A 55,357-nucleotide genomic window follows, 5' to 3' on the forward strand; every position below is an offset into this window, starting at 1 on the left:
GGTTCCGATTGTCTTTGATGTATCACTGGCCTGGTCCGCGTTCGCTCGCCACTACTAACGGAGTCTCTGTTGATGTCCTTTCCTCCAGGTACTTAGATGTTTCAGTTCCCTGGGTTTGCTTGAAACCTCCTATGTATTCAGAAGTCTCATACCTTCTCTTGATAACCGGAAATCCAAAACCTCGCGGTCATGGTCCCGATCATTTCTGGTCGAACACCAAGACACAAGGTCTTGGAGTTCCGGCTATCGAAGGTGGGTTTCCCCATTCGGAAATCTATGGATCAAAGCTTCTTCGCAGCTCCCCATAGCTTATCGCAGCGTAGCACGTCCTTCATCGCCTCTCAGCGCCAAGGCATCCACCGAACACCCTTAAGGCACTTGATTGCTCTCATTATCAATGTCCACACACTCGGCAGAATGTTGTCTGCAGAATTGCCTTGCGGCACGCGCCCTCGATGAACGCTATCTGCAGCCGGACATTGACTAGAAAGACCAGCTTGCTTCGTAAGATCGTTCCGATAGCGAGGCGGTCAAGCTTCGCTAAAAGGATCATTTACAACTCGCGGGCCAACCTTGCGGTCGGACGCGAGCGCCGAAAATGATCCGGAGATAATGAAGGATTCGCACAACAATCTGCTGCACGACCCAACTCGGATCGATCTCCTCTTTACGATGTCAGAAAACACGCATCTTGCTGTCTATCCAGACTAGCAGGATGCGAAGTGATGTTTCGCGGACGACGGTGCACGATCTCGGTGATCAAACCATCTGGTGGAGCCAGACGGGATCGAACCGACGACCTCATGCTTGCAAAGCACGCGCTCTCCCAGCTGAGCTATGGCCCCGTAACCAGAAGACGAATGCTCACTCGATGAGTGTGGTGGGCCTGGGAAGACTTGAACTTCCGACCTCACGCTTATCAAGCGCGCGCTCTAACCAACTGAGCTACAAGCCCCTAACGCATATCCGGTTAAGGACCAGGGACCCTGCACATGCAGGCCCAGCGCGTGTTCGTCCGCGAAGAAAGAGAAACGTAGACGGCGAAATCCCGCCAATGGAGCTCAACGATCTGGCGATCTGTTGGCCCCTGATGTTTCTAAAACAGCTCGATAGAAGCAAGCTTCTGAAGAGCCATCCTTAGAAAGGAGGTGATCCAGCCGCAGGTTCCCCTACGGCTACCTTGTTACGACTTCACCCCAGTCGCTGACCCTACCGTGGCCGGCTGCCTCCTTGCGGTTAGCGCACCGTCTTCAGGTAAAACCAACTCCCATGGTGTGACGGGCGGTGTGTACAAGGCCCGGGAACGTATTCACCGTGGCGTGCTGATCCACGATTACTAGCGATTCCAACTTCATGGGCTCGAGTTGCAGAGCCCAATCCGAACTGAGACGGCTTTTTGAGATTTGCGAAGGGTCGCCCCTTAGCATCCCATTGTCACCGCCATTGTAGCACGTGTGTAGCCCAGCCCGTAAGGGCCATGAGGACTTGACGTCATCCCCACCTTCCTCGCGGCTTATCACCGGCAGTCTCCTTAGAGTGCTCAACTAAATGGTAGCAACTAAGGACGGGGGTTGCGCTCGTTGCGGGACTTAACCCAACATCTCACGACACGAGCTGACGACAGCCATGCAGCACCTGTGTTCCAGGCTCCGAAGAGAGGGTCACATCTCTGCGACCGGTCCTGGACATGTCAAGGGCTGGTAAGGTTCTGCGCGTTGCGTCGAATTAAACCACATGCTCCACCGCTTGTGCGGGCCCCCGTCAATTCCTTTGAGTTTTAATCTTGCGACCGTACTCCCCAGGCGGAATGCTTAAAGCGTTAGCTGCGCCACTAGTGAGTAAACCCACTAACGGCTGGCATTCATCGTTTACGGCGTGGACTACCAGGGTATCTAATCCTGTTTGCTCCCCACGCTTTCGTGCCTCAGCGTCAGTACCGGGCCAGTGAGCCGCCTTCGCCACTGGTGTTCTTGCGAATATCTACGAATTTCACCTCTACACTCGCAGTTCCACTCACCTCTCCCGGACTCAAGATCTTCAGTATCAAAGGCAGTTCTGGAGTTGAGCTCCAGGATTTCACCCCTGACTTAAAAACCCGCCTACGCACCCTTTACGCCCAGTGATTCCGAGCAACGCTAGCCCCCTTCGTATTACCGCGGCTGCTGGCACGAAGTTAGCCGGGGCTTATTCTTGCGGTACCGTCATTATCTTCCCGCACAAAAGAGCTTTACAACCCTAGGGCCTTCATCACTCACGCGGCATGGCTGGATCAGGGTTGCCCCCATTGTCCAATATTCCCCACTGCTGCCTCCCGTAGGAGTTTGGGCCGTGTCTCAGTCCCAATGTGGCTGATCATCCTCTCAGACCAGCTACTGATCGTCGCCTTGGTAGGCCATTACCCTACCAACTAGCTAATCAGACGCGGGCCGATCTTTCGGCGATAAATCTTTCCCCGTAAGGGCTTATCCGGTATTAGCACAAGTTTCCCTGTGTTGTTCCGAACCAAAAGGTACGTTCCCACGCGTTACTCACCCGTCTGCCGCTGACGTATTGCTACGCCCGCTCGACTTGCATGTGTTAAGCCTGCCGCCAGCGTTCGCTCTGAGCCAGGATCAAACTCTCAAGTTGGACTTGAACTTTGAACCGGCTGATCACAACGTTTGACGAGGTCCCACCATTATCGACCGAAGTCGATGTGCTGCCTGCGATTCACATCGCTGGCAACGATGGTGTTTCCTTTGAAACGTGTACCGCCGAAGTCTTTCGTCCGGTCTCGATCAGAAAAGCCGAAGCTTTTCAGAAGCGAGACCCGCAAGGACTCCGCCGTCCACGTTTCTCTTTCTTCATCTTCACTTGTCAAACAGCCCGGGACCGTGGAGGCCCCAACCTTCCGGAGTGGAAGGGTTCCGACACCCTTACCGACGTCGAATGACTCCAACCGATTGCGTCGGCTGTTGTGTCACTCAACAAGGTGAGGAGCATCAGTGGCGCGTTCGCTCGCCTTGGTCAGTGACCCGGCGGCGCCGCGCTCAGTGGTTGGGGTTATAGGCCCCACCTTCCGGGCTGTCAACGCCAATCGTCAACAAATCGTCGCACAGTGGATTGTTGTAAAAAAGCTAGCGATTCCAGCCTATTAGAGAGGCGGGGAGCGAGCGAAGCGGATCTGTCCGGTAAAAAATCTGAAAAAAAGTTTGGGCCCGAGGGAGCTCCTGAGGGGCTCCTGAGAGGTATCGGGAGCGGCCTCGGGCGCCCCATGGCCCAGGGCTCCTGCACCCGGCCGTTAAGGAAACTTTTTCCATACCGGGCGCCGTACTAGAGCCACAATCCCGCGGCGTTCTGGTATGACACAAGCTTGAATCGCAGGGATGCCAGTGGGGGCTGCCGGCGATTTTCATGGGGTTCAGAGAAGGCGATCTGACGATGACGCGGCCTTCTTCGGACATTCGAAAGACATCGAGAGACCTTCACCTGCCTTGCTGTTCGTAATTTCGGCCGGGCCTCATCCGGGGCCTACTGAGCGCGAGCACCTGTGCGATCAAGACTCTTCCAGCGATGCCCCTGCAAGAGGGCAACCGGGAAGAGCTCGAAGCGAGGGTTCCGGGTCGTTGATTGGGGGACTTGGGTTGAACCAGAGGACGTCACGCGGCGCTTACGGGCGTGAGACCGGGATCATCGATCTCGGCCACGAGCCGCCGCTGTCCGTCGATGGTTCGGAAGCTGCCGTCATCGATCGCCGTCGCGTCTCGGTGCAATGGTTCAGCGGTACAATTCTGACCGGACTCTGCGGCGCAGCCCTGATCGGCGGCGCCGTTTTCGCATCTCTCGACGGCGAATTGACCTTCGCCAAGGTGCCGGAGCGGGTCGAGGGCGCGCTGCGCGGGGCCTTCGGCGCCGCCGATCGCACCGCCACGCTGCACAAGAGCGACCGCTTGCCGCCGCCGAGTGACTCCACGGCGTCGCGTAATATCGTGCGCGTCTCGACGGTCGCCCGCGTCGGCAACCGCGACGTGATGCGCGTGCGCCCCTTCATCCGGATCGCCGGCAATCTGTCGATGACGACGAGCGATCTATCGGCGAAGATTCCGCCGTTCAACGCGCAGCGTCTGCTCACCGACGTCGGCTCCGATCCCAAAACCGCTGCCGACGATCCGAACAATCCTGAAGCCGTCGAGCCCGACGCCGAGGTTTCCTTCGTCACCAAGGATCTCTCGCCGGTGTTGCCGAAGGCCAGGATCGCCGCAGTGGTGGCGCTCGACGACATCCTGATGCGGGTGCGCGATGCCGCCAATTGGCGCGGCAATGGCGGGGTGCGCTACGCCTCGCTCGCCAATGCCACCGCCGACGTCTCCGGCGCGGCCGGCCCGTCTGACATGAAGATGGCCTACGCCGCCGAAGCGTCGTCGTCCGATCCCTATGCCGGTTTCGAGACGCGCGTGGTGCCGGAGAACGTCACGCTGCTCCCGAAGACCAAGGAGCAGATCACCGGTGGCAATCCCACGGGCGAGCGCGTCCATGTCGTCAAGAAGGGCGACAGCGTCGGCTCGGTGCTGCGCGATCTCGGCGCCACGCCCGACGAGATCAAGGCGATCGCTGCGACGCTCGGCCCCCGTGGCCGCGACGGCGGCCTGAAGGAAGGCGAAAAGCTTCGCATCCTGATGGCGCCCGCAAGCCCCGGCGCACGCCTGCAGCCCTACCGCGTCGTGGTCGCCAACGACACCGTGGTCGAAGCGATCGCGGCGCTGTCCGATCTCGGCAAATACGTCGCGGTCGACGTTTCCAGCATGAACACCGTCGCCGACGCCACGGCCAACGCCAGCAGCGACGACGATGAAGACGATGACGGCAGCGGCGTGCGGCTCTACCAGAGCATCTACGAGACCGCGATGCGCAACAAAGTGCCGATGCCCGTCATCGACGACATGATCAAGATCTACTCCTACGATGTCGATTTCCAGCGCAAGGTGCAGCCGGGCGATTCCTTCGACGTTTTCTACGCCGGCGAAGACGAAGGCGTGACTTCGAGCGAGAAGAACGAGGTGCTGTTCGCCTCTCTGACGCTGGGTGGCGAGACCAAGAAATACTATCGTTTCCAGAGCTCCGACGACGGCGTCGTCGACTATTACGACGAGACCGGCAAGAGCGCGAAGAAGTTCCTGGTCCGCAAGCCGGTCAACACCGCCATCATGCGCTCCGGCTTCGGCAGTCGCCGCCATCCGATCCTCGGCTATGTGAAGATGCACACCGGCGTCGATTGGGCCACCGCCTACGGCACGCCGATTTTCGCCGCCGGCAACGGCGTGATCGAGAAGGCCCAGCTCGAAGGCGGCTACGGCAAATACGTCCGCATCAAGCACAACAACGGCTACGAGACGGCCTACGGCCACATGTCGGCCTTCGCCAAGGGCATGGAGCCGGGCAAGAAGGTGCGGCAGGGCCAGGTCATCGGCTTCGTCGGCTCGACCGGCCAGTCGACCGGCCCGCACGTCCACTACGAAATCCTCGTCAACGGCCGCTTCGTCGACCCGATGCGCGTGAAACTGCCGCGCGGCCGTTCGCTCGAGGGTCCGATGCTCGCCAGCTTCGAGAAGGAACGCGACCGCCTCGACGCCATGATGAGCGGCCGCAACGGCGCCATCGCACGCATGTCGGACGCGACCGGCGGGTCACTTCAGGTCAGCAACCGCTAGCTTTCAGACCGGACGATTTCGAGAAACGCCCCGGAGAGACAACCTCTCCGAGGCGTTTTCGTTTTGCCTCGAGTCCGGCGCTCAGTTCAGCTTGCGCTTCGACACCGGCGCCTCGAACTGGGCGATCTCCGCGGTCTGCGGCGCCTTGCCGTTGAAGGTCAGCACGTTGCCTTCGGACGAGATCGCGACGCTGTCGCCATCCCTGACGTCGCCGGCCAGGATCATCTCGGCGAGCGGATCCTGCAGGTAACGCTGGATCACCCGCTTCAACGGCCGGGCGCCATAGGCGGGATCCCAGCCCTTGGCAGCGAGCCAGTCGCGGCCAGCAGCATCGAGCGTCAGCACGATCTTGCGATCGGTCAGCAGCTTCTGCAATCGCGCGAACTGGATCTCGACGATCCGACCCATCTCGCTCCGCTGCAAGCGGTGGAACAGGATGATCTCGTCGACACGGTTCAGGAACTCGGGGCGGAAATGTCCCCGTACCATTCCCATCACCTGGTCACGCACAGCCGAAGTGTCTTCGCCCTCGGGTTGATTCACCAGGAATTCCGAACCGAGGTTCGAGGTCATGATGATCAGCGTGTTGCGGAAATCGACGGTGCGGCCCTGACCATCGGTCAGGCGGCCGTCGTCGAGCACCTGCAACAGGACGTTGAAGACGTCAGGATGCGCCTTCTCGATCTCGTCGAACAGCACGACCTGGTAAGGCCGGCGCCGCACCGCTTCGGTGAGCGCACCGCCCTCATCGTAGCCGACATAGCCCGGAGGCGCGCCGATCAGCCGCGAGACCGAATGCTTCTCCATGTACTCGGACATGTCGAGACGGACCATCGCGGTCTCGTCGTTGAAGAGGTACTCGGCGAGCGCCTTGGTCAGCTCGGTCTTGCCGACGCCGGTGGGCCCCAGGAACATGAACGAGCCGGTCGGCCGGTGCGGGTCCTGCAGGCCTGCGCGCGAACGGCGCACGGCGGTTGCGACCGCGCGCACGGCCTCGGCCTGGCCGACGACGCGCTGTCCGAGCTGCTCCTCCATCTTCAGGAGCTTCTCTTTCTCGCCCTCCAGCATCTTGTCGACCGGCACGCCGGTCCAGCGCGAGACCACTTGCGCGATGTGGTTGGCGGTCACCGCCTCCTCCATCATCTCGCCGGAGCCTTCACGCGCCTCGATGTCGGCGAGCTGCTTCTCGAGCTGCGGGATCCGGCCATAGGCCAGCTCACCCGCCTTCTGGAATTCGCCGCGCCGCTGCGCGTCGGCCAGATCGACGCGCAGGGCGTCGAGTTCCGACTTCAGCTTCTGGGCGTTGGAGAGCTTGTTCTTCTCCGCGCTCCAGCGTGCCGTCAGTGCCGCAGACTTCTCTTCGAGCTCGGCGAGCTCTTTCTGGAGAGATTCGAGACGGGACTTGGAGCCGAGATCGCTTTCCTTCTTGAGAGCTTCCTGCTCGATCTTGAGCCGGATGATCTCGCGGTCGAGCGAATCCAGCTCTTCCGGCTTGGAATCGACCTGCATCTTCAGCCGCGCGGCCGCCTCGTCCATGAGGTCGATCGCCTTGTCGGGCAGGAAGCGGTCGGTGATGTAGCGGTTGGACAGGGTTGTGGCCGCAACGAGCGCGGAATCGGTGATCCGCACGCCATGGTGCTGCTCGTACTTGTCCTTCAGGCCGCGCAGGATCGAGATCGTGTCCTCGACCGAGGGCTCGCTGACGAAGATCGGCTGGAAGCGCCGTGCCAGCGCCGCATCCTTCTCGACGTGCTTCTGATACTCGTCGAGCGTGGTCGCACCGATGCAATGCAGCTCGCCGCGGGCGAGCGCCGGCTTGAGCAGGTTGGACGCGTCCATCGCGCCGTCGCCCTTGCCCGCGCCGATCAGCGTGTGCATCTCGTCGATGAACAGGATGAAATTGCCGTCGCTCGCGGTGACTTCCTGGAGCACGGCCTTCAGCCGCTCCTCGAACTCGCCGCGGTATTTTGCACCGGCAATCAGCGCGCCCAGATCGAGCGAGAGCAGCTTCTTGTCCATGAGACTTTCAGGCACGTCGCCGTTGACGATGCGCAGCGCGAGGCCTTCGGCGATGGCGGTCTTGCCGACGCCGGGCTCGCCGATCAGGACGGGATTGTTCTTGGTCCGGCGCGACAGCACCTGGATCGTACGGCGGATCTCCTCGTCGCGGCCGATGACCGGGTCGAGCTTGCCATCGCGCGCAGCCTGGGTCAGGTCGCGGGCATATTTCTTCAGCGCGTCGTAGGCGTTCTCGGCCGTCGCGGAATCCGCGGTGCGGCCCTTGCGCAGCGCCTCGATGGCCGCGTTGAGATTTTGCGGCGTGACACCGCCCTTGGCGAGGATCGCGCCAGCCTCGCTGGTCTTCTCCAGCGTGAGGCCGAGCAGAAGCCGCTCGACGGTGACAAAGCTGTCGCCGGCCTTCTCACCGGCCTTTTCGGCTGCATCGAAAGTGCGCGCGAGCTCGGGCGCCAGATAGATCTGGCCGGCACCGCCGCCAGACACCTTCGGCACCTTGTTCAGGGCGTCCTCGGTCGCCTTCAGAATTGCGCGGGAGTTGCCGCCGGCACGGTCGATCAGACCGGCAGCCAGCCCCTCATTGTCGTCCAGCAGCACTTTCAGGACGTGCAGCGTCGAAAATTGCTGATGCCCCTCGCGGACCGCAAGCGACTGCGCGGACTGGACGAAGCCCCTGGAGCGTTCGGTATATTTGTCGATATTCATGGCTTTTCTTTCCCTCGGCCTGCCCCTGGGGCCCTCTAAGGCACCCCAAACGGCATCTTCATTGGGTTTCCACTTGTCGCGTTGACGTTGCTCAACCAACAGCGGTCGTTATCAGCCGGCGCTGGCGCCGGCCTGCCCCAGATGTGGGAAGCGTGCCCTCGGATCGGAAGAGGCGAGTTCACAATTTCGTGCACTGACCGGCCTGCTTGGCGAGCGCGGTCAGAATCTCCTAAGTAGGCCCATGAATTTGAGCGACAAGACAGCCAGCCAGACCGCCGAAATTACCGGCCTTTACCGTTACCCGATCAAGGGCCTGACGCCGGAACCGCTGCCCCGGGTTTCCCTGCGGACCGGCCAAACCCTCCCCGCCGACCGCCGCTACGCCATAGAGAATGGCCCCAGCGATTTTGACCCGGAGGCTCCGGAGTGGAAACCGAAAATCCAGTTCCTGATGCTGGCCCGCAACGAGCGGCTCGCCTCTCTCGACAGCCGTTTCGAGGACGCGACCAACCGCCTGACCATCCGCAAGGACGGCGAGATCGTCGCCAGCGGCGATCTGGAGACCGCGGCCGGGCGCGCGGCCATCGAGGGCTATTTCACCGAAAACTTTCAGCCGGAACTGAAAGGCCCGCCAAAAGTGCTGTCAGGCCGCGGCCACAGCTTCTCCGACGTCGCCCGCAAGGTCGTGTCCATCATCAACATCGAGAGCGTCCGCGCCATCGAGACCATGCTCGGCGGCGCGGCCGTCAATCCCCTGCGCTTCCGCGGCAATCTTTACCTCGAGGGCTGGCCGGCCTGGTCCGAGCTCGACCTCGTCGGCCAGACGCTCGCGATCGGGCAGGCCCGGCTGAAAGTGATCAAGCGCATCGTCCGCTGCCCAGCCACGAATGTGGACCCGGTGACGGCAAAGCGCGATCTCGAGATCCCGCCGACGCTCTCGCGCCATCTCGGCCACATGGACTGCGGCATCTATGCCGAGGTGGTGGCCGACGGCGAGATCGGGGTGGGGGATACGGTGGCGGTGGAAGAGCCGAAGCTGGTGTGAGCCAACGTCGTCTCCACGTATTCCGTCATTGCAAGGAGTTGTTGCGACGAAGCAATCCGGACTGCGCCCGCGGAGGGACTCCGGATTGCTTCGCTTCGCTGCACTGACGGGGTGAAACCTCAGTTCGGCATCACATACGCATAGATCCGGCCGCGCGAGATCGGGGCCTCGCGAACGCGGTTGCCGTTGTTGCCGGAAATCATGATCGGATTGCCCTGCGCGTCGATGCCGGTGATGATGCCGACATGACCGCCGCGGCGGCCGCGCGACATCACCGCGATGGCGCCGACCTGCGGACCGGAGACGCGCGTGCCGTAATGCGCGAACGAGCTCGCCATGTCGGAGCCGGTGCCCTGATGACCGGTCTTCTGAAGCACCATGTTCATGAAGCGCGCGCACCACAGGCTGCCGCGCCCCGTGGGATTGCCGCCGAGATAACGACGCGCCTCGGAGACGAGGCCAGATCCACCTCCGAAACCGCCGCTCATGCCCGCGCCGGCATTGGCGTTCGGATCATAGCTGGCCTGCGTGTTGGCGAATCCACTCGCCCGCAAAGCGGCCGCGCTGCGCTCGAAGCGCGAGCTGCGGGCATGGTGGCGATAATGATGATGTCGATGTCTGGCGTGATGCACGTAAGCGTGCCGCTCTGCGCTATGACGATGATGCGGCCGCGCCGAGGCCGGAGAAACGAACGCGGCAACCGCCGCGAAGAACAACGCCAGCGCGACAACACAACGCGACAGGCGGAACGCAAACAACTCAAACATTCTTCATCCTTCGTTGACACCCCCACTTCCCAAGTGAACCTGCCAAGTTGGCCCGTGCATTGGCCAACATCGATAGGGCCGTTAAGCCGTCCGATGTGGCGAGAAAAAGACGCCGCGCCGGCGAATAGCTGCGATGATTCTGCGGCAATGCTGGTTCGAAGCTGCCTCATTGCGGACATCAGCATTAACTGCGATCCTGACGTCACGGCTTGAAGAGAGGGAAACAGTTAATGCCCCACGCCATGACGAAGGACGACGTCCGCATCTATTTCGAGGAAGCCGGCCAGGGAACGCCGATCATTTTTCTTCACGAATTCGCGGCCGACTACACCAATTGGGAGCCGCAGATGCGCTACTTCTCGCGCGGCCACCGTTGCATCACCTATTCCGCGCGCGGCTACACGCCGTCCGACGTACCCGATGGTGATGTCTACACCTACACGCACTTCTACACCGATGCGCTCGCCGTGCTCGATCATCTCGGGATCGAACGCGCGCATCTCGTCGGCCTGTCGATGGGCGCCTACTCCTCGCTCCAGATCGGATTGAACGCGCCGCAACGCGCGCTGTCGATGACGCTCGCCGGTGTCGGCTCCGGCTCGGAGCTCGACAATCTCGAGGCATGGCGCAAACAGTGCCGCGCCAATGCCGAGCAGTTCGAGACGCTGGGCTCAGCCGAAGTCGCAAAGGTCACGCGCGAGGCGCCGAGCCGGATTCCCTTCCTGGTGAAGGACCCGCGCGGCCACGCCGATTTCTATGCCGCGCTGGCGCGGCACGATTCCAGGGGATCGGCCAACACGATGCGCGGCTTTCAGGGCGGGCGGCCGTCGATCTACACCATGACGGACGCGGTTGCGAAGGTGGCCACGCCGGCGCTGATCATCTGCGGCGACGAAGACGATCCGTGCATCGGAGCGAGCCTGTTCCTGAAGAAGCATCTGCCTGCGGCAGGGCTCGCGATGTTTCCGAAATCAGGTCATGTGCTCAATCTCGAAGAGCCTGCGCTGTTCAACGAGAGCGTGGAGCGGTTCGTGACGCTGGTGGAAGCGGGACGGTTGCCGGTGCGTGATCCGCGATCGCTGGCGGCGCACTGATCGTCATTCCGGGATGCGCCGAAGGCGCAGGCCCGGAATCCATTGAACGGCAGGCGCTGAAGCACGATGGATTCCGGGTTCGATGCTTCGCATCGCCCCGGAATGACGCCTACGGCATCACTCCCCCTGCCCGCGGCTCAGCAGGAACACGCCCTGCTCGCCGAACAGATTCCACACCCACCATGGCAGGCGCAAACGCAGCGGGCGGCCGTAGAGGTCGAGCGCCTCGGCACGCTCCATCTTGACGCCGATCGCGTCGCAGAGCTCGACGAAATCCTTGATGGTGCAGAAATGGATGTTGGCGGTGTCGTACCAGCTCGCCGGCAGATTCTCCGTGCGCGGCATGTGGCCGCCGATCAGGAGCTGGAGGCGCATCCGCCAGAAGCCGAAATTGGGGAACGACACGATGGCGCGCCGACCGATGCGCAGGAGGTTTTCCAGCACGACCTTCGGCTGACGCGTTGCCTGCAGCGTTTGCGACAGGATCACGTAGTCGAAGGCATCGTCAGGGTAATTGACGAGGTCAGTGTCGGCGTCGCCCTGCACCACCGCGAGGCCCTTTGCCACGCAGCGGTTGACGCCCTCGCGCGACAGCTCGATGCCGCGCCCGTCGATGCCGCGGGTCTCCAGCAGCTGAAGCAGATCACCTTCGCCGCAACCGACGTCGAGCACCTTCGAGCCCGGCTTGACCATCTCGGCGACCAGCAGATGGTCGGTGCGAAATGGGCCGGACTGCTCGGAGGCCAGCCCGTTGAGCGGCAGCACTTCCTGTACAGACATCGCTAGCCGTCCTTGGAGGTGAGCCCGCGCGCCTTGCCGGCCGATTGCAGGAAGGCGCGCGAGATGTCGAAGAATTCGGGCACGTCGAGCAGGAAGGCATCGTGGCCGCGATCGGTCTCGATCTCGGCGAACGACACCCGCGCGCTCGATGCGTTGAGCGCATGCACCAGCGCGCGCGATTCCGAAGTCGGAAACAGCCAGTCGCTGGTGAAGGAGACCACGCAGAAGCGGGTCTCGATCCCCGCGAACGCCTTCGCCAGCACGCCGCCATGGTCGGCAGCGATGTCGAAATAGTCCATCGCGCGGGTCAGATAGAGATAGGAATTGGCGTCGAAGCGTTCGACGAAGGATGAGCCCTGATAACGCAGATAGGACTCGACCTGGAAGTCGGCGTCGAACGAGAAGGTCGGCAGTTCGCGGTCCTGCATGCGGCGGCCGAACTTGCGGTGCAGCGCCGCGTCCGAGAGATAGGTGATGTGCGCGGCCATGCGCGCGACCGCGAGGCCGCGATGCGGATGGATGCCCTGATCGGCATAGGCGCCATTGTGCCAGTCGGGATCGGCCATCACGGCCTGGCGGCCGAGCTCGTGGAAGGCGATGTTCTGCGCGGAGTGCCGCGTCGAACAGGCGATCGCCAGCGCGGAGTAGACGCGCTTGGGGTACGCCGCGGTCCATTGCAGCACCTGCATGCCGCCCATCGAGCCGCCGACGACGGCGAACAGCGTGTCGATGCCGAGCCGGTCGATCAGCATCGCCTGCGCGCGCACCATGTCGGGGATCGTGATGACGGGGAAATCGAGGCCCCACACCTTGCCGGTCGCGGGATTGATCGAAGCCGGGCCGGTCGAGCCCATGCAGCCGCCGATCACGTTGGAGCAGATGATGAAGTACTTGGCTGGATCGAGCGGCCGGCCGGGGCCGACAAGCGTCTCCCACCAGCCCGGCTTGCCGGTGACCGGATGGACATTGGCGACGTGCTGGTCGCCGGTCAGCGCATGGCAGATCAGCACCGCGTTGGTGCGATCGGCATTGAGCTCGCCATAGGTCTTGTAGGCGATCTGGAACGGGGTGAGATCGACGCCGCAATCGAGCCGCAGCGGCTGGTCGGCGCCGAAATGCGCGAGCAGTGAGCTCGGGTGATCCACCTCGTGCGACCGTTCATCGGCACTGATCGCGGGACTTGGAATCGACTTGACGCCAACCATCTCTGACCATCGACCTCGTTTGCGATCGGACTTCAGATCGCCACTGACATCAGGCCATGAAAAACCCGGCCTGAACGATAGGTTCGGCCGGGATCGGAAGCGTCCCCGGCCTGTTTAGCGAGTTTTTTAACGTGGCTGCAAGCCGGCCGGCTCAAATGACCACGGAACGGGCAAAAACCTACCGGCTTGAGCCGATTTCGTCAAGTCGCGGTCCGGATTAGCCAAAATCGGCTCTCGATGGGCCGCGCGGCAGGCCGTCATTTCTCTTTGCTTTCGCGGCCCATCCTGCCTAATCAGAACCTCGACCTCAGCCTCACAACAGCCCGTCAAATATGTCCCAACGTCCGCCCGCGCCACCATCGCTCCAGGAATTGCGCAAGGAGATCGACGCGATCGACGAGGCCATGCATCGCCTGCTGATGCAGCGCGGCGACATCATCGACCGCCTGATCCAGGTGAAGCAGACCCAGGAGGTCGGCTCGGCGTTCCGCCCGGCGCGCGAGGCCTCGATGATGCGCGACATCGTGCAGCGCCATCGCGGCATCCTGCCGCTCGACACGGTCGAGAGCATCTGGCGCGTCATCATCTCGACCTTCACCTATGTCCAGGCGCCGTTCTCCGTGCATGCCGACATCTCGGTGAGCGAGCCGGCGATGCGCGATTCCGTGCGCTTCCATTTCGGCTTCACGGTTCCTTACGTCGCGCATTTCAGCGCGCAGGCCGCGGTCGAGGCGGTGGCGAAATCCAAGGGCGACCTGGCGCTGGTGTCGGCGACATCGAGCCGCACGCCATGGTGGCTGGAGCTGGAAGCGGACGGCGCGCCGAAGATCATCGCGCGCATGCCCTTCGTCGAACGCGCCGATCATCCGGCGGCACTGCCCGTGTTCGCGATCTCGCGCGTCGCCGACAGCGCCGTGGTGACGGAGGTCGAGACCTTCAGCGTGCGCGTCTCCGGGTGGAACGCCGAAGTCGCGCGGGCGCTGTCGCCGCTCGCCGACATCGTGGCGGTGCCCGATACCGCCTTCGACGGCGCGGCGCTGCTGGTCTCGGTCACGTCAGCCACCAGCATCGACAGGATCAGGGCTGCCCTGATCGAAGCGGGGGCCTCGGTGCGGTCCACGGCTCTCGTCGGCAGCCACGCAACGCGCTATACGGTGCCCCCGACCGGGCCGAAATCGTAGATCGCGAACCGCTGAAGTTACTCCGGAGTTGAAGATGTCCCGCCCCGTGCCGAATCCCGGCATTCTCGATATTGCGCCCTACACGCCCGGCAAGACCCCGGTGCCGGAGCCGGGCCGCAAGGTGTTCAAGCTCTCGGCCAACGAGACGCCGTTCGGACCCTCGCCCAAGGCGATCGAGGCCTTCAAGCGCGTCGCGGATCATCTGGAGGACTATCCGGAAGGAACCTCGCGCGTGCTGCGCGAGGCGATCGGGCGCCACTACGGGCTCGATCCCAACCGCATCATCTGCGGCGCGGGCTCGGACGAGATCCTCAACCTGCTCGCCCATACCTATCTCAGCCACGGCGACGAGGCGATCTCGACCACGCACGGCTTCCTGGTCTACCCGATCGCGACCATGGCGGTCGGCGCCAGGAACGTGGTTGCGGCCGAGAAGAACCTGACCTGCGACGTCGACGCGATCCTGAAAGCCGTGACGCCGAAGACGAAGCTGGTCTGGCTCGCCAATCCCAACAATCCGACCGGCACCTATATCCCGTTCGACGAGGTCAAGCGCCTGCGCGCCGGACTGCCGTCACACGTACTGCTGGTGCTGGACGCCGCCTATTGCGACTACGTCTCGCGCAACGATTACGAGATGGGGATCGAGCTGGTCGCCACCACCGAGAACACCGTGGTGACGCACACCTTCTCCAAGATCCACGGCCTCGCCGCGCTGCGCATCGGCTGGATGTTCGGCCCCGAGCACATCATCGACGCGGTCAACCGCATCCGCGGTCCCTTCAACGTGTCGACGCCGGCGATGTACGCCGCGGTCGCCGCGATCGAGGACACCGCGCACCAGGCGATGTCGAAGCAGTTCACCGAGACCTGGCGCAACTGGCTCGGCGAGGAGATCACCAGGCTCGGGCTGAAGGTGACGCCCGGCGTCGCCAACTTCGTGCTGATCCACTTCCCGGAGACCGGCAAGACTTCGGACGCGGCGGACGCCTATCTCACCAAGCGCGGCCTGGTGCTGCGCGCGTTGAAGAACTATGGCCTGCACCACCAGCTGCGCATGACCATCGGCACCGAGGAGGCCAACCGCCTGGTCGTCGAGGCCCTGCGCGACTTCATGGCCGGCAAATGAGCGTGAACCCGCACTTCCAGCGCGTCGCCCTGATCGGCTTCGGTCTGATCGGCGGCTCGATCGCGCGCGCTGCGAAGCTCCAAGGCCTGGCCGGCGAGATCGTCACCACCGCGCGCTCGGAGAAGACGCGCGCGCGCGTGCTCGAGCTCGGCATCGTCGACAAGGTCGTCGCGACCAATGCGGAAGCGGTGGAGGATGCCGATCTCGTCATCCTCTGCATTCCCGTCGGCGCCTGCGGCCCGGTGGCGCAGGAGATCGCCGCGCATCTGAAGCCCGGCGCGATCATCTCCGACGTCGGCTCGGTCAAGGGCGCGGTGGTCAAGGACATGGCGCCGCATCTGCCGAAGAACGTTCATTTCGTGCCGGCGCACCCTGTCGCGGGCACCGAGCATTCGGGACCTGACTCCGGCTTCGCCGAGCTCTTCATCAACCGGTGGTGCATTCTCACGCCGCCCGAAGGCACCGACGCTGAGGCCACCGCGCATCTTCGCGCGTTCTGGGCGGCGATGGGCGCCAAGGTCGAGGTGATGACGCCGGATCATCATGATCTCGTGCTCGCCATCACCAGCCATCTGCCGCATCTGATCGCCTACACCATCGTCGGCACCGCCGACGAGCTGCAGCAGGTGACGGAGTCCGAAGTCATCAAGTTCTCGGCTGGCGGCTTCCGCGACTTCACCCGCATCGCGGCCTCCGACCCGACGATGTGGCGCGACGTGTTTCTCGCCAACAAGGACGCCGTGCTGGAGATGCTCGGCACCTTCACCGAGGATCTCGCCAAGCTCACTCGCGCGATCCGTCGCGGCGACGGCGAGGCGCTGTTCGACCATTTCACGCGCACCCGTGCCATCCGCCGCGGCATCGTCGAGATCGGCCAGGATTCGGCCGCACCCGACTTCGGCCGCCAGCACGGGCAGCTCGACAAGAAATAGAGCTAGCAGCGGATCAATACAGCGGCGGAATCTGGCCGACCTTGAACGGGCCGAGCAGCACGGCGCCGTCGGCGAATTTCAGCGGGAAGGTACGGGCCTTCCTGCCCTCGAGCGTGCTCTCGGTGCCGATCGCGTTGATGCCGGCGGCAATCCCGGCATTGGCGTTCTGCTTGATGACCTTGCCGAGACCGGGCACGGCACGGTCGAGCGCACCGAAGAGGTTGTTGAGGTCCTGCGACTTCACGCCGGGCGCGACGCGATCGAGCGTCGCCTGTGGCACGCCCTCCTCCAGCATCTTCTCGATGCCGAGCGCCGGGATGACCCGCTCGAGGCCGGTCACCGTCATCTGCAATTCGCCATCCAGTCGGCCACTGGCCGAGAGGCCGAGCGTACCGGCCGCGACCGCGATCATCTCGCCCTGCTGGATCCGCGACTGCACGATCTCGATATGACCGCCGGCGGCCTGGATCTCGCGGAAGCGCTGCGGCCAGGGCTTCGGCGTGAAGTCGGAGAGGCCGGTGATCTTCGCGCGCGTGTCGGCCTCGAACGGCTCGGCGAGCAGGGGATGAACGCCCTGGATGCTGCCTTGCGAGACCTGGAGCACGGTCTCGATCACGGGATGATCGGCTGGCGATCCCTCGGCGATGCGTCCGTGCAGTTCGATCCGCTTGGCGCGCGCAAGCGGCACCTGCACCGAGCCATCGAGCCTGTCGAGGCTGGGATCGTCGAACACGATGGAGGCGCGCTCCGGCACCGCCGGCAGGCCGATCACGCTGCTGCGGCCCTTGCTCCAGTTCACGACGAACGTGTTCTGCGTGACGCCGTCGACCAGGGTTGCCGGCGCGGAAAACTCGGCGATGACGTGCTTGGGATCGTAGATCTGTCCCACGACGAGGATGTTGTCGAGCTTGGCCGTGAACGGCGTCTTGCTCGCATTCTGCGAGACCAGGGCGACGCTGGCGCCGGAGCACTGGATCTCGAAGCGGAACGGGAAGCCCGCGACCGAACGCTTGGCGCAGTCGTAGATGCGGCCGGCCTTGGCCTCCTGCGCACGCCAGGCGTCGGCGGCGACGCCAGCTTGGGAGGCCGCATAGAACCAGAAGCCGCTCCAGGCGACTGCGAGGATCAGGAGGAGGACGGGAGCAATGAATAGCCCCCAACGGGAGCGCCGGCCTGCGGCAATGGTCGTATCGGACATGCGGCGACCCTTTGGCCCCAGATTTTGTCAAATGTAAGCGAGACGGGCCTGCGGCAAAAGGCGGAGAATTCACTTCGCTTGGCGCGGCGGTTCTGCTAGCCGTGCCCGAAATGTCGGAAATCACCCTCCCCTCCGTCACGACAGCCAAGGGCGACCTCTGGGTGTTCGGCTACGGCTCCCTGATGTGGCGGCCGGGCTTCGAATTCGAGGAGCGCGTTCCGGCGCGGCTGGTCGGCGAGCACCGCGCGCTCTGCGTCTATTCCTTCGTGCATCGCGGCACGCCCGAGCAGCCGGGCCTGGTGCTGGGACTCGATCGCGGCGGCGCCTGCCGCGGCATCGCCTTCCGCGTCGCTGAAAAGAGCCGCGCCGACGTGGTCGCCTATCTGCGGGAGCGCGAGCAGGTGACGTCGGTCTACCGCGAGGTGATGCGCTCGGTGTGGCTGGAGAACGAAGCGCGTGAGCGCGTCTCGGCGCTCGCCTATGTCGTCGACCGTGGCCATGTCCAATATGCCGGCCGCCTCTCGCTCGCCGACCAGCACCGTCATGTGCTCCAGGGCCATGGCCAGTCCGGCGCCAACCGCGACTATGTCACCGCAACCGTGAAGGCGATCGAAGCCGAAGGCTTTCGCGACACGCAGCTGCATCAGCTCGCGAGGATGCTGCATGGCGATCCTCATCCGCCGGCTCCTGCGGACGATCACGAAAGCCGCTAGGTCTCCGACGGCGCGTAACTCGGCGCGGAGCCGATCAGCTGCTCCTGCTCCTTCCGGCCCGCCTCGACGAGACGGCTGGTCGCGTCCTCGATCACGGTCTGCACGCGCGTGAGAAACTGATCCTTGGGCAGCCCCGGCGGCAGCGGATCGAGGAATTCGACTACGAGGGTGCCGGGATAGCGCATGAACGTGCGGCGCGGCCAGAACAGGCCGGAATTGAGCGCGATCGGCAGGCACTGCACGCCGCAGGACGAATAGATTTGCGCAAAACCGGTCTTGTAGTCCGGCGGCGCCCCCGGTGCGCGTCGCGTGCCTTCCGGAAAGATGACGAGCTGGCCGTCTGCGCGCACCGCCTCGCGCGCACGCCGCGTCATGTCCAGCAACGCCTTCACACCGGCATTGCGGTCGATCGCGATCATCCCGGTCTTGACCAGGAACTGGCCGAACACCGGGATCTGCATGAGCTGGCGCTTGAGGATGAAGATCGGGCGATGGAAAAAGCCCGGCAGCACGAAGGTCTCCCAGAACGACTGGTGCTTCGCCACGATCACCAGCGGTCCCTCCGGGATCTTCTCGACGCCGCGGAATTCCACCTTGATGTTGCAGACCACGCGCATCAGGACAAGCGTCGCCTTCGCCCACCATCCGGCAACCGTCAGCATCGCGCGCGGCGGCAGCGCAAAGGTCGGCAGCGCCACGATCGCGAGACACACCAGCACGGTGTAGAACAGCACGTTGAAGACGAGTGAGCGCAAGAAAATCAGGAACATCGACGATCCGTTGGATTTGCCGGTCAATTGGCCTGCGCGGTGGCGGGCCGCCTGGATTGCGGTCCAGCAGGCTGCTCCGACATCTCGGGGGAAAGGTCAATCCCGAAATCCTCCAGCCGGACCCTGAGCTCGGCCGCGGTGTACTTGACATATTCGGACAACAGCAGACGCAGGGTCGAGGCCGAAGTCCACCACGGCTCCTCGCGCCATTTGTCGCCGACCACGGCGAACGGGATCAGCGTGGTCTGCGGCATCGCATGCGAGAATTCCACCAGCGCGCGGGGCATGTGATAGTTCGATGTGACCACGATCAGCGACTTGAAGCCGCGCGCCTCGGCCCAGCGACGCGCCTCCGCCGCGTTGCCGCGGGTCGTGAGCGCCGTGCGGTCGAGATCGACGCAGCAGGTCATGAAGGATTGATTCTCCGGCAGGGTCCGGGAGATGTCGCTCGCCGTCGAGGTCGGATGCACGCCCGATATCAGAAGCCGCCTGCCGTAGCCGGCCGCCAGCAGCTCCATCGCATCGGACACCCGCGAAGAGCCCCCGGTCAGCACGACGATGCCGTCGGCTTTGCGGCCAGGGGCGACCTCGGCACCGCGCAATTGCGACAGGAACGCGACGAAACCCGCTGCCGCGCCGACAAAGGCGAACGCGATCGCCGACACGACGGTCGCGTGGAGCCAGCCGCGCGGCAGTTTCGGCGATCGATCGTCGGTCGGCGAGGTCATGTAAGTCGGTGATCCCTTCCCCGGATGATTTTAAGACGTTTTGAGGCGAAGTGGAGTCCGGTTTATCGGGCTCAATCCACGTCGTTCAATGTCGCGAACAGCGTCTGGCGCGAGGCGACCGCGGTGATCGCGCCGATCAGGACGGCCTGCACCGCGAGCACGACATAGCCTGATGGCCGCAGCGAGAAGGTGCCGAGCAGGGCCGCGAACTGATCCCCGACAGGAGTGCCCGAGAACCAGCCGGCGATCGACTCGGAGAAGCCGAACAGCAGCATCGCGACGCCGCCGCCGATGACGCCGCCTTCGAGGCCGAGCCTGAGGAAATGCCGCAGGAAATGATTGGCGATGTAGCGGTCGCCGGCGCCGACGAAATGCAGGACTTCGACGATCGGGCGGTTCGCCGCCATCGCGCCGCGGGTTGCGAAGGAGACCGAGATGATGGTCGCGACGATGACGAGCGCGAGGATGCCGATGCCGGCGAAAACGGTGGCATTCGTCATCGAGCGCATCCGCTCGATCCAGGCGCGGTGATCGTCGACGCTGGCGCTCGGCGCCACTTGCGTCACACGCGCACGCAGCGCACCGAGATCGAGCACCGTGCCCGGCTGCACGCGCGCGATGATCATGCGCGGCACCGGCAGATCGTCCATCGACAGCCCGGTGCCGAGCCAGGGCTCGAGCAGCTTGCCGCTCTCCTCCTTGGTGAACGGCTTGACCTCGACGATGCCGGCCTGCGCGCGTACCGCCTCGGTGACGGCGGCCGTATCGCGCTCGATGTCGCGCCCCGATTGCGGGCGAACCTGGATGGTGATCTCGCTCGCGACGTCCGACTGCCATTCCGCGGCCGAGGCGCTCACCAGCAGCACCGTGCCGGTCGTCATCGAGGCGAGGAAGGTCATGATGGCGACGACGGCAACCAGCGCGCGGCCATGGATCGAGGCGCGCGGCACGATCGGCGACAGGTTGCGCGCCCTGGCCGGCAGCGGCGGACGCTCCTGTCCGAGATCGACCAATACGCCGCGCTCGTCGGTCCTACTCATAGACGTGCAGCCGTCCCTGATGCAGAACGAAGCGGCGTGCTTCGTACTGGTCCATCAGCGCGATGTCGTGGGTTGCGATGATGACGGCGGTGCCTGACTTGTTGAGCTCGATGAAGAGCCGCAGCAAGCGCCGTCCGAGCGTCGGATCGACGCTGCCGGTCGGCTCGTCCGCGAGCAGGAGTTGCGGCCGCGAGATCACCGCGCGCGCGATCGCCGCGCGTTGCTTCTCGCCGCCCGACAGGATCGGCGGCAACGCATCCATGCGGTCGCCGAGGCCGACCCAGCGCAGGAGATCGATGACCTCCTTGCGATAACTCGATTCGCTGCGGCCCATGACGCGGAACGGCAGCGCCACGTTCTCGTAGGTCGTCATGTGATCGAGCAGACGGAAATCCTGGAGCACGATGCCGATGCGCTTGCGCAAGTCGGCGATCTCGTCCTTGCCGAGCTGCGAGACGTCGTGGCCGAACAGGTTGACGAGGCCACGCGTCGGCCGGTGCGACAGGAACAACAGGCGCAGCAGCGACGTCTTGCCGGCGCCGGACGGGCCGGTGAGGAACTGGAAGGAATGTGCCGGAATCTGGAAACTGAGGTCGCGCAGGATCTCGGGCCCCAGACCATAGCGTAATCCGACATTTTCGAACCGAACCAAGCTCAGCTCCGTTCGAGAGGGGACGTAGACCGCACGGCGGCCCGTTTTCGCCGCACGCGGTCAAGGGGTTGTGCGACCGTTATGGTTTCCGGTTCGTTAACGGTCGCCCTGTAGCATCCCGGCGAGCATCCTTAGAAGTCCCTTCTTGGGAGTACCTTCGGCGCCCGGTTCCGCGCGACAAGGTCATCGTCGAGGCCGTCCATGCATATCGTCTGCCCTCATTGTACGACATCCTACGCCATCAAGCTTGCGAGCCTTGGGGCCAATGGGCGGACGGTCCGCTGCTCCCGCTGCAAGGAAACCTGGATGGCGCATCCGGAGGATGCCATCGAGGAGGCGGCCCTGCCCGCGATGGCCGCAACCGGCCAGGCCGACGACCAGTCCGACCTCGCCGCGCAGTGGAACACCTACGCCAAGGATGACGCCGCCGCCGAGACGCCGGTGGTCGAGAGCCCCTCGATCGCCAGCGACTGGCCGAACGAGGACGCCGCCGAATCCGAGGACGAATGGTCGGCGGCAGCCCGGGCAGCGGAAGAAGAAGTCGTCGGGGCCAAGCATCAGTCCTGGTTCCGCGACCTGTTCAGCCGTCGCGGCGCCAGGGTGAGCCGACCGAAGCCTGCCGCCGCCCCGCGCAAATCCTACTACGGCCTGCCGACCGCCTGCGCCGCCATGGGCGCGCTGGTGCTGGCGCTGGTGATCTGGCGCGGCGACATGGTCCGCCTGCTGCCGCAGACCGCGGCCTTCTACAAGATGGTCGGGCTGGAGGTGAACCTGCGCGGGCTCTCCTTCAAGGACGTCAAGCTCTCGACCGAGACCGTGGACGGTAAACAGGTGCTGGTGATCGAGGGCGTGATCGTCGGCCAGGGCAAGAAGCCGCTCGATATTCCGCGCCTGCGCTTTGCCGTGCGCGACGCGCAGGGCGCCGAAATCTACGCCTGGAATTCCGTGCTGGAGCAGACCGTGCTGCAACCCGGCGAGCGCGCCTTCTTCCGCTCGCGCCTGGCCTCGCCGCCTGCGGAAGGCCGCAATATCGACGTTCGCTTCTTCAACCGGCGCGACATTGCCGGCGGCAGCGTATAATCAGGCTTTGTGGAATCCGCGCGGGGTTGGTCCCAAGGATCGTCTCATGCCAAAAGTGTTGATCGCCGATGACGAGGACTCGATGCGCCAACTGGTGGCGCGCGCCATCGCCATGGACGGCCACGAGACCGTCACCGCACAGGACGGCGCCGAGGCGCTGGAGATCCTGACACGCGAGGACGGCGCGTTCGATCTGTTGCTCACCGACATCCAGATGCCTGTGATGGACGGCATCGCGCTGGCGCTCTCGGCCGCGCGTGACTTTCCGCAGCTGACCATCCTGCTGATGACGGGCTTTGCCGACCAGCGCGAGCGGGCGTCGAACCTGAATGCGCTGGTGCATGACGTCGTGACCAAGCCGTTTTCAGTGGCGGATATCCGCACAGCGGTGGCGGATGCGCTGGCGGCGAAGAAGGGGTAGCGCTGCCGCCAGCCGAGCATTCCGCTGTCATGCCCCGGTCAAGCCGGGCGATGACGGTGAGCTGGTCGTGGGCCGCTCTCAAAAATCCTTCAGCAGGCGCTCGATATAGTCGAGCTCGATCTGCGGCCGCGAAGGGTCGCTCAAGCGGCGGCGGAGCTCTTCGAGAATGCGGCGGACGCGCTGGACGTCGATCTCGCCGGGAATCTTGACCGTGTAATCGTCGCCGAATTCACGGCCATGCAGCGGACGGCCAAGCGGGTCGGTCTGGTTGCCGCCGCTCTGCTGACGACCCACGCGATTACCGGGGCCATCGCCCTGGCCGTCGCCATCGCCCTGCTGCATCGCCTCGGCCATCTTCTGCGCACCCTTGCGCATCGCCTCCAGCGCCTTGCCCTGGGCATCCACTGCGCCGTCGGCATTGCCATCGCCGAGCTTCGAACCCGCATCGCCCATGGCGCTGTCGGCGGAATCGAGCCCGCCGTCGTCATCACCCTGGTCGGCGTCCTGATCGCCGTCCTGTCCGGGATCGGCCTGCTGCCCCTGCTGGCCCTTCTGTCCCTGCTGACCTTTCTGGCCCTTCTGCGAGAGGCCGCGCTTGGCCATTTCGTCCTGGAGCTTCTTCAAGCGGTCGCGCAGCGCCTGCTGGTCCTGCTGCAGGTCCGACATGGACTGGTCACCCTGCTGCTGCTGCTTGCCGCGCATGCGATCGCGCCGGGAGTCCTGGCCCTGCTTGTAGGTCTTGTCGCGCAATTGCTGCTGCTTGCGGATCATGTCGCCGAGCTCGTTGAGCGCCTGCTCCATGTCGCTCTCGCCGGACTGTCCGGGCTGCGCCATCTGGAGGCCCTCCAGCATCTGCTGGAGCTGGTCGAGCAATTGCTTGGCGGCATCCTTGTCGCCGGAGCGCGACAGGCGCTCCATGCGGTCGATCATGTTCTGCAGGTCCTGCTGGCGCAGGATTTTCGTGTTCGGATCGAGCGGACGCGCGAGATTTTGTGCGTCCTTGTTGTTGCGGAACTGCTCGGCGAGCTGGCGCATGAAATTGTCGAGCGCAGCCCGCAGATCCTGCGTCAGCTTCTTGATCTCCTCGTCGCTGGCACCGCGGTCCAGCGCCTGCTTCAGCGCGTCCTGCGCCGCGCGCAGCGCCTTCTCGACGTCGGAGATGTTGCCGTCCTCGATCGTCACCGCGAGCGCCCACAGGCTCGCCACGACCTCGCGCAGCGCATCGTCGGTGCGCGCCGCCTCGAGCTGGCGGGTGACGCTGTAGAGGCCGAGATATTGCCCGGTCTGCTGCATGAACAGTTCGGGCGCGATCATCAGCGCGTCGAGCGCGGTGTAGACGTCGGAATTCCTGTTGGCGTCGAGCGCGAGGATGCGGCGCTGCTCGATCAGCGCGCGTGCGAGGGGCTTGGTGAAGAGCCGCTCGGGCAGGCGCATGTTGAACGGCTCGCTCTTCGCCTCGTTGCCGGCCTCGTCCTTGGCGGTGAGCGTCAGCGTGACATCGGCGCCGGCATAGGGATCCTCGCTGAGGTCCTTCACCGTCTGGCCCACGCCATTACGGGTGCGCGCATTCGGCAGCACCAGCGGGAATTGCGGCGGCTGGAACAGCGGCCGCACCGCGGTCTTGCCATCGGCTTCCTTGCCGGCGTCACTGCTGCGCGCGGCAACCTGCGCTTCGGCGCCGGTAACGCCGTAATCATCCTCGATCTTGTAGACGAGCTGCAGCGCGCCGCGCGCCTGGCGCTCCGGATCCTTGGCCAGCGCGATCGTCGGCGGACGGTCCGGCGTCGCCGCGAAAGCCCATTGCGGCTGGCCCGAGGGCGCGCGGACATGCGCGGTGCCGTCGCCGGAGATGGTGAAATGCTTTTCGCTGGTGCCCTTGGGCGCCGCTTCCTTGGGTTCAGCTTCCTTGAGGCCTCCGGAGACAACGACGTCCAGGCTGCCGCCGGAGGAGCGCACGATCAGGGTCGATCCGGCGGGAACGGCGAGCGGGCCGGAGGCTGGAAGTGCTGCAGCCTCCTTGTTGGCGGCCGACAGGATCACCGGCGGCTTGCCGGTGTAGAGCGGCGGCGTGACCCAGGCATCGACGCGGATATTGGTGGGCGCCAGCACGCCGTTCCAGTCGAAGGCCGCAGCCAGCCGCATCGCGCGCTCGTCGCCCGCGGCAAAGAAGGTCGCGACCAGCATCACCATGACCAGCGCGCGCAGCGCCCAGGGGTCGTGGATGGCGAGGCGCGGGTGCGGCAAACCGGCGCGGATGCGCTTGAGCGAGGCCAGCGTGCGCTCGCGCTGTGCCTGCCAGAGTGCCTGCGCGACCGGGTCCTGCGACGTCAGCGTGTCCGTGAGGGTCGTGGCCGGGCGGTGACGGATGCCCGAACCACGGTCGAGGCGGGCAAGCGCCTCTTCGCGGCCCGGCCAGCGAAACCGAAACAGCGGGAACAGGGCACCGGCCGCAAGGACCGCGAAGATGGCGAGGCCGATGGCACGCGCGACGGAGGGTAGCGCCAGCCAGAGACCGGCCCAGGACACCACCAGAAACAGGCCAATGACCGTCAGAACACGCGCCAAGCCGGGCCAGGCACGCTCCCACGCGATGGCATAGGTGGACCGCTCGAGGGCCTGCGCCAGCTTCAACCGCGACAGGGCATCGCCATCACGGATCGGGTCTGACGGGTCGGGGGTGACGCCGTTCAATCAACTCTCCAGGTTGCCCGGTGGAGAGAAGCGTACCACAACGGCAGCACTGAGGCATCCGTTCCCGTACGGGAGACACCCCTTTTCCCGCATAACACGGGGACGTGACTGCCCCCGCACAACCCCGTAATTTCCGCGCCGCCATCCTGAGAGGAATCAAGGAAACGCCATGGACAAGAAGATGCACGACAAGGGCCTGGAAGTCCGCAAAGCGGTGCTGGGCGAGGCCTACGTCAACAACGCGCTGAAGAACGTCGACGATTTCAACCGTCCGTTCCAGGAGATGCTCAACGAATATTGCTGGGGCACGGTGTGGGGCCGCGAGGAGCTGCCGCGCAAGATCCGCAGCATGCTCAACATCGCGATGATCGCGATCCTCAACCGCCAGCACGAGTTCCGCGCACACCTGAAGGGCGCGCTGACCAACGGCGTCACCCGCGACGAGATCCGCGAGATCCTGATGCAGGTCGCGATCTATGGCGGCATGCCGGCCGCGGTCGACAGCTTTAGGATCGCGCGCGAGGTGTTCGCGGAGATCGACGGGAAGGCATGAGGCCCCATTTGCTCCGACGTCGTCCCGGGGCGCGCGAAGCGCGAGCCCGGGATCCATAACCACAGGCCGATGTGGTTATCGGAACTCGGCGTGACGACTTTCGCACGAACATCTTCTCCCTGGGAATATGGGTCCCGGGCTCGCGCTTCACGATGCCCCGGGACGACGAGCGGAAGATGCGACTCCGCTCTCACGCACAACAAACAAAGGAAACACCATGGACATCGGATTCATCGGCCTCGGAAACATGGGTTTGCCGATGGCGCGGCGGCTGATCGAGGCCGGGCACCAGCTGGTCGTGTTCGACACCCGCAAGGAGGTCGTCGACAAGCTGGTCGCGCGCGGCGCCACCGCTGCAACATCGCCGAAGGACGTCGCCGACAAGGTCGAGACCGTGATGGCGAGCCTGCCGTCGCTGCAGGCCTCGCTCGAGGTCGCCACGGGCGCGAACGGCGTGATCGAGGGCAGCCGCGTCAGGCGCTTCATCGACCTGTCCACCGTCGGCTCGGCGATGGCGGCGAAAATTCACGGCCTGCTGGCCAAGCGCGACATCGTGCAGATCGACTGTCCGGTCTCCGGCGGCGTCGGCGGCGCCGAGAAGGGCACGCTGGCGGTGATGGTGTCGGGGCCGAAGGCCGAGTTCGAGCTGTTGAAGCCCGCGCTCGACGTGATCGGAAAGGTGTTCTTCATCGGCGAGAAGCCCGGCGCGGCGCAGACGATGAAGCTCGCCAACAATTTCCTGTCGGCCACGGCGATCGTGGCGACGTCGGAGGCCGTTGTGATGGGCGTGAAGGCCGGGCTCGATCCGGCCGTGATGATCGACGTCATCAATGCCGGCTCGGGCATGAACACGGCAAGCCGCGACAAGTTTCCGCGCTCGGTGCTGCCGCGAACCTTCGATTTCGGCTTCGCCACCGGACTGATGGTGAAGGACGTGCGGCTGGCGCTGGAGGAGATGAAGCAGCTCGGCCTGTCGATGGAAGTCGCAGACGCGGTCGGCCGGCTGTGGGAGACGGTGATCGCTGCGGAAGGCGCCGGGTCCGATTTCACCGCGGCGATCAAGCCGATCGAGAAGAAGGCGGGCGTGATCGTGGGCGGAAAGACGTAACACTCACACGAATTGCGCAGCGATTGCCGATTCTCCCGGCCAATCAAGCAATTTCGCCGGACGACCGGGTGTCATGCAGGGCTCCCCGCGCTACTGTGCATGGGGTTGTTTTGCAGATTTCGGCTGGCCGCGTCGTGCCGCTTCACAGCCACGGCGCCGGCGTGTCCATCGCGATGAGCTGCTCGACCTCGATGCGCGGGCGCACGACGGCGTATTGATCGCCCTTCACCAGCACCTCCGGCACCAGCGGCCGCGTGTTGTAGGTGCCGGCCTGCACCGCGCCATAGGCGCCCGATGTCATGATGGCGATGAGATCGCCGGGCTTCGGCGTCGGCAGGGTGCGGTCGAGGGCGAGATAATCGCCGGTCTCGCAGACCGGACCGACCACGTCGGCCATGATTGTCGCCGCCCCCTTGGCCGGCTCCATCACCGGCAGGATGTCGTGATGCGCCTCGTACAGCGTCGGACGGATCAGGTCGTTCATCGCGGCGTCGATGATGACGAAATTCTTGCCGTCGCCGTGCTTCACATAGATGACCCTGGCGACCAGGATGCCGGCATTGCCGACGATCATGCGGCCCGGCTCGAACATCAGCGTGCAGCCGAGATTGTGGCTGACGCGCTTGACCATCGCGGCATAGGAATCCGGCGCCGGCGGCGCCTCGCGGTCCATGTAGTAGGGAATGCCGAGGCCACCGCCGAAATCGACGTGGCTGATGTTGTGGCCGTCGCTGCGCAGCGTCTGCACGAATTCGGAGAGGATGCGAAACGCCGCCTCCATCTTGGAGAGATCGGTGATCTGGCTGCCGATATGGACGTCGGTGCCTGTTACTTCGATGCCCGGCAGTTTCGCGGCACGCGCATAGACCTCGCGGGCGTGCACGATCGGGATACCGAACTTGTTCTCGGACTTGCCGGTCGAGATCTTGGCGTGCGTGCCGGCATCGACATCGGGATTGACGCGGATGGAGATGCGCGCGGTCTTGCCCATCCCGGTCGCAAGGCGCGACAGCAGCTCGAGCTCGGGCTCGGACTCGACATTGAGGCAGAGGATGTCGGCGGCGAGCGCGGCGCGCAGCTCGGTCTCGGTCTTGCCGACGCCGGAGAACACGATCTTGCTGGCGGGAATGCCGGCCGCCAGCGCGCGCTTCAGTTCACCACCGGACACGACGTCGGCACCGGCGCCCAGCTTGGCCAGCGTGCGCAGCACCGACTGGTTGGAGTTCGCCTTCATGGCGTAGCAGACCAGCACCTTCTCGCCGGCAAAGGCGTCGGCGAAGACGCGGTAGTGCCGCTCCAGGGTCGCAGTCGAATAGCAATAGAACGGCGTGCCGACGGTCGCGGCCAGCTCGGACAGGTTCACCGCCTCGGCGTGCAGCACGCCGTTGCGATAGTCGAAATGGTTCATGGCGTTGGCTCAGTTATCCCGGCTCATTTCTTGCCGGGAGGTTCGTCCAGGAGCGGGTCGAGGATAAACGGTTTCTTCCTGCCCTTGGTCGCCGCCGGCGCGGCATCCGCGCCGTAGGTCGGATTGAACACGCTCGGCGTCTTCTGGGCTTCGGTCTCGGTGTCGGTCGGCGCGGCAACGTTGGCCGTGGATGCGCTGGAGGCGGTCGGCGGCAGGTCGAGCGGGCCCTTGCGGCCGCAGCCGGCCAGCGCAAGCGCCGTCAGGCTCAAGACAATGATGGCCCACCCCGAGCCGGCCGGGCGAAACTTTGACGTCACGACGAAATCCCCACTACGCGGCGCGCACCATACAGAGATTGGCACGCTCTGGCGAGAGCCGGAGGGCCATGAAACATAAGCGAAATTTTCGCCCTCAGCCCAATTTTCGCTCTTTTTCCAGCCGCTTCAGCCAGCTCTTTGCCTGCGACGTCACGTTCTTCGGCGCGGTGCCGCCGAAGCTGGTGCGGCTCTTCACCGACGATTCGACCGAGAGCACGCCGAGCACGTCCTTGGTGATTTTGGGCTCGATCGCCTGCATCTCCTTCAGCGGCAGCTCGTGCAGCGCCACGCCGCCCTCGGCGGCCTTGGCGACGATGCGGCCGGTGACGTGATGAGCCTCGCGGAACGGCATCTTCAGCGTCCGCACCAGCCAGTCGGCGAGATCGGTCGCGGTGGCGTAGCCCTCGCCGGCAGCGGCCTTCATCCTGGCCTCGTCAGGCACGAGGTCGCGGACCATGCCGGTCATGGCGCGGATCGCCAGCGACAGCGCAGCGAAGCCCTCCATGGCGCCCTGCTTGTCCTCCTGCATGTCCTTTTGATAGGCGAGCGGCAGGCCCTTCATCACGATCAGGAGACCATTCAGCGCGCCGATGACGCGGCCGGTCTTGGCGCGGACCAGCTCGGCGGCGTCAGGATTGCGCTTCTGCGGCATGATCGAGGAGCCCGTGGTGAACTTGTCGCTGAGGCGGATCATGCCCACCAGCGGCGAGGTCCAGATCACGATCTCCTCGGCAAAGCGCGACATGTGCACGGCGCAAATCGAGGCCGCCGACAAGGTCTCCAGCACGAAGTCGCGATCCGAGACCGCATCGAGCGAATTTGCCATCGGACGGTCGAACGCCAGCGCCTTCGCGGTGGCATGACGATCGATCGGGAACGAGGTGCCGGCGAGCGCCGCGGCTCCCAGCGGTGATTCATTGAGCCGCTTGCGCGCATCCTGGAAACGGCCGCGATCGCGCGCGGCCATCTCGACATAGGCGAGCAGGTGGTGGCCGAAGGTGACGGGCTGCGCGGTCTGCAGATGCGTGAAGCCCGGCATCACCGTGCCGGCGTGCTCGAGCGCGCGCTCCACCAGCGCCTGCTGGAACGCGGCGAGCGCGGCGTCGGTCTCGTCGACGATGTCGCGGACATAGAGCCGGAAATCGGTCGCGACCTGGTCGTTGCGCGAGCGCGCGGTGTGCAGTCGGCCGGCGGCGGGGCCGATCAGCTCCGACAGGCGGCTCTCGACGTTCATATGGATGTCTTCGAGCGCGCGCTTGAACTCGAAGCCGCCCTTGCCGATCTCTGACAAAATCGTGTCTAGACCCCTGCCGATATTTTTCGCATCAGAGGCCGTGATGATGCCCTGGCTGGCAAGCATCGCGGCGTGGGCCTTGGACGCGGCAATGTCCTGGGCAAAGAGGTGACGATCGACGTCGATGGAGACGTTGATCTCTTCCATGATCTCATCGGGACGTTCCGAGAACCGGCCGCCCCACATCTTGTTGCTCATGATCCCCTGCTCACGCCTTGCTTTGCCGCATGTTTGCCGGCCGAGGCCAGCCGTATTAAGAGGCCCCTGATAGCCATATCTGCGACCGGATGACAAACGATATGCTCGACAAGAAGCCCTCCGCCACGCGCCGGATCCCCATCGTCATCGCCACCGTGGCGATCGGCGGGCTGGCCGGCTTCGCCGCGCTGTACGGGCTCGGCCTGAGCCGGACCCCGTCAGGCGATCCGGCCTGCCGGGCGGCGGTCGCCACGGCCCGGAAAATCGCTCCGCTCGCCCATGGCGAGGTGGCTGCGCTGACGATGGCGAGCGCCCCCCTGAAGCTGCCGGACCTGGCCTTCGAGGACGCGGACGGCAAGCCAAAGAAGCTGTCGGATTTCCGCGGCAAGACCGTGCTGGTGAACCTCTGGGCCACCTGGTGCGTGCCGTGCCGGAAAGAGATGCCGGCACTGGACCAGCTCCAGACCAAGCTTTCGGGGCCGAATTTCGAGGTGGTGGCGATCAATATCGACACCCGCGATCCCGAGAAGCCGAAGAACTTCCTGAAAGATGCCAACCTGACCAGGCTCGGTTATTTTACTGACCAGAAAGCCAAGGTTTTCCAGGATCTTAAATCGATAGGTCGGGCGCTGGGCATGCCGACCTCGGTGCTGGTCGACCCGCAGGGCTGCGAAATCGCGACGATTGCGGGACCGGCGGAATGGGCGAGCGACGACGCGCTCAAGCTGCTTCGCGCCGCGCTGGGACCGGCCGCTGCGTCGCTTTAGGAACTAGGCGGTGACGTTGAGACTGCCGCCGACGCCGGGGCCGACATTGGCAAGCGAGGGCTGACCGGCGCCCATCAGCGTCAGGACCGTGGATTTCTCCATGTCCATGTTCTGCTTCGTCAGCGTCGCCGCGATATTCGACTGCAGCGCGCCTTGCTGAGAGGCCAGCATGGTGCTGACCATCGCCATCATGTCCATTACGCAGACCCTCGTACCGGGCCGGACACTAAAGCATGATGGCATTAAGTTCGATAGCCTGAGTTTTTCAGGTAGTTGGCGCATTCCTCGGATGTGAAGGCATCGAGTGCGTGGCCGATTGCGGCGCAGACGGTGTCGACGGTTCGCGCGGCAGCTTTGCGGACGAGGTGCTTGAGCTTGGCGAAGACCTGTTCGATCGGGTTCAGGTCGGGCGAGTATTTTGGCAGGAAGAAGAGCTTGGCGCCGACCGAACGGATGAGCTGGCGCACTGCTTTGCTCCTGTGGCTGCCGAGGTTATCCAGGATGACGATATCGCCGGGTCGCAGAACGGGCAGAAGAACCTTCTCGACATAGGTGCGAAAGCTCACGCCATCGATCGGCCCCTCGATGAACCATGGCGCATCAATCCGGTCATGGCGCAGGGCCGCCAGGAAAGTCATGGTCTTCCAGCGGCCGTGGGGAACCTTGGCGTGAAGTCTGTGTCCGCGCGGCGCCCAGCCCCGCAAGGGCGCCATATCGGTCCTGGTCCAGGTCTCGTCGATGAAGACCAGCCGCTCAGCTTCGACGCGACCTTGATACTTTGCCCACTGGGCTCGCCGCCGTGCGACCTCCGGTCGATCGCGTTCGCCAGCCGCCACGCTTTTTTTTGAAGCTGAGCTTCTCGGCATGCACGAAATCCCACACCGAGTGGTAGTCGACCTTCAGGCCGCGTCCGCCAAGCTCGGCGACGAGACCCCGTATGGTGAAATCGCCGTCCTTGATCCGCTGCGACAGCCAGATCGCGTGCTCGCCCGAAATTGCCTTCGGCTTGTAGCCACCGATCTGGCCAGGCTCGACGCTGCCGGTCTTATCGACCCGCTTCATCCAGCCGATGGCCGTGCTGATCGCCACCCCAAACTGCTTGGCGGCTCGATTGCGGGACATCCCGCCCTCGATTGCCGCCACCACGCGCTTGCGAAGATCCAGAGAATAAGGCTTGCCCATCCATGCTGGCCTCCTATCCAGCCAGCATGGTGAATCAGAAACACACTGATTTGGGAATCCCAAATCGATTCAACCTAACCTCATCCCGCTTTAGGCGGAGTGGGTTAACGCGACATGAATTGTCACAAGGCGGATGGTGCTGCCGCCTTAGCGCGTCGGAACCGGCTTGGCGCCACGGTAGTCGTAGAAGCCGCGCTGGGTCTTGCGACCGAGCCAACCGGCCTCGACGTATTTCACCAGCAGCGGACACGGCCGGTACTTGGAGTCGGCGAGCCCCTCGTGCAGCACCTGCATGATCGAAAGGCAGGTATCGAGGCCGATGAAATCGGCAAGCTCGAGCGGGCCCATCGGATGGTGCGCGCCGAGCTTCATCGCCGCGTCGATCGCCTCGACGTTGCCGACGCCTTCGTACAGCGTGTAGATCGCCTCGTTGATCATCGGCAGCAGGATGCGGTTGACGATGAAGGCCGGGAAATCCTCGGAGACCGCGACCTGCTTGCCGAGCTTGGCGACGAATTCCTTGGACGCCTCGAAGGTCTGGTCGTCGGTGGCGATGCCGCGGATCAGCTCGACCAGCTCCATCAGCGGCACCGGATTCATGAAGTGAATGCCGATGAAGCGCTCTGGCCGGTCGGTGGCAGCCGCAAGGCGGGTGATCGAGATCGAGGACGTGTCGGAGGCGACGATCGCCTCGGGCTTCAAGATCGCGCAGAGGTCATGAAAGATCTTGCGCTTGACCTCTTCCTTCTCGACCGCGGTCTCGATCACGAGATCGCAGTCAGCGAGGTCGTCGAGCTTCTCGGCGAGCGAGATGCGCGCCATCGCCTTGTTCTTGTCGTCCTCGGAGACGGCCTTCTTGGAGACCTGGCGCGCCAGATTGCCGTTGATGGTGGCCATGCCCGACTTCAGGCGGTCGGCCGAAATGTCGTTGAGCACCACATCAAAGCCGGCCAAGGCCGCGACATGCGCGATGCCATTGCCCATCTGACCCGCGCCGATCACGCCGACCTTCTTGATCACTGCCGCCATAATGTCATCCACCGGAACGGCGCGCATATCGCGCCCTGCCTATCCCCTGAGCCGGGAGGTCTGATTTGACCAGAAGCCCGATTTAATCAGAACCTTGGCTCGAAACCTAGATTGGATCGCTTCGAAGGCGTGCCCCACGCCAAAGAAAACGCCTCAGAAATGAAACACCGGCCGGGGTTTATACCTCCGGCCGGTGTTTTTGGCGCGTTTTACTTGCCGAGCTTGGCGAGTTCGGCGGTCAGCTCCGGAACCGCCTGGTAGAGGTCGGCGACCAGGCCGTAGTCGGCCACCTGGAAGATCGGTGCATCCTCATCCTTGTTGATCGCGACGATCACCTTGGAGTCCTTCATGCCGGCCAGATGCTGGATCGCGCCGGAAATGCCCACGGCGACGTAGAGCTCGGGAGCCACAACCTTGCCGGTCTGGCCGACCTGCCAGTCGTTCGGCGCATAGCCGGCGTCGACCGCCGCGCGCGAGGCACCGACGCCGGCGCCGAGCTTATCGGCGAGCGGCTCGATGTACTTGGCGAAGTTCTCGCGGCTCTGCATGGCGCGGCCACCGGAGACGATGATCTTCGCCGAGGTCAGCTCGGGACGGTCGCTCTTGGCGACTTCCTCGCCGACGAAGGTCGACAGGCCGGGATCGGCTGCCGCAGCGACGCTCTCGACCGGCGCGCTGCCGCCGGCAGCGGCGGCCGCGAAGGTCGAGGTGCGGACGGTGATGACCTTCTTGGCGTCCTTCGACTTCACCGTCTGGATGGCGTTGCCGGCATAGATCGGACGCTCATAGGTGTCGGGGGCGACCACCTTGATGATCTCCGAGACCTGCATGACGTCGAGCAGAGCGGCGACGCGCGGCATCACGTTCTTGAAGCGCGAAGTCGCGGGCGCGACGATCGCGTCATAGGATGGCGCCAGCGAGACGATCAGCGCGGCCAGCGGCTCGGCCAGATCGTGCGCGTAAGCCTCGCCCTCGGCGACCAGCACCTTGGCGACACCAGCGAGCTTCGAGGCCGCCTCGGCCGCAGCCTTGGTGCCCTGCCCGCCACCGGCGACCAGCACGTGAACGTCGCCACCGAGCTGGGAGGCCGCGGTCAGTGCCTTGTTGGTGGAGTCCTTGAGAACTTCGTGTTCGTGTTCAGCAATCAGCAACGTCGTCATCAGAGCACCCCGGCTTCGTTCTTGAGCTTCGACACCAGCTCGGCGACGTCCTTCACCTTGACGCCTGCCTTGCGGCCCGCGGGCTCAGCCGTCTTCAGAACTTCGAGGCGCGCGGTGACGTCGACGCCATAATCGGCGACGGTCTTCTCCGCGATCGGCTTCTTCTTGGCCTTCATGATGTTCGGCAACGAGGCATAGCGCGGCTCATTGAGACGGAGATCGGTGGTGACGATCGCCGGTCCCTTGAGCTTCACGGTCTGCAAGCCGCCGTCGACTTCGCGGGTGACCTTGAAGTCGGAACCTTCGACCTCGAGCTTCGAAGCGAAGGTCGCCTGCGACCAGCCGAGCAGCGCGGCCAGCATCTGGCCGGTCTGATTGCTGTCGTCGTCGATCGCCTGCTTGCCGAGGATGATCAGGCCGGGCTGCTCCTCTTCGGCAACCTTCTTCAGGATCTTGGCGACAGCGAGCGGCTCGACCGTGCCCTCGGCCTTCACCAGGATGCCGCGATCGGCGCCCATGGCAAGACCAGTACGGATCGTCTCCGACGCCTGCGCCGGTCCAATGGAGACCACCACGACTTCGGTCGCCTTGCCGGCCTCCTTCAGGCGCAACGCTTCCTCGACCGCGATTTCGTCGAAGGGGTTCATCGACATCTTGACGTTGGCGAGTTCAACGCCCGATCCATCGCCCTTGACGCGGACCTTGACGTTGTAATCGACCACCCGCTTTACCGGCACTAAGACCTTCATCGATCCTCTTTCACTCAATTTGGGAGGGGGGTATTCAACTGGCGCGGAACCTAAAGGCCTGATCCGGCCCGGTCAACGCGCGACAAGGCCAAATTTTAGACCTTGGAAATGCTGACCTCAATGGGTCAGCGGTTCTGGCCTGGAACCCAGAGGACGTCGCCGGCCCCGTCATGGTTAGCGGCACGGCTGGCCACGAACAGGAAGTCCGACAGGCGATTCATATACTGGATGCCAGCGGCGCCCACAGGCTCGCCGGGCTGGGCCGCCAGTTCCACGATCACGCGTTCCGCCCTGCGGCAAATCGTGCGGGCGACGTGGAGATAGGCGGCAGCTGGCGTGCCGCCCGGAAGCACGAAGGAGGTCAGCGGCGCGAGCTTGTCGTTGAGCGCGTCGATGTCGCGCTCGAGCCGCTCGACCTGGCTCGCCACCACCCGCAGCCGTTCCGCCTTGCCTTCCCGCTCGGGCACCGCGAGATCGGCTCCGAGGTCGAACAGATCGTTCTGGATGCGGCCAAGCATCGCGTCGAGCTCCGGCGTGTCCTTGGTGTGAAGCCGCACCACGCCGATCGCGGCATTGGTCTCGTCGACCGTGCCATAGGCCGCGATGCGCAGATCGTATTTCGGACGGCGTTCGCCGGTTCCGAGCGCTGTCGTGCCGTCGTCACCGGTCTTGGTATAGATGCGGTTGAGCACGACCATGTTAGCGCCCCATGGCCCAGACCGCCGTCATTGCAATGACGATCGCGATGAACTGAAGCAGCACGCGCCAGCGCATCAATTTCTGCGAGGTGTTGGGCGAGCCGCCACGCATCATGTTGACGAGACCGAGCAGCAGCACCACCGCCACGGCGGCCACGGCAATCGGCAGGATGAAAGTACTGAGGAGAGATGCCATTTGAGGGTGATAACACCGTGTGCGGCGCTCCGCCATGGCGTTCCCAATCTGGCTTTTGAGCCAAGAATATCAGAAGCTGGCGGGATGATTTCCGATTTGCGTTCATTGCTCGTCCTTTTCGCCTCTGCCCTCGTGCGGGCAGAGGCCGGAATGCGCGCGCAGCGCGGATTCCGGGAAAGGGGGACGCTCCGCGAGTCTCCCTGTCACCGTCCGTGCGGAGAGCCCCCCTCACCCCAACCCTCTCCCCGCAGGCGGGGAGAGGGAGTAGCAGTTGCGGTGTAGGTACCGTGAAGATCCTCCGCACCATCTACGTCGTCGTGGAAGACGCCTTCTACACGTTCCTGGCGGACGATGGCTGGGCGATCGCGAGCCACATCGCGCTCTCGACGCTGATGGCACTGTTCCCGTTCCTGATCGTGCTGACCTCGCTCGCCGGCTTTTTCGGCTCCAAGGAGCTTGCCGACCAGGCCGCGGGGCTGATGCTCCAGGTCTGGCCGAAACAGGTGGCCGATTCCCTGTCCGGCGAGATCCACGATGTGCTGACAACCACACGCACCGGCGTGCTGACGATCGGCGCGGTGCTGTCGGTCTATTTCGCCTCGAACGGTGTCGAGGCGCTCAGGGTCGCGCTGAACCGCGCCTATGCGGTGGTGGAGATGCGGCGCTGGTACTGGCTGCGGCTGGAATCGATCGGCTACACGCTGGTCGCCGCCTTCACCGCGCTCGCCATGGCGTTCCTGATCGTGCTGGGCCCGCTTTTCATCGAGGCGGCGCGGCGCCACATTCCGCTGTTCGTCGAATCCAACGAGAGCATCCTCACCTGGGTGCGCTACGGCATCACCATCGGCGCGCTGGTGGTGGCGCTGTTCATCCTGCACGCCTGGCTGCCGGCGGGGCGACGCGGCTTCTTCCAGATCCTGCCCGGCATCGTCTTCACGATGGGAGCATCGCTGATCTCCGGCATCGTGTTTGGACAATACCTGGCGCGCTTCGCCAACAATTACGTGACGATGTATGCGGGGCTCGCCTCGGTGATCATCGCGCTGGTGTTTCTTTATTTCATTGCCGCGATCTTCGTTTTCGGCGGCGAGCTCAACGCCGCGATCATCAAGTCGCGACTTCCTCACGGCGTGTCGCTTCAAGCAGCGCAGTCGCTAAAGCCCGCGGGGACACAGGCTTGACCAGGAAGGCGTCGGCGCCAGCCGCGCGCGACGCCGCCTCGTCCTCGCCGCGGCCGGACACGCCGATGATCGGGATCCGAGCCAGCGGCGCCTGCATCCTGCGAATCCGCTTGATGGCCTCGACGCCGTCGATGCCGGGCAACACCATGTCCATCAGCACCGCGTCGAAGCCGCCCTGCGCGAGCCGGTTCACCGCATCCTCGCCGCGCCCGATGAACTCGGCATGATGACCGAGCTCGGTCAGGATCGTGTTGAGCACGACACGGCCGAATGGATTGTCCTCGACGCTGAGCACGCGCAGCGCCGCCAGCGCATCCGCCACGCCGCCCTCGGCCTTGCGCGACTTCGCCGGCCCGGTCGCATCGAGCGTAACCGTCAGGGTGAAGGTGGCGCCGCCACCGCGCCGCGGCGCGACCGTGATGTCGCCGCCCATCGCGCGCGCCAGTTGCTTCACCGAGGACAGACCGAGCCCGGCGCCACCGAAGCGCGAGGCGATGGTGACATTGGCCTGGGTGAACGGACGAAACAGCCGCTTGATCTCGGCCAAGGTCAAGCCGATACCGCTGTCGGAGACCGAGAAGGCAACACCGACACGGCGCGTATCCTTCTCTTTGCCTTTGCCGCTTGCTTTGCCCTTGGCTGGACGCCAGGGCGCGGCCGAGATTGCAACAGCACCCCGGTCGGTGAATTTCACTGCATTGTCGATCAGGTTCTCGAGCGCGGCACGGAGGCGGACGGGATCGCCGACCACGAGTCCCGGCAGCTTGTCGGAGATCTCGACCTCGGCCTGGAGACCCTTGGCGGCGGCGCGGCCGGCGAGCGAATCGCCGGTGCTGCGGGCGAGCGCCCGCAGGTCGAACAGGTCCTGCCGCAGCGCGCTGCCACCAGCGCCCTTTCCGGTCTTGGCGGCATCGACGAACAGCGTGGCGAGGTTGGCCAGATGCTCGGCTCCCGCCTTGATGGTATCGGCCCAGCGCCGCTCGCGTTCGCCGAGGTCGGAGGTCGACAGCAGGTCGCTGATCGCGAGAATCCCGGTCAGAGGTGTGCGGACCTCATGGGCAAAGGCTGCGAGCGCAGCCTGGATCACGTCGGGGGCAACGGCCTTGGCGCTGCGCGTGCGCACTTTACCGACCGCCCCGGACCGCTTCCGAGGCGGTTGCCTGGACTTTCGCGTGGTGCGCGCTGCGCGCGTTTTCGCCGCCATAAATCCCCTTCGAAGTGTTCCCCTTCGAACCCCCGGGCTATGGGCCAAGCATCGCACGGCGGAACCCCCGGAGTCACGGCGGTGTTTGGCTAACCCCCAGAGAAACTTAGCCTAATCCTACAGCCTTGCGGACACCCGCGGGCGAGGAGCCGGCCGCACGCAACTCTCGCAAGCCGGTCGAGCGGTCCGATTTCGACAGCTTCCGCCCATCCGCATCGCGAATCAGGGTGTGGTGGCGGTAGGCGGGCTCCGGCAAGCCGAGCAAGGCCTGAAGCAACCGGTGGACCGAGGTGGCGTGGAACAGATCCTGGCCGCGCACGATCTCGCTCACGCCCTGGAGTGCGTCGTCGACCACCACGGACAGATGATAGCTGGTCGGGATCTCCTTGCGGGCGAGAATCACGTCGCCCCACGCCTCGGGCCGCGCGACGACCAGGCCGCGCTCGCCATCGGGCCCCTCGCCTAGTTCATTCCAGGTCAGACCGGAGACGCGCCGGCAAGCCGCGGCCATGTCGAGGCGCAAGGCGTAGGGCAAACCGGAATCGATCAGGCGCGACCGCTCGCTGACGGGCAGCGATTTCGCTTCACCGGGATAGACCGGCGCGCCATCGGGATCACGCGGCCACGGCCCATCGGCCTCGCGCGCGGCGACGAGCCTCGCGATCTCGGCGCGGCTTTCAAAGGCCGGATAGACGAGGCCGAGTGCGGCGAGTTTTTCCAGCGCAGCGCGATAGTCGGCGAGATGCTCCGATTGCCGCCGCACCGGCGTGTCCCAGGCGATCCCGAGCCAGCCGAGGTCTTCGTAGATCGCAGCTTCATATTCCGGCCGGCAGCGCGTCGCGTCGATGTCCTCGATTCGCAGCAGGAGCCTCCCGCCGGCTTCCCGCGCTCGGTCGAAGTTGAGCAGCGCGGAATAAGCGTGGCCGAGATGCAGGTGGCCGTTGGGGCTGGGGGCAAATCGGAAAACGGGTGGCGCCATATGCAAAGATCTCATCATGGCCGGGCTCGATCCGGCCATCTTCTGTTACGATAGGAGATGGATGCGCGGGTCAAGCCTGTGCATGACAAGTAGAGCTGCGATGACCATCCACCTCGAAACCCAGTCTGATCTCGAAGAAGCTGTCCACGCGCTGGTCGAGCGCGATCCGCGCCTCAAGCCGGTGCTTGATGTGGCGGGCATGCCGGCGCTGCGGCGGCGCGAGCCGGGCTTTGCTGGGCTGGCGCACATCGTGTGCGGACAACAGCTTTCAACCGCGAGCGCAGCGGCAATCTGGGGACGGCTGTCCGCGGCCTTCGACCCGTTCGATCATGAGGCCGTGCGTCGCGCCCGCACCGACCGGCTGGGGCGGCTCGGCCTGTCCGCCGCCAAGATCAAGACGCTGAAACATCTTTCGCGCGAAATCATCGCCGAGCGGCTGAACCTCGACGTGCTCGCCGAAGAAGAGGCCGATGCCGCGCATCACACCCTGGTCTCGCTGCCCGGCATCGGGCCGTGGACGGCCGACGTCTATCTCTTGTTCTGCCTCGGCCACGGCGATGCCTGGCCCGCTGGCGACCTCGCCGTGCAGGAGGGAATCAAGATCGGCCTCGGCCTGAAGGCGCGGCCGACGGAAAAGCAGATGGCGCCGCTCGCCGAACCCTGGCGTCCGCTGCGCGGCGCCGCCGCGCATCTGTGGTGGAGCTACTACCGCGCGGTGAAGAAGCGCGAGGGCGTCATCGCCGGCAAAGCGAACGCAGTTTCAAACAATGTTGCTGTTGCAAAGCGCGCAGCCGTAAAGGAGAAGATGCCGGCACGGAAAAAGCCGGGACCCTCACCATGACATCGACCGACTTCGTCGTCGCGCGCAACGATCTCGAGCAATGCAAACTGATCGAGACGGCCCTTCCGGATGCGGCCACGCTGCCCGCGGATGCGCTTCTGGTGAAGGTCGAGCGCTTCGCGTTCACCGCCAACAACATCACCTATGCCGTGATGGGAGACGAACTGAAATACTGGCAGATCTTTCCGGCGCCGCAGGGATTTGGCAACATCCCGGTGTGGGGCTTCGGCGAAGTCATCGCCTCGCGACATCCCGGCATCGCCGCGGGCGAACGACTGTTCGGCTATTTCCCGATGGCGACGCACCTCGTCATCGAAGCCGCAGACGTCAGCAGGCGCGCGCTTCGTGACGGCGCCGAGCACCGCAAGCAGGTCTCACCGGTCTACAATCTCTATTCCCGCGTGACCGGCGACCCCGGTTTCGCCGGGCATCAGGGCGACCTCCAGGCGCTGCTGCGGCCGCTGTTCATGCTGTCGTTCCTGGTCGACGACTTCCTCGCCGAGAACGACGATTTCGGCGCACGCACCGTGCTGCTGTCGAGCGCTTCGAGCAAGACCGCATTCGGCCTCGCGCATCTGCTGCACAGCCGCGGCCGCAGGGTGATTGGGCTGACGTCATCGGGCAATACCGGCTTCGTCTCGTCGCTTGGCTGCTATGACGACGTCGTCACCTATGACCGCGTCGCGTCATTGCCGTCAGAAGTGACCGTCGCCTTTGTCGACATGGCCGGCAACAGCGCGCTGCGGGCCGATCTGCACCGGCATTTTGGTGACCAGATGAAGTGCTCGGTGCGCGTCGGTTTGACGCATCGCGCCACCGACGCGGACGAGGGCGTGCTGCCCGGCGCAAAGCCGCGTTGGTTCTTCGCGCCAGACCACATCCGCAAGCGCGCCAAGGATTGGGGACCCGGCGGGATCGAACAGCGTTTTGGTGCGGCCTGGTCGGGCTTCGCGCCGATGCTGGAGAGATGCCTCCGCGTGGTTGAGAGCCGTGGTCCGGAGGCGGTGCAGCGCACTTATCTCGATACGCTCAAGGGGCGCATTCCGCCCGAGCAGGGCCACATGCTTTCTCTGCTCGGGTAAAGCGCTTCTGGCATCGCTTGATCCGGTATAGCGTTCCTCTCGAGGGAGGTCGCGCATGCTTGATCGCACGAAGGATATGGCAGTCTCCGCGCAAGCCTGGCTCGATGAGTTCGAGCGTGCGTTGCGCGAGCCTGATCGCGGCGCGCTCGACCGCCTCTTCCTCGCCGACTGCTTTTGGCGCGATGTGCTGGCGCTGAGCTGGAACCTGCAAACGCTTGCGGGCCGCGACGCGGTCGCGCAAGCACTGACCGCGCTCGCGCCCAAAGCGTCCCCGGCAAATTTCAAGATCGCGCCGAACCGCGCGGCGCCGCGCTGGGTGATGCGCGCCGGCACCAGCAACATCGAGGCCATCTTCAATTTCGAGACCGCGCCTGGTCGCGGCAGCGGCATCGTGCGGCTCGTACCCGACCCAGCCGACAGCGACCGGCTGAAGGCGTGGACGCTGCTCACCGCACTCGAGGAGCTCAAGGGGTTCGAGGAGCAGCTCGGCAGCTCGCGACCGCGGGGACAGGCCTATTCGCGCGATTTCCGCGGGCCTAACTGGCTCGACCTGCGCAATGCCTCGCGCGACTACGCCGACCGCGATCCGGCCGTACTGGTGGTCGGCGGCGGCCAGGCCGGGCTCGCGATCGCAGCGCGGCTGAAGCAATTGCAGATCGATACGCTGATCGTCGATCGCGGGGCGCGGATCGGCGATGTCTGGCGCAAGCGCTATCACGCGCTCACCCTGCACAACCAGGTGCAGGTCAATCACATGCCTTACATGCCGTTCCCGCCGAGCTGGCCGACCTACATCCCCAAGGACAAGCTCGCGAGCTGGTTCGAGGCATACGTCGATGCGATGGAGCTGAACTTCTGGACCGGCACGGAATTCGAAGGCGGCGACTATGACGACGCCAATGGCCACTGGACGGTGACGTTGCGCCGCGCCGACGGCAGCAAGCGCATCATGCATCCACGCCACGTGATCATGGCGACCGGCGTCAGCGGCATCGCGAACATCCCTGATATTCCGACTCTCGATCGTTTTAAGGGTACGCTGCTGCATTCCAGCCGTTACGAGGACGGCGAAGTCTGGACCGGAAAGCGCGCCATCGTCATCGGCTCCGGCAACAGCGGTCACGACATTGCGCAGGATCTTTACTCCAGCGGCGCAGAGGTGACGCTGGTGCAGCGCTCGCCGACGCTGGTCACCAACATCGAGCCGTCGGCGCAGCTCGCTTATGCGACCTACAATGAGGGCACGCTGGAGGACAACGACCTGATCGCAGCGTCGATGCCGACGCCGCTTGCGAAGAAGACTCACGTGATGCTGACGGAGCAATCGAAGGAACTCGACAAGGAGCTGCTCGACGGCCTCCGCCGCGTCGGCTTCAAGCTCGACTTCGGCGAGGCAGGCACCGGCTGGCAGTTCAAATACCTCACCCGCGGCGGCGGCTACTATTTCAACGTCGGCTGCTCCAACCTGATCGTCGAGGGCGCGATCAAGCTGAAGCAGTTCGAGGACATCGAGAGCTTTACGGCCGACGGCGCGCAGATGAAGGACGGCATGGCCATTCCGGCCGATCTCATCGTGCTCTCGACCGGCTACAAGTCCCAGGAATATCTGGTGCGAAAGCTGTTCGGCGATGCCATCGCCGACCGCGTCGGCCCGGTCTGGGGCTTTGGCGACGGCCTCGAGCTGCGCAACATGTATACGCGCACGAAGCAATCAGGCCTGTGGTTCATCGCAGGCAGCCTCGCCCAGTGCCGGATCAACTCGAAATTCCTCGCATTGCAGATCAAGGCGATCGAAGAAGGGATTTTGGGGCGGGCGTAACCACAATCGTCTCCCGCAATGACAAGAGGAGAGAGCACCATGCCTGCCATTCTCGGCACCGGCGAGCACCGCTACCGCGTCGTCGAAAACTTCGCGAAGCTTCCCGACGGGTGGCAGCTCACCGACGTCGCCTCTGTCGCGGTCGACAGCAAGGACCGGATCTACGTCTTCAACCGCGGCGAACATCCATGGTGGTGCTGGACCGCGAGGGCAATTTCCTCCGAAGTTTTGGCGAAGGCCTGTTCTCCCGCGCGCATGGCCTGCACATCGACGCTGACGACAATCTCTATTGTACCGATGATGGCGACCACACCGTGCGCAAATGCAGCACCGACGGCAAGGTGCTGTTGACGATCGGCATCCCCAAGAAGCCTGCGCCGTTCATGAGCGGCGAGCCGTTCCACCGCTGCACTCACACGGCGCTGTCGCCGAAGGGCGAGATCTACGTTTCTGACGGCTATGGCAATGCGCGCGTGCACAAATACATGCCCGGTGGCAAGCTGATCAAAAGCTGGGGCGAGCCGGGCACCGACCCCGGCCAGTTCAACATCGTGCACAATATTGCGACTGATGCCGACGGCTGGGTCTATGTCGCCGACCGCGAGAACCATCGCGTGCAGGTGTTCAACGGCGAGGGCAAATACGAGACGCAGTGGAACAACCTCCACCGCCCTTGCGCGCTGTGCTGTTGCGGCGGGGCGAAGAGCCCGACCTTCGTGATCGGCGAACTCGGCCCCGGCATGGCGGTCAACCGCAAGGTGCCCAATCTCGGCCCGCGGCTGTCGATCGTCGATGGCACGGGAAAGCGCATCGCGCGGCTCGGCGGCGAAGAAGGTCCAGGCGTTGCCAGCGGAAAATTCCTCGCGCCCCACGGCATCGCGCTGGATTCGAAGGGCGACATCTATGTCGGCGAAGTCGGCGTCACCGACTGGAAGACCAGTTTTCCGGACGACGAGATGCCGGGCGCGGTGCGCGCAACGCGCTGTCTGCAGAAGCTGGAGCGGGTGCGGGAGTAGCTGCCGCAGCAGGGCGCGACGCGCTGGAGACGGCTCGGCGCCGGCCACAACTCTCCCCAAATCACGGCGTTTTTGAGCGTTTGCCACCCCGCCGCCGTATTGCTTGCACCTGAATAAGTCGCTCAACGGGCTTCACAATCCCGTCACGCTGCATGTAGTATGTCAGTACATGCTGCTTCGCAGCGTATATTGGAGGCCGGGAGCGTTACTTGAACGCACATGTCTCGCAAGGCAGTTGGCCGGTGCTGGTCCTCAACGCGGACTTTCGGCCGCTGAGTTACTACCCACTGTCTCTGTGGTCGTGGCAGGACGCGATCAAGGCGGTGTTCCTCGACCGCGTCAACATCGTAGCGCATTACGATCAGGCGGTTCACAGTCCGACGCTGCAAATGCAGCTGCCGAGCGTGGTTTCGCTCAAATCCTTCGTCAAGCCGACCACCCATCCCGCCTTCACCCGGTTCAACGTCTTCCTGCGCGATCGTTTCGCCTGCCAATATTGCGGCTCGCCCGAAGACCTCACCTTCGACCACATCATCCCGCGCAGCAAAGGCGGCCAGACCACCTGGGAGAACGTGGTCGCGGCGTGCTCGCCCTGTAATTTGCGCAAGGGCAATCTGACACCCGCACAGGCCAAGATGTTTCCGCGGCAGAGCGCGTTCGCGCCCACCGTGCACCAGCTTCACCGCAACGGCCGCCTGTTCCCGCCCAATTATCTGCACGACAGCTGGCTGGACTATCTCTACTGGGATACGGAGCTGGATCCGTAGGGCGGGCTGGTAACCAGTGTAGTGGGACGTAAAAGACTGTCAAAAGACACAAAAGACTGTCACGTTTTACCCGACCGGTATCGGCGTCAAAAACACAACCTCTGATCGGTAAAGTCACGAAGCCGGCTCGATTCCGGCCGTTCCGGCTTTTAGAAGCCCCCGCTACGATCTGCGACTACTCCTCGAAGTGGCGGCGCGTCCCCGCCGTGCCGACGGTCGCCCTCTTGCCGCGAACTCCACAGCGATCGGCTTGCCTTCTTTTCGGCCCCGCCCCATCTGACGCACTTCTGTGACCTCCTTGTGGGGCACGGAGGGTTCGGGCGCGATCCCCGGAAGTCCTTTGATGAGTTTTCCGATTCTCGCAGGCTTCTTTTTCGACCCTCTGCCTTGATCCTGTCGCGCAGCGACCTTCTTCTTCGGTCGACCCTTCTTCCCCTGAAGTTTCGGCTTCGGCTTGGATTTCCGCGCCCACTTCGGCTCTTTGAAGCTGAACCAGGACGTGTCCCCAGCACGGATGACGGTACTTCCCCCAAAGTAGTGGCCTTTGCGGCTCATCGCGTCCCCCCAGATAGATTCAGCAATAGCTAACGCGCGCGGGTCGCTCGTTCAAATGCCTGCGTCTTTTCTCGAGCCGGTGTTTTTGGATCGTTAGCATAGTCCTTGAAGTGCGCATCCCACTCACGCGTGGATATCGAAGCCAAGTCATCCGGGATCGGAGTGTTGTCGCCCTTTCTCAATAGCACGGCAGTGGCCCCCAAGAATGTCGCAGGATTACCGCCGTACCCGCCGAGTACATCGCAATCGAAATATCCCAGCCTGGCCTGCTGGAATGTCGTCCTGTTGCGCTCCAACCAGGCTGGATCGATCACATCGATGGCCGACAAGAGCAAGAATCCGCCCTCTCTGACGAGTTCTCCAAGAGAAGCAATTAGCTTCGGATGACTAGTTTGCGGCACATGGTGCAGGACGTCTTGGCAGAACACCAAGTCAAAATGAGTTTCGCTCTTCCAGGGCAGCATAGCCCGAACGAATTCGACATTCGGTAAACCTGAAGACATCTTCCTCGCGGAATCGATCGCGGCGCCCACGGGATCCAAGCCAACAATCCTACTGGAGGTGAGCTTCCCCAAAACGTTTGTCGACGCCCCAATATGACATCCAACGTCAAGAACCGGACCGGCGAGCTGGAAACGTCGCAAGACTCCGATTGCCAGTGCGACCCCGTCTAGAATGTAGTGCCGCCTCGCCGAGGCTGCGAACGCAAAGAGCCCTGGGTGCGCCAATAGTCTGAATAGTTCCCGCTCGTCGACGTCTCCGCCTGGTCCAGCCTTCTGTGCAGCCCTAGCGTGAGCTTCGTCGTACCGTTGGAGAAGACCCTCAGTATCAGGAAATTTCACACTGATTAACCCAACGTCAGGTTGGAAGTCCAAGAGCCACTGATCTCGCAGAATTCCGTCAATGGAACGAACTGTCTCCACATCCGGCCAGAGGGCCGCCGTCTCAAATTGCATCTCAACTTCCGTTCTTGCCGTCCAGCTGGACCCAGTTGAGATCGCAGCCTTCGCCCATTTTGCCTGTCCATGGCACGTATCAGCCATGCTCAGGCGTATTGCGCCCGTGCGCTCGCAGGAGGTCAATCCGAACTTTAGCATGCACCGACCTGCCAGCGGCGGTGGATGTAAGGTCGTTCGATTGTTCGGAATCTATTGGTCGGGCGCTTGCGCGCGAAGATCGTTCGTCACCTGCTGACAGTCCTTTTGCTGGGGCATCACACCTTAGATGGCGGTGTTACGACGCGGACGTCTGCGCCGACGGCTTCCGGAAGAGGGCCCAGGCCTCACGCTCCTCGGCGACTTGCCGCTTGCCGCTGATGATCGGCACGCTCTTCTCGGCCGATCGCCAATCGCTCCACGCGTCGCCCAGGACGTGCTCGGCGCCCATCCCCAGGACCTTGAGGAGGTCCCACAGGTCTTCGACGTCCGTCTGGATGGGGGTGGCGGTACCCAGCAGCACGTGCCGCGCTTTCTTGGCGATCTCCTGCATGAAGGACAGAAGATTGTTCGCTGTCCGCTCGTCGGCATCCATGTCCTGCTTGCCGCGTGCCCGATGCGCCTCGTCCAGGATCACCATGCCAAAGGACTTCGACATCAACAGTCGGCGCTCCTCGGTGTTGTGGAAGATGAGGCCGGTGGAGACCAGCGCGATCTGGCGGGGACACTTGGTCACGCCTTCCGCACCGATCGAGGGCATGGGGATCTCATCCGGATCCAGGCGCCAGGCCTTTTCCGACGACAACCAAACCGCAGATGGGATGTTCAGCTTATCCTTGAGCTCAATCTGCCACTGGGTCGTGAGCGTCGCTGGGCACAGAATTAGCACGGGCCCGTCCCCCAGGAGCGCCGAAACTAGGGCGGCGCCGGCGAGCGACAGCGTCTTGCCGACGCCAGAGTGCCCGCCCAATTGAGGACGCGCCCTATCGGTTCGCCAGCCATAGGATCACGCTTAGCACCACGGAAATGATGAGCGAGGTCGTCAGCGGAAGGTAGAAGGCAAAATTCGACCGCTCGACGTAAATATCGCCGGGTAGCCGGCCAAGCCCGAACTTGCCAAGGACAGGCCAAAGCAGCCCAGCGACAAGTCCGACGATGATGAGCGTGCGCGACATCTCGCACCTCCATCTGCCCTGCGGCCCTTATAGTCACATCGCGAGACTTCGCTGCGTCAGCACTGCGATTTTACTCGCTTAACCACAAACAGGAGTTGCTTACCTGAAGAACACATCTCGGCACCTGCGGCGACGCAAGAAACGCCGGCGGCACGAGCGATCCACCATCCGACCGGGGCCAGCTTTTCCAGAAGAACAAGCAGCGCCAGCAAAGCGATCCAAGTACGTTCATAACCCCGCCAACGAACAATAGCGCCATCATCACGTCATCGGTGCAGCGGACAGATTGCAGCTCACTAAGGTACGGTCATGAGTTCGAGCACATGACCATCAGGGTCGCGCAAATAGACGCCGCGGCCGCCGTTCCAGTCATTGAGCTTGCCATCCTCAAGGCTCCACGGTGCGCTGCCATAGGCGAGCTTCGCCTCGCGAATGCGGCTGAAGATGGCATCGAACTCGGCGTCACTGACGTGGAAGGCGTAGTGGTGGCTCCCGAACTCGTCCTCGTCATCGAAAAGGAGCGTGAGCGTGTCGTTGATGCGTACCGACGCGAAATGGCCGTCTTTCGGATCGGGCTGGAGGCCAAAAATGCGCGCAAAAAATTGCGCCGCTGCCTTCTTGTCGCGGGCAGGGACGATGGTGTGGTTGAGGGTGATGGTCATCGAAAGACCCCTCGCTAACGACTGCCGCAGACTTCTCGGCTCGAGACCAAAACCGGCAATGCTCCGATCAAGCGCCGATTTCTGTCTGACCTCAGAACGTCTGCGCCTTTAACACGCCCTAAGCCGACTTCCGCTGCGGCCTGGCCGCAGGCTTCTTCGCCGCCGCCTCCTTCGCCGGCTTCTTGCCCTCGATCGGCATCAGCATCTCCTTCTGGCCGGCCGCCGCCTTGCGAGGCTTCTTGGCGGCCTTCTTCGGAGCCTTGGTCTCGGCCGCGGCGCCGCCCACGCTACGCCGCAGCGCCTCCATCAGATCGACGACGTTGCGGGCCGCGGGCTTCTCCTTCGGCGTGATCGGCCTGCCGGCGCGCTTCTGGTTGATGAGGTCGATGAGCGCGGTCTCGTAGTGGTCCTCGAACTTTTCCGGCTCGAACCGCCCCGCCTTCTGATTCACGATGTGCTTGGCGAGATCGAGCATGTCCTTCGTGACTTTGACGTCCTGGATCTCATCGAAATATTCCTGTTCGGAGCGCACCTCGTACGGGTAGCGCAGCAGCGTGCCGACGAGCCCCTTGTCCAGTGGCTCGAGCGCGATGATGTGCTCGCGGTTGGTCAGCACGACGCGCCCAATCGCGACCTTGTCCATTTCGCGGATGGTCTCGCGAATCACGGCGAAGGCATCGTGGCCAACCTTGCCGTCGGGTCGCAGGTAGTAGGGGCGGATCAGGTAGCGCGGGTCGATGTCGGACCTGTCGACGAACTCGTCGATCTGGATCGTGCGCGTGGACTCCAGCGCGATCTCCTCAAGCTCCTCCTTCGTCACCTCGATGAACTGGTCCTTCTCGAGCTGGTAGCCCTTCACGATGTCCTCGTTCGGGACCTCGTCACCGGTGTCGGCGTCCACCTTGAGGTACTTGATGCGGTGGCCGGTCTGCCGGTTGAGCTGGTTGAAAGAGATCTTTTCGCTCTCCGAGGTAGCTGGGTAGAGGGCGACCGGACAGGTGACGAGAGACAGACGTAGAAAGCCTTTCCAGTTGGCGCGTGGGGCCATGTACGCAGAACTCCGTTCAGGGGCGCCTCGGATTCAAGACGATCATGTAGGGCTTGTTCCGACGTCCCGCCCGCCATCCGCTGATTCATCCTTAACCGGCCTTAACTGGCCACACCGCGCCAGCGGAAATCCGCAGGAGGATGCTCGACTCACCGTGAACAAACAAGGAATATCAATTCGGCAGCAGCTTATTGCCAAATTGGAAGAATCCATCGACTTCACGATGTCCGCCGCGCCCGAATTTTCCGCGCCTCCTGCCGCCGACCTCGAGCTCGCCGCGGACCAGGCCATTGCGGCCTGCGGAGGGGATGCCCGCGAGGCGGTCAAGGCGCTGATAGTGGCGAACGGCTTCCTGGAGACTCAAGTCGACGAGCTCAGGAGTGCGGTGTCGAGCGGGTATGCGCGCGGCCGGTATGATCGCGTGCGAGAACGCGAGGAGTGATCGAGATGAGCGACGAGAACAGGTCGGCGGAAGTTGCTGCCCGCGCGGAGGTCGATGTCGAAGAGATCGCCAAAATACTCGGCATCGCGCCTGCGCTGGTCCTGCGCCGGATGGACGATGGGCGGCTCCCGTTTCGCCAAGAAGGGACACGACGCCTCGCCAAGCGCGAAGACGTGGCGAAGCTCAAGTCAGAATTCGAGACGCAAGAAAGGTTGCTTCGCACAGTTGCAGAAGCGGATGAGATCGATTTCCAGCCCGAGCCGAGGTTGCGAGCATAGTCGCCGGTGGCGGTGTCGACAGGAGACTGAGACGGGCGAGGTCACCTACTACGTCGCTTTGCCGTTCGTCCCTTCGCAGCCGGGGAAGCCGTCGAATGCTTCAACGCCAACGCGGTCGTGATGCGCGCATCCTCCGTTGAGGCGCTCGACGAGCGCTTGCGAAAAGATGTCCAGATCCGGCACGCGAGCGCCCAAGCGCTTGGTCCGATCAGCCCAGTCGCGTCCGCTCGTCGCAAGAATTGCCATGTCGCGCTTTAGGTCAGCCATCACGGCGAAACCGTCCGGGTAGCTGACCAGTATCTTCAGCACCGTGACCTGGAAATTCACCCTCAGCCCCCGCTCGGAACCAGGCGTTACATGGTCGGCGCTGCAGAGAGAGCTTCGCGGCCGACCTGCTTGAGGTTGTCCGGCGACGTCTCGCCTCTGGTTGCAGCTTCTAGAATTTTTGAGGCTACGTGGGTGCGGGCACCTGTCTCGCTCCGGGAAACATTTTCGCAGACCTCGTCCAGGACCGCGCGCAAAAGCGCAGTTGTAGCAGGATCAAACATGGAGGCCCCCAGGAGAAAAAAACATTGTAGCGCAAGCGCTCCAGTATCGGATTCAAGAGTGTTAAGAAAACTCCTGAACTCTACATTTTGGCCTGGATCTCGCAATAGCGCCGCAACTTCCCTTACCGAGGTGGCGCGGTACCGCTATGTGCAACCATCCTCGCACGATCTCCAAGCAACCTGCCGGTTGTGCTGTTGACGAAATGAAGAGAAGCGCAGGCAGGACAGAGCACCGAAACGTGAGTGTCGGTGGACTCTGAACACTCCGGCCCAGCGTCGTCGAGCCGAAGCTGGACGTTTGTTCCGGTGCGGGGGCACTTGAACAGTATCTGGCGCAGCATGATGTTGAACATGCGCCAGGACGCGCCATTGCGAAATTGCGGTTGAATACCTAAGGCCTCTTCCGGCCTTTGCGATGCGTCAAGGTAGGCGATACGCTCGGTCCTAAAGTTTGTATGGCAGCGAGCACGCCGCTTCGTCGCCGGATGAAGCGGGCCCGGACTCCTAGGCACTCCGGGCTCCGCTTCATGATACGGAACCCGCTCCGTAGAGCGGCTGCGCTGCCAACTTTGTTGGAACCAAGCCAGGTGCGGCCGGTTGGAGCACACAGCCGTTGGACGAAGACCTCTGGAAAATCGGCCTCGGCGCTCCTTTGGACGCCGGGGCTGACTTGCGTTCGGCTCATGCGGCAGTGGCACGTCGATCAAAGGAGTCTGATATGCCTGCCGACACTCGTACCGACAATCTGACTGCGGTCGTGCGCTACGCCCTTGAGACGACTCGTGCGACGATTGTTTGCCCTTTCCACGAGGACGTGATCATCCGCGTTGGAGATGACGCCGCCGAGAGTCACGCCTTCGAACGTGCGAAGAAGATCGTCAGAAGCGATGGCACGACCTGGGAGGGGAAAGCTCTTAGAGAGGAGCCTGGCCGTCAGCTTAGTGCAGCTAGCGACGGCCGCTGTTCAAAGTGTGATTCTAGCGGTTTGCGCGTGTGAAAGAACATCCCAGCGAGGTTTCAGCCGGACGCAAGCGAACCCGCCAGAACAGTCTGAGATCACCTTCTGCGCAAGACAGCCTCAAGCAACTCGATCCAGGTCCACCCGAGCCGATCACTTTCGATATTCGGCGCCGTCAAAGCTACGCGGAGAACATCGCCTTGGCCAATACGACAATTGCGATGACGCATGAAAATACGATCAGATGGATGGCTTTGAAAATGGATGGATTCATCTTGTTCAGAAAATGCAGCGTCATCGCACTTACGAAGCAGACGAGAACGACGGCGGCAAACGCAACCTTGACCATCAAGAGACGCCCGAAACTGCTCTGTGGCATGATCGATAGATCGGGAAAGTGAGCCCGCAGCAGGAGAATTCCGGTCGAATAGAGCACGACGATCACGACCGGCATGAACTGTCGGGCGCGCCGGATGATACCAGACTCGATTTCCATCATGGTCGCCTTCGAGAAGCGCCCGTGCAGGGACTCAAGGATGAGCACCTCGAAGATCACCACTCCACCGAACGTCATGGCGCTCAACAGATGGAGGATCTGAATGATCAGGTAGTGCTCGTTCGCGAAGTCGCTCATCCTCGACTTCCGTTCTCCGGTTCACGCTGCTCCATCAGGAGCGGTTCGCCAGCGCAGAAGTCCAGGTGACTAAAGCGCTTCGCGCCGCTCGAATCTTGGGAACAGCACGTTGTTCTCGAGATGGATGTGATCCATGACATCGTCGACCAATTTGGACGTCCCGGTATAGAGGGCCGTCCACGATCGACATGCGCCCTGGGGCAGCACGAAGCCATTTGCAATGGTCTCCAGACGCCGCAGGAGTTCCCCATGCCGATCATGATCGTGGCGAATTTGCGCAGTCGGGACCACGCTTTCAGCATCAGGCTGTTGCCGCATCAATGGGAAGAGCGTCGTCTCTTCGGTCTGCATATGCTCTTCCAGTTCGGCTCGAATCTCTTCGAGCGTGTCGGCAAGACCCTGGGGCGCCTCGGGATGGCCGGCATGAACGGCCTCGACTTTCCGAGCGAGGCGAGCGAGCTCGGGCAGTTCGCGCCGGTGGGTCTCGTGATAGCGGGCCACAATGTGATCGATCAGCGCGCCAGTTGCTGAGGGCACGGCAGCGGAGCTGCCCGCATCGAGTGCGGAAAGCGCCTCCACGATCGCCGCGACGTCCAGGCCGCGTTTGCCGGCCGCTTCGGTCAGGCTCACATTGCCGCCGCAGCAGAAGTCGAGCTTAAACCGTCGGAATACGGCCGTCGCACCAGGCAAAGTCGCGGCGATGTCGCCGATAAGGCGGGTTCCAAACGTGTCATCTGTGGTCATTATTCACGCCTTTTCCTTCAGGTGCTTCCAGATCGAAGCAGTTCACCCTATCCGAGTGGCTGCCCTATAAGATATATATTTTATCGATGTTATCGCACGCAATATGAAAGATATGTCGTTTCCGGCGAGCCACGAGTGGCCGACCACCGGAAACGTCCTGGTCAGCGGACCTCGGCCGCCGCGAGAGCGCGATCCAGGTCCGCAAGCAAGTCGGCTTGCGCCTCAAGGCCGATCGACAGCCGAATCAGGCTGTCAGTGATGCCGACTGCACGCCGTGATTCCGCGCCCATGCCTGAATGAGTCATTGTCGCCGGATGCGCGACCAGGCTCTCGACCCCGCCGAGCGACTCGGCGAGCGTGAACACCTCGACTGCTTCGACGAAGCGACGCACGGCGTCGACGTCACCCTTCAGCTCGAAGCTCAGCATCGCGCCGAAGCCGCTTTGCTGCGCCGACGCGATGGCGTGCCCTGGATCGGTCTCGAGACCGGGATAGTGGACCGCGGCGACCAGCGGATGCTGCGCCAAGAACCCTGCAATGATCATCGCGTTGGCCTGCTGGTATTCGACGCGCGGAAACAGCGTCCGCAGACCGCGCAGCGTGAGGTGCGCGTCGAACGGGGCTCCGGTCGTGCCGGCAATGTTGGCCCACGTGCGCAGCACCTCTGCATCGGCCGAAGCAGCGGCGATCACGGCACCACCGACGACGTCGGAATGTCCGTTGATATACTTGGTCGTCGAATGGATGACGAAATCAGCTCCAAGCGCGATGGGCTGCTGCAGGGCCGGAGACAGGAAGGTGTTGTCGACCGCGGTCTTGGCGCCGGTCTCCCTAGCTCGTTCAGCGACCGCTCGAATATCGATCACCCGCATCAGCGGATTGCTCGGGGTCTCGATCAGTACCAGCTTGGGTTTCCGACGCAGCGCCGTTGCAAGCGCGGCCTCGTCACCCAGGTCAACAAATGCGACATCGAACTGCTCGCGATCACATCGCGCGGCAAGCAGCCGCTGGGTTCCGCCGTAGCAATCATGCGGCGCGACCACGAGATCGCGCGGCCGCAGTGTCGATAGCACGAGATCAACGGCGGCCATTCCGGACGATGTGACGACCGCGCCAGCACCGCCCTCGAGTTTGGCCAGCGTTTCGGCCAACAGGTCGCGAGTGGGGTTAGAGGTTCGCGTGTATTCGTGACCCAGGTTCCGCTCGTATCCCTCGAACGCAAAGGTGCTCGTCAGGTAGAGCGGCGGTGCCACGGCCTTGAACGCTCGGTCGGCGGCGACGCCGTTCGACGCCGCCACGGTGCGCGGATCCTTCGTCTTCCCCACCGTCGATACCTCCAGAATGCCTCGTCAACTTCTCGCCACTGCGTCGAGCGCAAGTGATGCTTGCCCCGGCTACCTGCGCCCGGGCAACGGCTCGCCACGACCTGTCCAGATGCCCGCTGTTCAGGCCGCCAGACCCTGGGCGTCGAACACTCCCTCGAACAGGACCGTCGACAAGTAGCGTTCGCCGGAGTCCGGCAGAACCACAACGATCGTCTTGCCGGCATTCTCCGCACGCTGCGCCAGGCGCGCCGCAACGGCGACCGCGGCGCCACTGGAAATCCCCGAAAGTATACCCTCTTCGCGCGCCAGACGCCGCGCAAATTCGATGGCTTCTTCGTTCGAGACCTGTTCGATCAAATCGACCAACGACAGATCGAGGACGTCAGGGATGAAGCCCGCGCCGAGACCCTGGATCTTGTGGGGGCCGGGTTTGAGCGGCTGATTGGCCCGCGCCTGGCTCAGAACAGGACTCCCCGACGGTTCGACCGCGACCGACAGGATGTTCTTGCCGCAGGTACGCTTGATATGGCGCGACACCCCGGTGATGGTCCCGCCGGTTCCGACGCCAGAGACGAAGATATCGATCGCGCCGTCGGTGTCGTTCCAGATTTCAGGCCCAGTCGTCTCCTCGTGGATCGCGGGATTGGCGGGATTCTTGAATTGCTGCAGCA

General features: G+C 63.7%; 52 protein-coding genes, 2 tRNA genes, 2 rRNA genes, 3 pseudogenes and 1 riboswitch (2 of these 60 running past the window's edge). Of the genes and pseudogenes, 22 read left to right on the forward strand and 37 right to left on the reverse strand.

The window, feature by feature from the left end:
- From XH90_RS31015 to XH90_RS31030, 4 genes are all read right to left on the reverse strand, one after another.
- Positions 1-384: ribosomal RNA gene (locus XH90_RS31015) — 23S ribosomal RNA — on the reverse strand (it extends 2,462 nt beyond the left edge of the window).
- Between the two features lie 385 nt (positions 385-769).
- Positions 770-845 (reverse strand) — tRNA-Ala (locus XH90_RS31020).
- Between the two features lie 33 nt (positions 846-878).
- Positions 879-955: transfer RNA gene (locus XH90_RS31025), tRNA-Ile, on the reverse strand.
- A 186-nt stretch (positions 956-1,141) separates the two neighbouring features.
- A 16S ribosomal RNA gene (locus tag XH90_RS31030) occupies positions 1,142-2,628 on the reverse strand.
- The 16S and 23S rRNA genes sit together here with 2 tRNA genes alongside, the layout of an rRNA operon.
- Positions 2,629-2,638: 10 nt before the next feature.
- On the opposite strand from XH90_RS31030, the gene XH90_RS31035 reads away from it, so the two are divergent.
- Together XH90_RS31035 and XH90_RS31040 are read left to right on the forward strand one after the other, a co-directional pair.
- Complete coding sequence (locus XH90_RS31035) at positions 2,639-2,932, forward strand: hypothetical protein (protein WP_143270136.1); 294 nt, start codon at positions 2,639-2,641, stop codon at positions 2,930-2,932.
- A gap of 691 nt (positions 2,933-3,623) precedes the next feature.
- Positions 3,624-5,687, forward strand: a complete 2,064-nt coding sequence (locus XH90_RS31040) for a M23 family metallopeptidase (RefSeq protein ID WP_194478043.1) — start codon at positions 3,624-3,626, stop codon at positions 5,685-5,687.
- Positions 5,688-5,768: 81 nt separating this feature from the next.
- Here XH90_RS31040 and clpB read toward each other — a convergent pair whose 3' ends face one another.
- Positions 5,769-8,408: an ATP-dependent chaperone ClpB gene (clpB, locus tag XH90_RS31045; protein ID WP_194478044.1), complete on the reverse strand. Its 2,640-nt coding sequence runs from the start codon at positions 8,406-8,408 to the stop codon at positions 5,769-5,771.
- A gap of 241 nt (positions 8,409-8,649) precedes the next feature.
- On the opposite strand from clpB, the gene XH90_RS31050 reads away from it, so the two are divergent.
- Positions 8,650-9,453, forward strand: a complete 804-nt coding sequence (locus XH90_RS31050) for an MOSC domain-containing protein (RefSeq protein WP_194478045.1) — start codon at positions 8,650-8,652, stop codon at positions 9,451-9,453.
- Positions 9,454-9,572: 119 nt separating this feature from the next.
- Here XH90_RS31050 and XH90_RS31055 read toward each other — a convergent pair whose 3' ends face one another.
- Positions 9,573-10,220: a TIGR02594 family protein gene (locus tag XH90_RS31055; protein WP_194478046.1), complete on the reverse strand. Its 648-nt coding sequence runs from the start codon at positions 10,218-10,220 to the stop codon at positions 9,573-9,575.
- 230 nt (positions 10,221-10,450) lie between these two features.
- Between XH90_RS31055 and XH90_RS31060 the strand changes: the two genes are divergently transcribed.
- Positions 10,451-11,314, forward strand: coding sequence for an alpha/beta fold hydrolase (locus XH90_RS31060; RefSeq protein ID WP_194478047.1), 864 nt, complete (start codon positions 10,451-10,453; stop codon positions 11,312-11,314).
- A gap of 117 nt (positions 11,315-11,431) precedes the next feature.
- Here the strand turns inward: XH90_RS31060 and metW are convergent, their stop codons facing one another.
- Both metW and XH90_RS31070 read right to left on the reverse strand, forming a co-directional pair.
- Positions 11,432-12,094, reverse strand: coding sequence for a methionine biosynthesis protein MetW (gene metW, locus XH90_RS31065; protein WP_194478048.1), 663 nt, complete (start codon positions 12,092-12,094; stop codon positions 11,432-11,434).
- Positions 12,095-12,096: 2 nt separating this feature from the next.
- Positions 12,097-13,299, reverse strand: coding sequence for a homoserine O-acetyltransferase (locus XH90_RS31070; RefSeq protein ID WP_194478049.1), 1,203 nt, complete (start codon positions 13,297-13,299; stop codon positions 12,097-12,099).
- A 93-nt stretch (positions 13,300-13,392) separates the two neighbouring features.
- Positions 13,393-13,472: riboswitch (SAM riboswitch) on the reverse strand.
- A 159-nt stretch (positions 13,473-13,631) separates the two neighbouring features.
- Here XH90_RS31070 and XH90_RS31075 point away from each other — a divergent pair.
- The 3 genes from XH90_RS31075 to XH90_RS31085 are packed head-to-tail and all read left to right on the forward strand — an operon-like array spanning position 13,632 to position 16,541.
- Positions 13,632-14,480: a chorismate mutase gene (locus tag XH90_RS31075; protein ID WP_194478050.1), complete on the forward strand. Its 849-nt coding sequence runs from the start codon at positions 13,632-13,634 to the stop codon at positions 14,478-14,480.
- A 34-nt stretch (positions 14,481-14,514) separates the two neighbouring features.
- On the forward strand, positions 14,515-15,609 hold the full coding sequence (hisC, locus tag XH90_RS31080) for a histidinol-phosphate transaminase (protein ID WP_194478051.1): 1,095 nt from the start codon (positions 14,515-14,517) through the stop codon (positions 15,607-15,609).
- Positions 15,606-16,541 carry a prephenate/arogenate dehydrogenase family protein gene (locus XH90_RS31085; RefSeq protein WP_194478052.1) on the forward strand — a complete coding sequence of 312 codons (936 nt, stop codon included), beginning with the start codon at positions 15,606-15,608 and terminating at the stop codon, positions 16,539-16,541. Before hisC ends, XH90_RS31085 begins: the two co-directional genes overlap by 4 nt.
- Before the next feature lie 13 nt (positions 16,542-16,554).
- Here XH90_RS31085 and XH90_RS31090 read toward each other — a convergent pair whose 3' ends face one another.
- On the reverse strand, positions 16,555-17,739 hold the full coding sequence (locus XH90_RS31090; RefSeq protein ID WP_194478053.1) for a DUF2125 domain-containing protein: 1,185 nt from the start codon (positions 17,737-17,739) through the stop codon (positions 16,555-16,557).
- Between the two features lie 110 nt (positions 17,740-17,849).
- Here XH90_RS31090 and XH90_RS31095 point away from each other — a divergent pair, with 110 nt between their 5' ends.
- A complete protein-coding gene (locus XH90_RS31095; RefSeq protein ID WP_194478054.1) occupies positions 17,850-18,452 on the forward strand; it encodes a gamma-glutamylcyclotransferase in 603 nt (200 codons plus the stop codon).
- Here XH90_RS31095 and XH90_RS31100 read toward each other — a convergent pair.
- The 4 genes from XH90_RS31100 to ftsE all read right to left on the reverse strand — a co-directional run bounded on the left by XH90_RS31100 (position 18,449) and on the right by ftsE (position 21,642).
- Positions 18,449-19,222, reverse strand: coding sequence for a 1-acyl-sn-glycerol-3-phosphate acyltransferase (locus XH90_RS31100; protein WP_194478055.1), 774 nt, complete (start codon positions 19,220-19,222; stop codon positions 18,449-18,451). The two genes, XH90_RS31095 and XH90_RS31100, sit on opposite strands and share 4 nt — an antisense overlap.
- Before the next feature lie 23 nt (positions 19,223-19,245).
- Positions 19,246-19,950 carry a YdcF family protein gene (locus tag XH90_RS31105; RefSeq protein ID WP_194478056.1) on the reverse strand — a complete coding sequence of 235 codons (705 nt, stop codon included), beginning with the start codon at positions 19,948-19,950 and terminating at the stop codon, positions 19,246-19,248.
- A 71-nt stretch (positions 19,951-20,021) separates the two neighbouring features.
- Complete coding sequence (locus tag XH90_RS31110) at positions 20,022-20,990, reverse strand: ABC transporter permease (protein WP_194478057.1); 969 nt, start codon at positions 20,988-20,990, stop codon at positions 20,022-20,024.
- Positions 20,983-21,642 (reverse strand): cell division ATP-binding protein FtsE, encoded by a 660-nt coding sequence (gene ftsE, locus XH90_RS31115; protein WP_092288863.1) that lies wholly within the window; start codon positions 21,640-21,642, stop codon positions 20,983-20,985. The genes XH90_RS31110 and ftsE overlap by 8 nt, the downstream gene beginning before the upstream one ends.
- 201 nt (positions 21,643-21,843) lie before the next feature.
- Between ftsE and XH90_RS31120 the strand changes: the two genes are divergently transcribed.
- Complete coding sequence (locus XH90_RS31120; protein ID WP_194478058.1) at positions 21,844-22,722, forward strand: MJ0042-type zinc finger domain-containing protein; 879 nt, start codon at positions 21,844-21,846, stop codon at positions 22,720-22,722.
- Positions 22,723-22,768: 46 nt separating this feature from the next.
- A complete protein-coding gene (locus tag XH90_RS31125) occupies positions 22,769-23,143 on the forward strand; it encodes a response regulator (RefSeq protein ID WP_027530607.1) in 375 nt (124 codons plus the stop codon).
- 78 nt (positions 23,144-23,221) lie between these two features.
- Here the strand turns inward: XH90_RS31125 and XH90_RS31130 are convergent, their stop codons facing one another.
- Positions 23,222-25,834: a TIGR02302 family protein gene (locus XH90_RS31130; protein WP_194478059.1), complete on the reverse strand. Its 2,613-nt coding sequence runs from the start codon at positions 25,832-25,834 to the stop codon at positions 23,222-23,224.
- A 169-nt stretch (positions 25,835-26,003) separates the two neighbouring features.
- Between XH90_RS31130 and XH90_RS31135 the strand changes: the two genes are divergently transcribed.
- Both XH90_RS31135 and XH90_RS31140 read left to right on the forward strand, forming a co-directional pair.
- On the forward strand, positions 26,004-26,387 hold the full coding sequence (locus XH90_RS31135) for a carboxymuconolactone decarboxylase family protein (protein WP_194478060.1): 384 nt from the start codon (positions 26,004-26,006) through the stop codon (positions 26,385-26,387).
- 217 nt (positions 26,388-26,604) lie between these two features.
- On the forward strand, positions 26,605-27,495 hold the full coding sequence (locus tag XH90_RS31140; protein ID WP_194478061.1) for an NAD(P)-dependent oxidoreductase: 891 nt from the start codon (positions 26,605-26,607) through the stop codon (positions 27,493-27,495).
- A gap of 142 nt (positions 27,496-27,637) precedes the next feature.
- Here XH90_RS31140 and lysA read toward each other — a convergent pair whose 3' ends face one another.
- The 3 genes from lysA to argH all read right to left on the reverse strand — a co-directional run bounded on the left by lysA (position 27,638) and on the right by argH (position 30,712).
- Positions 27,638-28,903, reverse strand: a complete 1,266-nt coding sequence (gene lysA / locus XH90_RS31145; protein ID WP_194478062.1) for a diaminopimelate decarboxylase — start codon at positions 28,901-28,903, stop codon at positions 27,638-27,640.
- A 23-nt stretch (positions 28,904-28,926) separates the two neighbouring features.
- Positions 28,927-29,220: a lipoprotein gene (locus tag XH90_RS31150; RefSeq protein WP_194478063.1), complete on the reverse strand. Its 294-nt coding sequence runs from the start codon at positions 29,218-29,220 to the stop codon at positions 28,927-28,929.
- A 94-nt stretch (positions 29,221-29,314) separates the two neighbouring features.
- A complete protein-coding gene (gene argH / locus XH90_RS31155; RefSeq protein WP_194478064.1) occupies positions 29,315-30,712 on the reverse strand; it encodes an argininosuccinate lyase in 1,398 nt (465 codons plus the stop codon).
- A 101-nt stretch (positions 30,713-30,813) separates the two neighbouring features.
- Here argH and XH90_RS31160 point away from each other — a divergent pair, with 101 nt between their 5' ends.
- A complete protein-coding gene (locus XH90_RS31160) occupies positions 30,814-31,479 on the forward strand; it encodes a TlpA disulfide reductase family protein (RefSeq protein WP_194478065.1) in 666 nt (221 codons plus the stop codon).
- 3 nt (positions 31,480-31,482) lie between these two features.
- On the opposite strand, the gene XH90_RS31165 is transcribed toward XH90_RS31160, so the two are convergent.
- The 7 genes from XH90_RS31165 to XH90_RS31195 all read right to left on the reverse strand — a co-directional run bounded on the left by XH90_RS31165 (position 31,483) and on the right by XH90_RS31195 (position 36,493).
- Positions 31,483-31,677, reverse strand: coding sequence for a hypothetical protein (locus tag XH90_RS31165; protein ID WP_194478066.1), 195 nt, complete (start codon positions 31,675-31,677; stop codon positions 31,483-31,485).
- Between the two features lie 44 nt (positions 31,678-31,721).
- Positions 31,722-32,661 (reverse strand): IS630 family transposase gene (locus tag XH90_RS31170; RefSeq protein ID WP_194476425.1). Its coding sequence is split into 2 segments (ribosomal slippage): positions 31,722-32,324 and positions 32,326-32,661, totalling 939 coding nucleotides; the frame shifts between segments, so codons are not numbered across the junction.
- A 147-nt stretch (positions 32,662-32,808) separates the two neighbouring features.
- A complete protein-coding gene (locus tag XH90_RS31175) occupies positions 32,809-33,690 on the reverse strand; it encodes a 3-hydroxybutyryl-CoA dehydrogenase (RefSeq protein ID WP_194478067.1) in 882 nt (293 codons plus the stop codon).
- A gap of 209 nt (positions 33,691-33,899) precedes the next feature.
- Complete coding sequence (locus tag XH90_RS31180) at positions 33,900-34,850, reverse strand: electron transfer flavoprotein subunit alpha/FixB family protein (protein WP_194478068.1); 951 nt, start codon at positions 34,848-34,850, stop codon at positions 33,900-33,902.
- A complete protein-coding gene (locus tag XH90_RS31185; RefSeq protein WP_194478069.1) occupies positions 34,850-35,599 on the reverse strand; it encodes an electron transfer flavoprotein subunit beta/FixA family protein in 750 nt (249 codons plus the stop codon). The genes XH90_RS31180 and XH90_RS31185 overlap by 1 nt, the downstream gene beginning before the upstream one ends.
- 125 nt (positions 35,600-35,724) lie before the next feature.
- On the reverse strand, positions 35,725-36,297 hold the full coding sequence (locus XH90_RS31190) for a cob(I)yrinic acid a,c-diamide adenosyltransferase (RefSeq protein WP_194478070.1): 573 nt from the start codon (positions 36,295-36,297) through the stop codon (positions 35,725-35,727).
- A gap of 1 nt (position 36,298) precedes the next feature.
- Complete coding sequence (locus tag XH90_RS31195; RefSeq protein ID WP_194478071.1) at positions 36,299-36,493, reverse strand: twin transmembrane helix small protein; 195 nt, start codon at positions 36,491-36,493, stop codon at positions 36,299-36,301.
- A 287-nt stretch (positions 36,494-36,780) separates the two neighbouring features.
- On the opposite strand from XH90_RS31195, the gene XH90_RS31200 reads away from it, so the two are divergent.
- On the forward strand, positions 36,781-37,674 hold the full coding sequence (locus XH90_RS31200; protein ID WP_194478072.1) for a YihY/virulence factor BrkB family protein: 894 nt from the start codon (positions 36,781-36,783) through the stop codon (positions 37,672-37,674).
- On the opposite strand, the gene XH90_RS31205 is transcribed toward XH90_RS31200, so the two are convergent.
- Positions 37,601-38,878, reverse strand: a complete 1,278-nt coding sequence (locus XH90_RS31205) for an ATP-binding protein (protein ID WP_194478073.1) — start codon at positions 38,876-38,878, stop codon at positions 37,601-37,603. The genes XH90_RS31200 and XH90_RS31205 overlap by 74 nt on opposite strands.
- Before the next feature lie 106 nt (positions 38,879-38,984).
- Positions 38,985-39,857 (reverse strand): tRNA glutamyl-Q(34) synthetase GluQRS, encoded by an 873-nt coding sequence (gene gluQRS / locus XH90_RS31210; RefSeq protein WP_194478074.1) that lies wholly within the window; start codon positions 39,855-39,857, stop codon positions 38,985-38,987.
- Positions 39,858-39,957: 100 nt separating this feature from the next.
- On the opposite strand from gluQRS, the gene XH90_RS31215 reads away from it, so the two are divergent.
- The 5 genes and pseudogenes from XH90_RS31215 to XH90_RS31235 all read left to right on the forward strand — a co-directional run bounded on the left by XH90_RS31215 (position 39,958) and on the right by XH90_RS31235 (position 45,382).
- Entirely contained in the window at positions 39,958-40,698 is a 741-nt protein-coding gene (locus tag XH90_RS31215; RefSeq protein WP_194482868.1) for a DNA-3-methyladenine glycosylase, read from the forward strand.
- Entirely contained in the window at positions 40,695-41,780 is a 1,086-nt protein-coding gene (locus XH90_RS31220; RefSeq protein ID WP_194478075.1) for a DUF2855 family protein, read from the forward strand. The genes XH90_RS31215 and XH90_RS31220 overlap by 4 nt, the downstream gene beginning before the upstream one ends.
- Positions 41,781-41,835: 55 nt before the next feature.
- The gene (locus tag XH90_RS31225) at positions 41,836-43,599 is read left to right on the forward strand and encodes an NAD(P)/FAD-dependent oxidoreductase (RefSeq protein WP_194478076.1); all 1,764 of its coding nucleotides are present in this window, start codon (positions 41,836-41,838) and stop codon (positions 43,597-43,599) included.
- Positions 43,600-43,638: 39 nt separating this feature from the next.
- Positions 43,639-44,615 (forward strand): annotated as a pseudogene (locus XH90_RS31230) (peptidyl-alpha-hydroxyglycine alpha-amidating lyase family protein).
- A 209-nt stretch (positions 44,616-44,824) separates the two neighbouring features.
- Positions 44,825-45,382, forward strand: coding sequence for an HNH endonuclease (locus tag XH90_RS31235; protein WP_008142962.1), 558 nt, complete (start codon positions 44,825-44,827; stop codon positions 45,380-45,382).
- A gap of 584 nt (positions 45,383-45,966) precedes the next feature.
- Here the strand turns inward: XH90_RS31235 and XH90_RS31240 are convergent.
- The 5 genes from XH90_RS31240 to XH90_RS31260 form a co-directional block, all read right to left on the reverse strand.
- A complete protein-coding gene (locus XH90_RS31240; RefSeq protein ID WP_371748276.1) occupies positions 45,967-47,034 on the reverse strand; it encodes a class I SAM-dependent methyltransferase in 1,068 nt (355 codons plus the stop codon).
- A 136-nt stretch (positions 47,035-47,170) separates the two neighbouring features.
- Positions 47,171-47,842: an SNF2-related protein gene (locus tag XH90_RS31245; RefSeq protein ID WP_246755636.1), complete on the reverse strand. Its 672-nt coding sequence runs from the start codon at positions 47,840-47,842 to the stop codon at positions 47,171-47,173.
- A gap of 13 nt (positions 47,843-47,855) precedes the next feature.
- Complete coding sequence (locus tag XH90_RS31250) at positions 47,856-48,047, reverse strand: DUF2905 domain-containing protein (protein ID WP_194478078.1); 192 nt, start codon at positions 48,045-48,047, stop codon at positions 47,856-47,858.
- Between the two features lie 296 nt (positions 48,048-48,343).
- Entirely contained in the window at positions 48,344-48,709 is a 366-nt protein-coding gene (locus tag XH90_RS31255; RefSeq protein WP_194478079.1) for a VOC family protein, read from the reverse strand.
- Positions 48,710-48,827: 118 nt separating this feature from the next.
- On the reverse strand, positions 48,828-49,757 hold the full coding sequence (locus tag XH90_RS31260) for a Ku protein (RefSeq protein ID WP_194478080.1): 930 nt from the start codon (positions 49,755-49,757) through the stop codon (positions 48,828-48,830).
- Positions 49,758-49,911: 154 nt separating this feature from the next.
- Between XH90_RS31260 and XH90_RS31265 the strand changes: the two genes are divergently transcribed.
- Together XH90_RS31265 and XH90_RS31270 are read left to right on the forward strand one after the other, a co-directional pair.
- Positions 49,912-50,199: a hypothetical protein gene (locus XH90_RS31265; protein WP_371748277.1), complete on the forward strand. Its 288-nt coding sequence runs from the start codon at positions 49,912-49,914 to the stop codon at positions 50,197-50,199.
- A gap of 5 nt (positions 50,200-50,204) precedes the next feature.
- Positions 50,205-50,477: a hypothetical protein gene (locus XH90_RS31270; protein WP_194478081.1), complete on the forward strand. Its 273-nt coding sequence runs from the start codon at positions 50,205-50,207 to the stop codon at positions 50,475-50,477.
- A gap of 129 nt (positions 50,478-50,606) precedes the next feature.
- Here the strand turns inward: XH90_RS31270 and XH90_RS31275 are convergent.
- Both XH90_RS31275 and XH90_RS39180 read right to left on the reverse strand, forming a co-directional pair.
- Positions 50,607-50,804 (reverse strand): annotated as a pseudogene (locus XH90_RS31275) (hypothetical protein); the annotation flags it as partial.
- Between the two features lie 26 nt (positions 50,805-50,830).
- A complete protein-coding gene (locus XH90_RS39180) occupies positions 50,831-51,025 on the reverse strand; it encodes a hypothetical protein (protein WP_246755637.1) in 195 nt (64 codons plus the stop codon).
- 613 nt (positions 51,026-51,638) lie between these two features.
- On the opposite strand from XH90_RS39180, the gene XH90_RS31280 reads away from it, so the two are divergent.
- Positions 51,639-52,022 (forward strand): hypothetical protein, encoded by a 384-nt coding sequence (locus tag XH90_RS31280; RefSeq protein ID WP_246755638.1) that lies wholly within the window; start codon positions 51,639-51,641, stop codon positions 52,020-52,022.
- Positions 52,023-52,164: 142 nt separating this feature from the next.
- Here the strand turns inward: XH90_RS31280 and XH90_RS31285 are convergent, their stop codons facing one another.
- The 4 genes and pseudogenes from XH90_RS31285 to XH90_RS31300 all read right to left on the reverse strand — a co-directional run.
- Positions 52,165-52,617 (reverse strand): hypothetical protein, encoded by a 453-nt coding sequence (locus XH90_RS31285; protein ID WP_194478082.1) that lies wholly within the window; start codon positions 52,615-52,617, stop codon positions 52,165-52,167.
- 69 nt (positions 52,618-52,686) lie between these two features.
- On the reverse strand, positions 52,687-53,361 hold the full coding sequence (gene ric / locus XH90_RS31290; RefSeq protein WP_194478083.1) for an iron-sulfur cluster repair di-iron protein: 675 nt from the start codon (positions 53,359-53,361) through the stop codon (positions 52,687-52,689).
- A 161-nt stretch (positions 53,362-53,522) separates the two neighbouring features.
- On the reverse strand, positions 53,523-54,659 hold the full coding sequence (metB, locus tag XH90_RS31295; protein WP_246755639.1) for a cystathionine gamma-synthase: 1,137 nt from the start codon (positions 54,657-54,659) through the stop codon (positions 53,523-53,525).
- Positions 54,660-54,806: 147 nt separating this feature from the next.
- Positions 54,807-55,357 (reverse strand): annotated as a pseudogene (locus tag XH90_RS31300) (pyridoxal-phosphate dependent enzyme); its annotated part runs 85 nt beyond the window's last position; the annotation flags it as partial.

Origin of the sequence: Bradyrhizobium sp. CCBAU 53338 (assembly GCF_015291665.1) — a bacterium.
Taxonomy (GTDB): Bacteria; Pseudomonadota; Alphaproteobacteria; order Rhizobiales; family Xanthobacteraceae; genus Bradyrhizobium.

What these genes read in the sequence shown, in the direction of transcription:
- XH90_RS31250 (WP_194478078.1), bottom strand. Translation starts at nt 48,047, where the DNA reads ATGTCGCGCACGCTCATCATCGTCGGACTTGTCGCTGGGCTGCTTTGG.
- XH90_RS31070 (WP_194478049.1), bottom strand. Translation starts at nt 13,299, where the DNA reads ATGGTTGGCGTCAAGTCGATTCCAAGTCCCGCGATCAGTGCCGATGAA.
- XH90_RS31285 (WP_194478082.1), bottom strand. Translation starts at nt 52,617, where the DNA reads ATGAGCGACTTCGCGAACGAGCACTACCTGATCATTCAGATCCTCCAT.
- XH90_RS31220 (WP_194478075.1), top strand. Translation starts at nt 40,695, where the DNA reads ATGACATCGACCGACTTCGTCGTCGCGCGCAACGATCTCGAGCAATGC.
- XH90_RS31215 (WP_194482868.1), top strand. Translation starts at nt 39,958, where the DNA reads ATGACCATCCACCTCGAAACCCAGTCTGATCTCGAAGAAGCTGTCCAC.
- XH90_RS31270 (WP_194478081.1), top strand. Translation starts at nt 50,205, where the DNA reads ATGAGCGACGAGAACAGGTCGGCGGAAGTTGCTGCCCGCGCGGAGGTC.
- XH90_RS31120 (WP_194478058.1), top strand. Translation starts at nt 21,844, where the DNA reads ATGCATATCGTCTGCCCTCATTGTACGACATCCTACGCCATCAAGCTT.
- XH90_RS31055 (WP_194478046.1), bottom strand. Translation starts at nt 10,220, where the DNA reads ATGTTTGAGTTGTTTGCGTTCCGCCTGTCGCGTTGTGTTGTCGCGCTG.
- XH90_RS31180 (WP_194478068.1), bottom strand. Translation starts at nt 34,850, where the DNA reads ATGACGACGTTGCTGATTGCTGAACACGAACACGAAGTTCTCAAGGAC.
- XH90_RS31135 (WP_194478060.1), top strand. Translation starts at nt 26,004, where the DNA reads ATGGACAAGAAGATGCACGACAAGGGCCTGGAAGTCCGCAAAGCGGTG.
- XH90_RS31225 (WP_194478076.1), top strand. Translation starts at nt 41,836, where the DNA reads ATGCTTGATCGCACGAAGGATATGGCAGTCTCCGCGCAAGCCTGGCTC.
- XH90_RS31050 (WP_194478045.1), top strand. Translation starts at nt 8,650, where the DNA reads ATGAATTTGAGCGACAAGACAGCCAGCCAGACCGCCGAAATTACCGGC.
- XH90_RS31140 (WP_194478061.1), top strand. Translation starts at nt 26,605, where the DNA reads ATGGACATCGGATTCATCGGCCTCGGAAACATGGGTTTGCCGATGGCG.
- XH90_RS31125 (WP_027530607.1), top strand. Translation starts at nt 22,769, where the DNA reads ATGCCAAAAGTGTTGATCGCCGATGACGAGGACTCGATGCGCCAACTG.
- lysA (WP_194478062.1), bottom strand. Translation starts at nt 28,903, where the DNA reads ATGAACCATTTCGACTATCGCAACGGCGTGCTGCACGCCGAGGCGGTG.
- XH90_RS31105 (WP_194478056.1), bottom strand. Translation starts at nt 19,950, where the DNA reads ATGACCTCGCCGACCGACGATCGATCGCCGAAACTGCCGCGCGGCTGG.
- XH90_RS31095 (WP_194478054.1), top strand. Translation starts at nt 17,850, where the DNA reads ATGTCGGAAATCACCCTCCCCTCCGTCACGACAGCCAAGGGCGACCTC.
- XH90_RS31165 (WP_194478066.1), bottom strand. Translation starts at nt 31,677, where the DNA reads ATGGACATGATGGCGATGGTCAGCACCATGCTGGCCTCTCAGCAAGGC.
- XH90_RS31205 (WP_194478073.1), bottom strand. Translation starts at nt 38,878, where the DNA reads ATGGCGGCGAAAACGCGCGCAGCGCGCACCACGCGAAAGTCCAGGCAA.
- XH90_RS31110 (WP_194478057.1), bottom strand. Translation starts at nt 20,990, where the DNA reads ATGAGTAGGACCGACGAGCGCGGCGTATTGGTCGATCTCGGACAGGAG.
- XH90_RS31100 (WP_194478055.1), bottom strand. Translation starts at nt 19,222, where the DNA reads ATGTTCCTGATTTTCTTGCGCTCACTCGTCTTCAACGTGCTGTTCTAC.
- metW (WP_194478048.1), bottom strand. Translation starts at nt 12,094, where the DNA reads ATGTCTGTACAGGAAGTGCTGCCGCTCAACGGGCTGGCCTCCGAGCAG.
- hisC (WP_194478051.1), top strand. Translation starts at nt 14,515, where the DNA reads ATGTCCCGCCCCGTGCCGAATCCCGGCATTCTCGATATTGCGCCCTAC.
- XH90_RS31195 (WP_194478071.1), bottom strand. Translation starts at nt 36,493, where the DNA reads ATGGCATCTCTCCTCAGTACTTTCATCCTGCCGATTGCCGTGGCCGCC.
- XH90_RS31160 (WP_194478065.1), top strand. Translation starts at nt 30,814, where the DNA reads ATGCTCGACAAGAAGCCCTCCGCCACGCGCCGGATCCCCATCGTCATC.
- XH90_RS31175 (WP_194478067.1), bottom strand. Translation starts at nt 33,690, where the DNA reads ATGGCGGCAGTGATCAAGAAGGTCGGCGTGATCGGCGCGGGTCAGATG.
- XH90_RS31255 (WP_194478079.1), bottom strand. Translation starts at nt 48,709, where the DNA reads ATGACCATCACCCTCAACCACACCATCGTCCCTGCCCGCGACAAGAAG.
- XH90_RS39180 (WP_246755637.1), bottom strand. Translation starts at nt 51,025, where the DNA reads ATGTTTGATCCTGCTACAACTGCGCTTTTGCGCGCGGTCCTGGACGAG.
- XH90_RS31190 (WP_194478070.1), bottom strand. Translation starts at nt 36,297, where the DNA reads ATGGTCGTGCTCAACCGCATCTATACCAAGACCGGTGACGACGGCACG.
- clpB (WP_194478044.1), bottom strand. Translation starts at nt 8,408, where the DNA reads ATGAATATCGACAAATATACCGAACGCTCCAGGGGCTTCGTCCAGTCC.
- argH (WP_194478064.1), bottom strand. Translation starts at nt 30,712, where the DNA reads ATGAGCAACAAGATGTGGGGCGGCCGGTTCTCGGAACGTCCCGATGAG.
- gluQRS (WP_194478074.1), bottom strand. Translation starts at nt 39,857, where the DNA reads ATGGCGCCACCCGTTTTCCGATTTGCCCCCAGCCCCAACGGCCACCTG.
- XH90_RS31085 (WP_194478052.1), top strand. Translation starts at nt 15,606, where the DNA reads ATGAGCGTGAACCCGCACTTCCAGCGCGTCGCCCTGATCGGCTTCGGT.
- XH90_RS31075 (WP_194478050.1), top strand. Translation starts at nt 13,632, where the DNA reads ATGTCCCAACGTCCGCCCGCGCCACCATCGCTCCAGGAATTGCGCAAG.
- XH90_RS31090 (WP_194478053.1), bottom strand. Translation starts at nt 17,739, where the DNA reads ATGTCCGATACGACCATTGCCGCAGGCCGGCGCTCCCGTTGGGGGCTA.
- ric (WP_194478083.1), bottom strand. Translation starts at nt 53,361, where the DNA reads ATGACCACAGATGACACGTTTGGAACCCGCCTTATCGGCGACATCGCC.
- XH90_RS31240 (WP_371748276.1), bottom strand. Translation starts at nt 47,034, where the DNA reads ATGCTAAAGTTCGGATTGACCTCCTGCGAGCGCACGGGCGCAATACGC.
- XH90_RS31185 (WP_194478069.1), bottom strand. Translation starts at nt 35,599, where the DNA reads ATGAAGGTCTTAGTGCCGGTAAAGCGGGTGGTCGATTACAACGTCAAG.
- XH90_RS31260 (WP_194478080.1), bottom strand. Translation starts at nt 49,757, where the DNA reads ATGGCCCCACGCGCCAACTGGAAAGGCTTTCTACGTCTGTCTCTCGTC.
- XH90_RS31060 (WP_194478047.1), top strand. Translation starts at nt 10,451, where the DNA reads ATGCCCCACGCCATGACGAAGGACGACGTCCGCATCTATTTCGAGGAA.